Origin of the sequence: Kitasatospora sp. NPDC091207 (assembly GCF_044768625.1) — a bacterium.
Lineage (GTDB): Bacteria > Actinomycetota > Actinomycetes > Streptomycetales > Streptomycetaceae > Kitasatospora.
Genome location: NZ_JBIVVS010000026.1, coordinates 1 through 44,591, shown reverse-complemented (window position 1 = coordinate 44,591; position 44,591 = coordinate 1). Strand labels below are relative to the sequence as shown.

Below are 44,591 nucleotides of genomic sequence, written 5' to 3'. Positions count from 1 at the left end.
GCCGCCCCCCCCCCCCCCCGCGGCGGGGGCCCCCCGCCCCCCCCGCCCCCCGGGGCGGGGGGGGGGGGGCCCGGCCCGGGGGGGGGGGGGGCGGGCCCGCCCCCCCCCCCGCGCCCGCACAATGCCCGGCGGATTCTCGCCCGGCCGGTGGCTCGTGGCGCCGTCGTCACCCGCCGCCCGCCGGGCGAGAATCCGCCGGGCGAGAGTCCGCCGGGCGCGTTCCTGCCGGCGGAGGGATCTGCCAGCCGAGGGCCCGGCCCGCGCGGTGCACCGCCTCCGTCGCGGTGAGCCGCCCGCCGCGCTCGAACGCGTCCGTGAAGCCGGCCTCCCCCAGGGCCGCCCGGGCCGCCGCCGCGATCCGGTCCGTGTCGCCGCGCTCGGCCGGCGGCAACGGCGCCCCCACGCCTCGACGTGCCGCGTCCGCCGCGCCGAGCAGCAGCGCCCCGCACTCGGCACCGGGCCGGCCGGCGCGCCCCCGACCGGCGACGACGGCCGCGCCGGCCAGTCCCTCCAGGGAGAGGGCCAGCGCGCGCGGCTCGTCGAGGGAGCGGGCGACCGCCCAACCGCGCAGGTGGCGATCGGCCGCCGGCCCGGCGTCGCCCCGGAGTTCGGCGACGAAGCCGAGTTCCGCGAGCAGCAGATGGTCACCCGCCTCCGAGGACACCTCGGCGTAGCCGTCGCGGATGTGCAGCAGGTGCGCCTCGGCGGCGGCCAGGTCGCCGGAGCGGCGCGCGCCGAGCGCGAGGCCCATCTCGGAGTGGATCTCCCCGTACTTGTAGCCCTGTTCGGCCGCGATCCGGCGGGCCCGCTCGTGCAGATCACGGCCCCGCTCCCAGTCATGGGCCAGCAGGGCGAGCCGGCCGAGTCCGGAGAGCCGCGCCGACACCTCGGCCTCCAGCCCCAGCTCCCGTGCGATGTGCAGCCCTTCACGCTGACGGCGGGCCGCCTCCGGGTACTCCCCCTTGATCTCCGCGAGCGCGGCGAGCGGCGAGACCGTCTGCAACTCTCCCCACCCGTCACCCAGTTCACGGAAGAGCGCGGCGCTGCGCAGGCCGTCGCGACCGAGTCCGGCGAGATCGCCGCGGACCAGGGCGAGCGTGGCCCGCAGACCGAGCGCGGCGGCGGTGCCCCACTGGTCGCCCTCCTCGGCGAAGACCGCGAGGGCGTGGGCGTTCAACTCCTCGCCCTCGGCGGCCTCGCCCGCGCTGAACAAGCCGTACGCGCAGAGCCACAGCGCACGGGCGCGGCGCACCGGGTCGGGCACGGCGCCGGCCGACGCCACCGTGCAGGCCAGCGCCCGCGCCTCCGCACGGTCGCCGGTGAGGAGCGCGAACGCCCCGTGCAGGAGGGCGAGTTCGGAGGTGGGCCGGGGCGCGGCGGCGAGCGCCGCGGTCAGGCTGCGACGCCCCTCGGTGAGCCGGCCGCGGAGCAGCCACCACCAGGCCAGGGCGGTGGCCAGGCGCACCGCCTCACCGCCGTCCCCCTCCGGCGTCCGGCGCACCGCCTCGTCGAGGGCCGCGCGGAGGTTGCCCGCCTCGGCGTCCAGCCGGGCGAGCCAGGACCGCTGGCCCGCGCCACGCAGCCGGGGCTCGGCGCGTTCGGCGAGCGCGAGGTAGTAGCGCAGATGACGGCCGCGCACGGCGTCGAGGTCCGCCATCTCGTGCAGCCGCTCGGTGGCGTACACGGCGACGGACTCCAGGAGGCGGTAGCGCCGCCCGGTGGGCTGGTCCACCACCACCACGAGGGACCGGTCGACCAGCCGCGTCACCAGGTCGAGGACCTCGTCGCGGGTCACACCGTCGCCCGCGCAGGTGGCCTCCGCGGCGTCCAGGTCGCAGCCGTCGCTGTGCACCGCCAGGCGGCGCAGCACGATCCGCTCGGGTGCGCTGAGCAGCTCCCAGCTCCAGTCGATCACGGCGCGCAGGGTCTGCTGGCGGGCGGGCGCGCCGCGCCGGCGGGAGCTCAGGAGACGGAACCGGTCGCCCAGGCGCGTCGCCAACTCCCGTACGCCCAGCGTGCGTACGCGGGTGGCGGCGAGTTCCAGGGCGAGCGGGATGCCGTCCAGCCGGCGGCAGATCTCGGCGACGGCCGCGCGGTCGGCGAGGTCGCCCCGGTCCGGGTCCCGGGGGAAGCCGGGGTCGTGGGCGGCGGCGCGCTCGTTGAACAGCCGCACGGCGTCGTCGGTCCCCAGCGGCTCGACCAGGAACACGGCCTCGCCGGTCAGTCCCAGCGGCTCCTGGCTGGTGGCGAGCACCCGCAGGCCGGGCGCGGTCCGCAGCAGCAACGCGGCGAGGTCCGCCGCCGCGTCGACGACGTGCTCGCAGTTGTCCAGGACCAGCAGGGTACGGCGCTCCCGCAGCGCGGCGGCGAGCCGGTGGGCGGGCGAGGCGGCGCCCGCCCCGCCGCCCGTGCCCGGCGGCGCGGCGGGGGCGTCGTCCCGGATGCCGAGCGTGGTGGCGACGACCTGGGCCAGGTCGGCGGCGGTGCCGCCGCGGACTCCCGCGAACTCCACGAGCCGGATCCCGTCGGGCCGGTCGCCGGCCGGACCGCGCTCCGCCATCGCCGCGGCGGCCGCCACGGCCAGCCGCGTCTTGCCGACGCCGCCGGCGCCCGCGAGGGTCACCAGGCGGTTGTCGTCCAGGAGCCCGGACACCCGGGTGACGGCCTGTTCCCGCCCGATGAGGCGCGTCAGCGGTACGGGCAGGTTGGAGTACTCACCGGCGGCCGGGGTGGCGGCCGCCCTCTCCACGGCACCGCCGGAGGGCGGCGCGGGGCGTGGGGCGACGGGGGTCACGGGCAGCGCGGGGGTCACGGGCAGCGCGGGGACCAGCGGGTCCGGGGTGTGCGCGGGCCCGGTGAGCGCGGCAGACCCGGCGGGCGCCGTCCGGGGTGGCGCGGCGGTGCGGCCGGTGCCGAGGCCGTCGCCCAGCCCGTCGCCCAGGCCCGGGTCCTGGCGGAGGACGGCCCGGTGCAGGGCGGTCAGAGCGGGCGCGGGGTCGACACCCAGCTCCTCGGCGAGCCGGGAGCGGAGGTCCTCGTAGCCGGCGAGGGCCTCGCTCTGGCGGCCCGCGAGGTAGAGGGCGCGCATCTGGACCGCGCGCAGCCGCTCGCGCAGCGGGTGCCTGGCGACCAGGGCGGCCAGTTCGCCGGCCAGGAGCGTGTGGTCACCGGCGAGGAGCCGCGCCTCGGCCTGCTCCTCCAGAACGGCGAGCCGCTGCTCGGCGAGGCGGCACGCCGCCGCCCGGACGAACTCCTCGTCGGCGAAGTCCGCGTACGCCGGCCCCCGCCACAGGTCGAGGGCCTCGGTGAGCAGCGCCGCCCGGGCGCGCGGGTCGTCGACGGCGCCGGCCCCGGCCACCAGACCGCCAAAACGGTCGGCGTCCACCTCGTGGGCGGCCCGGTCCAGCCGCAGGCGGTACCCCGCGCCCTGGCGCAGCACGCGGTCCCGGCCGAGCACCCGGCGCAGCTGGGAGACCTTGCCCTGGAGCGCGCCCTCGGGCTTCCCGGGCGGTTCGTCGCCCCACAGGTCCTGGATGAGGCGGTCGGCGGAGACCGGGCCGCCGCCGTGCGCCAGCAGGTCCGCGAGCAGACCCCGGACCTTGACCTCGGGGACGGTGATCTCCTCGCCGTCGTCGCCCCACACCACGAGTGGTCCCAGTACCCCAAACCGCATGTCGGCCACCGTATCGCGCCCCGGGGGCGCCGGCCCGGCCCGGGGGATCTTCGAGGGGCCGTCAGCCGACCCTCAGCGCACCGGCAGCGGATCCGCAGTGCCCCGGAAGCGCCCTCGGGCACTGTCGGAACCACTGAGTCGCCGAGCGGCGGAAGGAGTGACCGGCATGACCAGGTACGCGGGCCGCAGGGCCGTCGTCCTCGGCCAGGACCCCGATATCGGCCTGGCCATCGCCAAACGGCTGGTGGAGGGCGGAGCGCTCGTCCTGCTGACCGCCCGTACCGCCGAGGAACGCGCCCGGGCCAGGACCGAGCTGGGCTCCACCGCCACTGTCGTCGAGAGCGCCGAGGACGGCGGTACCGGCATCGACGACACCGACCTGCTGTTCGCCGATGCCGTGGCCGGGGTCCGCCCGCTGCTGCCGTACCTCCGGGACGGCGGCGCGGTGGTGCTCACCGCCCCGGCACCGTCCGCCGCCGCCGTGCGCACGCTCGCCGCCGAGCTGGTCCCGCGCGGTATCCGGGTCAACGCGGTGGCCCCGGGCTGTATCGAGGCGGCGCCCGCGGGCGCCGCGCCGCTGCCGCCGCTCGGCCGGCTCGGCTCCGCCGAGGAGGTGGCCCGCGCCGCGCTCTTCCTGGCCACCGAGGCGACGTTCACGACCGGCGCCCGGCTCCCCGTCGACGGCGGTCTGGCGCACTCCTAGCCGGCTCGCCCGAACCCACCGGGCCGGCCGACCCCCCGGGCAGTACACCGGCCGCCCCTTCGCACCACCCGTCCCTTCCCCTGGAACCTCCGGAGCACGCCCCATGAGCACCTCACCCGACATCACCGACGCTCCCGGCTCGGAGACCCGCTCCTCGCCGCCCGCGGCGGCGGGTGGCGAGGAACCGCAGAAGCTTCCGCTGCTCGCCCTGATCGCCCTCGCCACCGCCGTCTTCATCACCAGCCTCACCGAGACCCTGCCCGCCGGCCTGCTGCCCTCGATGAGCTCGGACCTCCGGGTGAGCGAGTCCGCGACCGGCCAGACGGTCACGATCTACGCGATCGGCACCGCCCTGACCGCGATCCCGCTGGCCTCGGCCACCGCCGGCTGGCGGCGCAAGCGGCTGCTCCTGACGTCCATGGCGGGCTTCGCCGTGGCCAACACCGTCACGGCGGTGTCGTCGGTCTACGGTCTGACGATGGTCGCGCGGTTCGTCGCGGGTGTCGCGGCCGGTCTGGCCTGGGCCCTGCTCGCCGGCTACGCCCGGCGGATGGCTCCCCCCGCGCTCCAGGGCAAGGCGATCGCCATCGCGATGGCCGGCATCCCGGTCGCGCTCTCGCTCGGGGTGCCGGCCGGCACCTTCCTGGGCACCCAGACCGACTGGCGGGTGCCGTTCTTCGCGATGACCGGGCTCACCGTCCTGCTGCTGCTCTGGATCTCCGCGACGGTGCCGGACTACCCGGGCCAGCAGGCGGGCGAGCGGCCGAGGATGCTGCGGGCGCTGAGCGTGCCCGGCGTGACGCCGGTGCTGTTCGTGACGCTGGTCTTCGTCCTGGCGCACACCGTCCTGTACGCCTACATCGCCTCCTTCCTCGACGACCACGGCCTGGGCGACAGCACCGACCTGGTGCTGCTCGTCTTCGGGGCGGCCTCGCTCGCGAGCATCTGGATCGTCGGCTCGCAGATCCACGCCAAGCTGCGCTCGCTCACGGTCGCCAGCACGCTGCTCGTCGCCGCGGCGGCGCTGCTGCTCGCGGTGCTCGCCGACAGCACGGCCCTGGTGTACGTCGCGTCCGCCCTGTGGGGCCTGGGCTGGGGCGGCATTCCGACCCTGCTGCAGACGGCGGTCGCCGACGCGGGCGGCGACCAGGCCGACGCGGCCCAGACCATGCTCGTGACGCTGTGGAACGTCGCGATGGCCGCGGGCGGCATCATCGGCGGTGTCCTGCTCGACGTGAGCGGCAGCGACTCCTTCCCCTGGACGGTGCTGCTGCTCCTGCTGCCGGTGCTCGTGGTGGTCCTGGCCGCCCGCAGCCACGGCTTCCCCGCCAAGCGCCCCACCGCGTAAGGCGATTCGGGTGGGTGACGGACCGTCACCCACTCCCCGGAACGGCCACCGAAGGCAACCTGTCCCCCGGGCCTTCGGTGGCCTCCCGGCGTTCTCCCCCGGGTTCTCCCCCGGCGTTCTCGGCCGCGTTCTCCCCCGGCCCGGGCCCCTGCCGCGTCGTCCGCATGCCGGACGGCGCGGCAGAGTTCATGAAGTGTTGACACGGGTGCCGGAGCGCCTGCCCGCGCCCGCCCCGCGCCCACGCCCCCACCGGCGACGGCAGCGCTCTGACCTGCGGTCGAAGGCTCCGAGGAGCTGATCGGACCGTTCGGAGCCGCACAGCGGGCCGGCACCACCGGATCCATGGCGAGAGCGTTTCCGGAGGATGTCTTCGCAGGTCGGAAGCGGAATCCGGCCGACCGGCCCGATTCGGTGACGTTCTCGCCGGAAGCGGTACTTTGACATTCGAACGGCGCCCGGGTGCGGCTCGGGGGGCGAGCGGGGGGTGGGTACGGAGGGGCTTGGCGTCCGGAGGAGGGAGCTCGGAAATGAGAAACGTACTCGTGGTGGAGCGGGAGATCACCTTTGCCGAGTCGATGGTGCGCGATCTGCGCCGACAGGGGTTCGTCGCCCGCAGCGTCGGCACGGGTGCGCAGGCGCTGCGCACGTACCGTGAGGCCGATCTGGTGCTGCTCTCGCTGGAACTGCCCGATGTCGACGGCATCGAGGTGTGCCGGAGCCTGCGGACCGAGAGCGACGTGCCGCTGATCGCGTTCACCCGCCGGGACGACGAGTTGGAACGGGTGCTCGCGCTGAAGGCGGGGGCCGACGACTGTGTCGCGCGGACCTGGGGTTTCCGGGAGATGGGGGCGCGCATCGACGCGGTTCTCCGCCGGTCCTCCCGCCGCCCCGGCCCGGCCGCTCCCGAGGCCATCTCGCTGCTCCCGCTGCACATCGATCCGCGGACCCGGGAGGTGCGGCTGCGCGACCGGCTGATCGAGGTGACGTCCAAGGAGTTCGAGTTGCTCTACATACTCGCCGCCAACCCCGAGACCGTGGTGTCGCGGAAGGAGCTGATGGCCAAGGTGTGGGGAAGCGACTGGGGACAGACCAGTCGCACCATCGACACCCATGTGAGCACGCTGCGGGCGAAGCTCGGCTGCAGCCGCTGGATCATCACGGTCCGCGGGATCGGCTACCGGATGGGGCACGCCGCACGGTCGAGGCACGCGGCGCCCGCCGGCCCGGCCACTGAACCCGCCACCGAGCCCGCCGCCGACCTGTTCGGCACCGTGCACGACGGCACCCCCGAGGATCAGTGGGCGGCGAACTCCGCCTGGTAGTCGGGCAGGACGACCGTGCCGCTGACCTTCCGGCCCAGCTCCAGCATCCGGTTCAGGATCCACCGCCGGCCCAACAGCCCGTTGCGCAGCCGGAGTCCGGCCGCCGTGCCCGGGGCCAGGAACGGCCCGGTCCGGTCCCCACCCCGCTGGCAGCCCTCGGCGTAGCCGCGCAGGGTCTCCTCGTACCGGGTGAAGGCGGTGCGGTGGTCGCCCCGGGCGCGGGCGAGTTCACCGGCCAGGACGTACCCGGCCACCACCGCGGTGCCCGTCCCCATCCCACCGATGGTGGCCCCGCAGGCAGCGTCCCCGACCAGGGCGATCCGGCCGGTGGACCAGGCCGGGACGTCCGCCCGGCTGATCGAGTCGAAGTAGAGTTCCGGGGCTTCGCGCAGGCTCTCCAGCAGGCGCGGCACCTCCCAGCCGAGATCGGCGAAGGCGTCCGCGACCAGCGCCTTCTGCTGGTCCCGGTCGTGCCTGTCGTAGCGCAGCTCGGGCGCGGCGAAGAGGAAGAAGGCGCCCGCCCGGGCCGGGTCGCGGTGGTCCGCGCCGACGGCGGCGAGCCGGCCCGGCACGTTGAGGCCGACCGAACCGGACCGCAGGCCGAGGTAGTTGGGCAGCTGCCAGGTGGCCGCGTAGTAGCCGAGGTGCCGGACGTAGCGCTGCTCGGGGCCGAATGCGAGCCGGCGGACGGTGGAGTGCAGGCCGTCCGCGCCGATCACCAGGTCGAACGTGCGCGGGGCGCCGTGGCGGAACTCCACCCGGACGCCGGTGGGCGTCTCCTCCAACGCGGTGACCGAGTCGCCGAAGACGTACTCGGTGGACGGCAGGCTGTGCCGGTGGAGCAGCTGGGCCAGTTCGCCGCGCGGCACCTCGACCTCGCCCCCGGCGAAGTCGGCCGGCAGGTGGAGCTTCCGGCGACCGCGCCGGTCGACGAAGTCCATCGGGCTGCCGCCGGTGTCGAGCCGGCGCAACTCGTCGAGCAGGCCCATCCGTTCCAGCACGGTCAGGTGGGTGTCGCCGCGGAAGTCGACGGCCTGGCCGCCGCCGCGCAGGGCGGGGGCCAGCTCGACGACGGTGGGCTCGAAGCCGTACCGCCCGAGCCAGTGGGCCAGGGCGGGGCCGGCGATGCTCGCACCCGAGATGAGGACTTTCGCACCCATGTGAACCACTCCGTCCGGGAGAACCGAGAAACTGTGTCCGTCGGACACTGATTGTTGCTGTGTACGGTAGACACAGTTGGGTCGGCGTGCAAGGCACCGACGGAGACCGGGACAGGAGCGGGGATTTGGGCAGCACATCCGGCGGCGGAGCGGGAGACACGGCGCGGCTGCTCTGGGGCCCCCACCAGAAGCCGAGCCGGGGGCCCAAGCCGGCGCTCAGCCTGGAGCGGATCGCCCGGGCGGGCATCGAGATCGCGGACGCGGAGGGGATCGGCGCCGTCTCCATGCAGCGGGTGGCCGGGCTGCTCGACTACACCAAGATGTCGCTCTACCGCTATGTGCCGGGCAAGGCCGAACTGGTGGCCCTGATGGTCGAGGCCGCGATCGGAGAACCGACCCCGGCGGGGCCGCCCGGAACCCCTCCGACCGGCGGGGCACCGGAGGACGCGCCGCCCGCCTGGCGCACCGAACTCCACGCCTGGGCCCGGCAGGTGGCCGCGACCTTCGGCGCGCACCCCTGGCTGCTCGACGCCACCGTCGGCCCCCGGGTGCCGGGCCCGAAGGAACTCTCCTGGCTGGAACGGGTGGTGGCCGCCCTGGACGGCACCGGTCTGACCGGGCCGGAGCGGATGGACACCGCCGTCCTGCTGGCCGGTCACGTCCGCGGCATCACCGAACAGCTCCGAGCGGCCGGACCGGCCGGCCGGCCGGAGTCGGAGCTGGTGGCCGTCCTCGGCGGGCTGGTCCAGGAACACGCCGAGCGGTTCCCGGCACTGGCGGTCGCGATGACGGAGCGGGACGGCCGTGACCAGGCGTTGGAGTTCGGCCTGGAGCGCATCCTGGACGGCCTGGCGGCCCTGATCGCGCGCCGGTCGGGCTGACGGTCCGGACGGGGCGGGTCGGTCCCGGCGGGGCGGCGGATGGGTGCGGGTCGCGGTCGGGCGGCGGGACGGTGCGGCGGCGGGACGGTGCGGGTCAGCGCGCGTGGCGCAGGTCCTCCAGCTCACCGGTCATCCGGCCGAGGAAGCGCGCCACCGCCGCCAGCTCCGCCGGGGTGAACTCACCGCGCACCGCCTCGGTGCGCCGGGCCACCGGCGCGAACCACTCGGCGGCCATCCGCCCGGCACCGGGCAGGTACCGCACCAGCACCTGACGACGGTCGGCGACGTCCCGGGTCCGGTGGACGTGCCCGGCCCGCTCCAACCGGTCCAGCACGGCGGTGACCGCCCCCGAGGTGAGGGCCAGCTCCTCGCCGAGCCGGCCGGGGGTGATCCCGCCCTGGCCACCGGCCGGGCCGGGCGCCGCCCGCATCACCGCGAGCAGCGCCTGGACGTCGGTGGCGTGCAGACCGCTGGCGGCGGCGAAGCCGTGCCCGAGCAGGTGCATCTCGGCGGCGAGGTCCTGCAGCAGCCGCCCGAGCGCCAGGGTGTCGGACGCCACCGGCACGGCCGGCGGCGGAGCGTCCGACGGTACCGGGGCGGGTGATGGCGTGCTCGGGTCCTGCTCCGACAAGGTCATCCGCTCCGGTCGCGTACGGCGTTCCTACCGCTGTTACCCGTTCAGCCTAACCGGCCCGACCGTGTCAGACGTGCTTGCCGACCGGCTCGGGTACCGCCGCACCGATCGCCGAGCGGCCCGGCCGGGCCGGCCACCAGACCCGCTCCCCGAGGTCCCGGACCAGCGCGGGCACCAGCAGCGAGCGCACCAGCAGGGTGTCCAGCAGCACCCCGAAGGCGACGATGAAGGCGATCTGGGCGAGGAAGGCCAGCGGGATCACGCCGAGCGCGGCGAAGGTCGCGGCCAGCACCACCCCGGCCGAGGTGATCACCCCACCGGTGGCCGTCAGCCCGCGCAGCACCCCCTCCCGGGTGCCGACCCGCAGCGCCTCCTCCCGGACCCGGGTCATCAGGAAGATGTTGTAGTCCACGCCCAGCGCGACCAGGAACACGTACCCGTACAGCGGCACGGAGGGGTCGACGGCACTGAAGCCGAAGACGTGGTCGAAGACGAGCGCGCTGACACCGAGCGTGGCCAGGTAGGAGAGCGCGACGGTGGCGGCGAGCAGCAGCGGGGCGAGCAGCGAGCGCAGCAGCAGCACGAGCACGACGAGGATGCAGAGCAGCACGACCGGCATGATCAACCCCCGGTCCCGCTCCGCCGTGATCCGGGTGTCGTACTGCTGCGCGGTGTACCCGCCGACCAGCGCGTCCCCGCCCGGCACCGCGTGCACGGCCTCCCGCAGGCGCTGGACGGTGGCGATGGCCGCGTCGCTGTCGGCCGGGTCGGCGAGCGTGACGTCCAACCGGACCCGCCCGTCCACCACCTCGGGAGCGCCGCCGGGCGCCCCGCCGGCGTACGGGCGGACGCCGGCCACCCCGGGGACGGCCGCCGCCGCGGCGACCGCCTCGGCCCGCCCGGCGGCGGCGATCACCACGGCCGGGTTGCCGGCGCCGCCGGGGAAGTGCCGCGAGAGCAGGGCCTGCCCGGCCGCCGAGGGCTGGGCCTTGATGAAGAGTTCGCTCTGCGGGACGCCGCCCGAGTCCAGGGTAGGCGCGAAGGCGGCGAGTGCGGCGAGCACGGCCAGGCTCGCCGCCCAGGTGCCGCGCGGCCGGCGCCCGACCAGGGCGGCCACCCGCTGCCAGACGGCGTTCACCGGGGCCCGCCCGTCGGCGGCCGGTCGGGCCGGCCAGTAGGCGGCGCGGCCCAGCAGGACGAGCGCGGCCGGCAGGAAGGTCAGCGCGGAGAGCACCGCGCAGCCGATCCCGATCGCGCCGACCGGGCCGAGCGACCGGTTGTTGGTGAGGTCGGAGAGCAGCAGGACGAGCAGACCGAGCGCGACCGTCGTCCCGGAGGCCGCGATCGGTTCGACCGACTGCCGCCAGGCGACACGCATCGCCGCGAACCGGTCGCCGTGCAGGTGCAGTTCCTCGCGGAACCGGGCGGACAGCAGCAGTCCGTAGTCGGTGGCCGCGCCGATCACCAGGATCGACAGCAGGCCCTGTACCTGGCCGTCCACCCGGACCAGACCGTGGTCGGCGAGCAGGTAGACCAGCGCGCAGGAGATCCCGAGGGCGAAGACCGCGCCGAGGATCACCAGCAGCGGCAGCAGCAGGCTGCGGTACACGGCGAGCAGGATCAGCAGCACCACACCGAGGGCGACGCCGAGCAGCAGTCCGTCGATACCGGCGAAGGCGCCGCCGAGGTCGGCCGCGATCGCCGCCGGGCCGGCCAGGCCCACGGTGGTGTCCGGCACCTGGGCGGCGAGGTCGCGGACGGCCCGGACGCTGTCACCGGTCTGCCGGCCGAGGTCGGAACGCAACTGGACGACGCCCTGCAGGGCGTGGCCGTCCTCGGCCGGAAGGGCGGGCGACACCCGCCCGGTGGCACCGGGAACGGCCGCGGCCGCTTGCAGGGCCCGGGCGGCGGCGGCGCGCTGGGCATCGTCGACCGCTCCGGCGCGGCTCTCCCAGATCACGATCACCGGCAGGGTGGCGGCCGTCCGGAAGTCCTCCCCGAGCCGGGCCACCTCGGTGGATTCGGCGCTGCGGGGCAGGAAGGCGGCCCGGTCGTTGGTGGCCACCTCGGAGAGCTTCCCGGCATAGGACCCGAAGGCGCCGCCGAGGCCGAGCCAGACGACCAGCAGGGCGAGCGGGACCAGCAGCCGGGTTCGGCGCCGGGAAGTGGGGTGGGGAGCGGCTGGACCGGTGCGCATCGCGGAGCGCCCTTCGGGCAGGGGCGGGTGACGGACAGCGGGAATCATATCTCTCAATGGTCGAGAGACTTGACCGTCAAGAGGCCTGGTCGCCGGACGGCCCGCGACCACCCCCGGTCAGGTGCCGTCGCCCGGCGGTCGGCGACCACCCCCGAGCAGACCGGCCACCGAGAGCGCACCCCAGCCGACGGAGACGGCCACCGCCATCACCCGGTGCCGGCGCTCGGGCAGCGCGGTGGCCAACAGCGCGGCGTCGCCCAGGTCCGAGGCGATCCGCACCAGGGTCGCCACCCGCAGCGCGGACTCGTCGGGCGCGAGGGCCATCGCCAGGCCGCAGGCGGCGTCCCGGAAGGCGAGCGGGCGCAGGCAGGCGGCGACGGAGCGCGGCAGCGAACCGTCGGCGGCGGTCAGCCCGGACGGGGCCGCCAGCAGTGCGGGCCGGCGGGCGACGGCGAGGCCGTAGACGGCGGTGGCGGCGCCGGTCAGCCGCAGCAGGCGAGAGTTCATGGCACGGTCTCCCGGGGTCGGTGGGGCAGCGTGGGTGGGCAGGGTCGGTGGGGCAGGGCCGTTGGGCGGCGGGGACAGCGGTTCTCCGGGTGGTTCGGCGCGGCGGGCCGCCCGGACGGGTCGCCGCCGGACCGTTCACCCGAGCGGTTCACCCCGGCCGTTCACCCGGCCGGCGCGCCGCCTCATCCTCTACGAAGCGTCACCTCCGCCGGGGCCGACACGTCCGGGCCGTCGCACCCGCTGGAGGAGTCGCTCCGGACCTCCGCACGCCCGTCCGCCGCTCCCGCCCGGACGACCACACGCTCGGCGACGAGCAGATTGATGAGCCAGGACGTCCAGGCCGCGCTGGCGTAGGCCAGGTCGAAGGAACGGTCTGCAGGCGGTCGACCTCTGCCGCGACCTCTCCCCCGACGTCGTCCTGATGGACGTCCGGATGCCCGGGATCGACGGCATCGAGGCGACCCGCCGGATCGTGGCGGCCGGCCTGCCCACCCGGGTCCTCGTCCTGACCGTCTTCCATCACGACGACTACGTGTGGGGCGCCCTCCGCGCCGGTGCCGACGGCTTCCTGCTCAAGCGCACCTCCCCCGAGCGCCTCATCGACGCCGTACAGTCGCTCGCCGCCGGGGAGGTGCTGCTCGACCCGGCCGTCACCCGCAGCCTGGTCGCCCGGGTCGTCGACCGGACCCCGGGCCGCTCGGCCGCCGAGCCGGAGGATCCCCGGCTGGGCCAACTGACCGCCCGGGAGCGGCAGGTCCTGCGGCTGGCCGCCGAGGGCCGCTCCAACGCGGAGATCGCCGGCCTGCTCGTCCTCGCGGAGTCCACCGTGAAGACCCATATGAAGCGCGTCCTCGCCAAACTCGACGCGCGCGACCGGGCCCAGGCCGTCGCCATCTCCTATCGCGGTGGTCTGATGTCCTTCTGACGCCGCCGCACCCACCACCGCCGCACCCACCACCGCAGCCCCCGCACGCCACCCCACTCACCCCACCCGACGCTCACCGGCCCCGGCCCGAACAGCGCGGCCCGCGCGCCCCGGGGACGGGGTGCGCGGGCCGCCTGTACGGTCCTGCCGGGGTCAGCCGGAGATCGGCTTGGTGTCGAGGCGGATGTGGTCGACCGCCCAGAACCAGTTGTTGCCCGCGTCGTACATCCGGAACTTCAGGGTCACCGCGCGGGCGCCCGCCGGAACGGCGAACTGCTTGGTGACGAAGGCGTTCTGGACGTCCTTGCCGGCGTTGTCGTTGCCGGTCGCGTCGCTGCTGTAGGAGACCAGCCGGGTCTCGGTCCCGTTGTCGAAGACAGCGGTGACGGAGGCCTTCTGCGGCGCCTCCTGCCGGTAGTGCGAGTCGAAGCCGAGGTACAGGGTGCTCGCCCCGGCCGGGAGCTGGACGACGGGCGAGACCAGGGTCGAGTCGAACTTGCCCTTGCCCGACGGCGCGCCGGTGTCGTCCCAGTCGTCCGGGTCGGCGACGGCGAGGACGCCCAGGCCCCGGCTGAAGTTGCCGCGGTCCTGCCCGGCCGGGGTGGACCAGGCGCGCTTGGTGTGGAAGGTCCAGCCCTGGAGGCGGACGGTGCCCTGCGGCATGCCGGGGGCGTTGACCACCGACCAGCCCTGCGGGGCCTGCGGCGTCCAGCCGAGGACGCCGCCGAGCGGCTGCAGCGCGCCGGCCAGCGACTCGAAGTCCTCGCCGAGCAGGTGACCGGCCATCACCGGGGCGGTACGGGCCGCGATCTCGCCGTCGGCGAGGGCGAACCGGTCGCCGGCCAGTGCCCGGGCCGTGACCAGGATCCGGTGGGTGGCACCGTCCGGCAGCACGGCGGGCGGGGTGACGTCCCACTCCGCGGTCGCGGCGGCCCCGGCGGCGAGCGAGGCGGGCGGCGCGGTCACGGCGGTGACCGTCCAGCCGGCCGGCACGACCGGCTGGACCTCGATCGCGGTCAGCGCGACGGTCGCGGTGAACCGGGCGGTGACCCGGGCCGGGCGGCCGGGCAGCAGGATCGCCTCGTCGATGGTGGTGGACGCGGCCTTGAGCGTGACGTCCAGGGCGAGCGGGTCGGCGAGGCCCATCGCCGGATCGGTCACCAGGTGGTCGCCGTCCCAGGGGAAGCGCCCGGCGATCCGGCGGCGGAAGCCGAGCTCGCCGCGGACGCCCACCGCGACGTCGTACCAGCCCTCCGGGCCGACCTTGACGTTGACGGTCTTGTCGTCCCCGGCCGCGACCCGCACCTCGCGCAGCCCGTCGCCGTAGGCGAGGTCGCCGACCAGGAAGGTCTGGGCGGTGCGCGAGCGGTTGATCACGTCCACCTCCAGCACCTTGCCGTTCTGCTCCTCGGAGAGCGAGATCTCGTACACCGAGGCGGCGTCCCCGCGCAGGTGCCAGAGCGCGCCGTTGGGGCCGTGCACCCGCAGGTCGTAGCCCTCGGGGCCGACCGTCCAGACGTCGGAGGTCCGGCTCTTGGCGCCGACGGTGTAGTGGCGCGGCGCGGCGCCGGGCGCCGGGTAGACGGCGAGGACGGCGCCCTGGCGGCCCTGGTTGATGAAGTCGACGGTCAGTTCGCCGCCCTTGAGCCTCGGCTTGACCAGCAGGTCGTACGGGCTGATCCGGGCGGTGCGGGTGCCGCGCTGCTGCTGCGGGAACGCCTGCGGGTTGGGCACGGTGGGCGCGGGCAGCTTGCCGGTGTCGACGACCTTCTGCCGGTTGCCGCTGGTGTCGGGCAGCTGGGGCCAGACCGGGTTGCGGCCGGAGAAGTCGAAGACGTTGGTGAGGTCACCGGTGACGGCGCGCCGCCACGGGCTGATGTTGGGCTCCTCGACGCCGAAGCGCTGCTCCAGCAGGCGCAGCACCGAGGTGTGGTCGTAGACCGTGGAGTCGACCACGCCGCCGCGGGTCCACGGCGAGACCACGATCATCGGGACGCGCACGCCCAGGCCCATCGGGTAGGGGCCGGAGACCAGGGTCTCGCCCGCGGGCAGGGTGTCGGACCAGGTGAGCGAGCCGTCGGCGGCCTTCACCCGGTACGTGCCGTCCTGGCTGACCACCCGGTGGTAGGTCGAGCCGCCCTTGGAGACCCGGACCACGACCTCGCCGTCGACCGGCACGGTCGACTTGCCGCGCCCGGTGGCCAGCGGCGGGACGGGCGGCAGCTGGTGGTCGAAGAAGCCGCCGTGCTCGTCGTAGTTGAGGATGAAGACGGTCTTCTCCCACACCTCCGGCTTGGCGGCCAGCGCGGCGAGCAGCCGGGCCGTCAGGTGCTCGCCGTTCGGCGGGGCGTAGTTGGCGTGCTCGGAGAGCGCGGCGGGGGCGATCAGCCAGGACACCTGCGGCAGCTGATCGGCCTGGATGTCGGCGGTGAACGCCTCGACCAGGGCGTCACCCATCGCGAAGGGGTCGTTCTTCTTCGCCGGGTCGCCGACCGCGCGCATGCCGCGCTCGTAGAGCGGCTCGCCCGGCTTGGCCTTGACGAAGGGGGTGAACCAGGCGAGCGCGTTGTCGTCGAAGTTGTCCAGCGCCTGGTAGGTCTTCCAACTGACCCCGGCCTTCTGCAGCCGCTCGGCGTAGGTGGTCCACTCGTAGCCGCCGGGGATCTCGGTGTTGTCGGTCACCGGGGTGTCCCGCACCGTGCCGCCGCTGGTCCCGGTCATCAGGTGTTCGCGGTTGGTGTTGGTGTTGCACTGGACCGACGCGTAGTAGGCGTCACAGGCCGTGAAGACCGAGGCGAGCGCGTTGTAGAAGGGCATGTCGGCGGGCTCGTAGTAGCCCTGGCCGAGCCAGCCGCCGGAGCGTCGGGTGACGGAGCCGTCGGCGCGGCCGTCGTTCCAGGCGTTCATCGAGTCGACGAAGCCGAAGGCCGGGGCGCCCTGCTGGTAGGCGTTGGTGTGCGCGGCGTTCATCGGGAACGGCAGCAGGTGGCCCTCCTTGCGCCCCGGGTCGGGCTGGTGGAACACCGAGCGCCCGTTGACCCCGCGCACCGCCGTCCGGTCGCCGAAGCCGCGCACGCCGGGCAGGGTGCCGAAGTAGTGGTCGAACGCGCGGTTCTCCTGCATGAACACCACGACGTGCTGGATGTCCGCCAGCTTGCCGGGGCGGGCCGGCGCGGCCAGCGCCTCGCGCACGCTGAGCGGAAGGGCGGACAGGACGGCGGCCGCCGCCGCGCCACCGAGCAGGGTGCGGCGCGACAGTTCGGGCATCGGAATCATCGGGGGACGGCTCCTTGATCACGGGTGCTGGGCATCCGTTCGGCCCAGACCCGTTATGTGTATGCGCCCGAGATGGACGGAAGCGGGCCGGTTCGATGGCGCTTCGATGACAGCCAGTGAACCCAGAGCTGTACAGACAACTTGACCGAACCTGCCACCGAACCTGCTACCGATCCCGTCACCGATCCGGCCACCGACCCCGGTGCCCTGGCGCCGCCGTACCGCCACCGAAGCACCTCCCGACCGCCGCCGGCCCCGCCGCCGTTCGCACCACCGCCCCGACGACCGTCCGGGCCGGTTCGCCCCCACCGCCCAGCCGTCCGGGAGCGGAAGATAGTTGACGAACCGTCGGACCGCTCGCGCCGGGTCGTGGACAACCCTTGACGAGGCATGTGGTCTGTGGAAATCTCTCGGCAGGTCCAGTCCAATGATCTTCCCGCGGGGGAGAAGATCGGACCGCTCGACGCATCAGGGGGGAACCTGGGAGTCGGGTCGGCCTTGCTCAAGCGGCCTGCCGACCGGCCCGAGGGGCGGGCCGGGCCTTGTACGGCGGCCGCGCCGTCCGCCGGGCCGCAACGTCGCGGCAGAACCGCTCGGACGGGTGCCCCACAGCCCCGCCTCCGTCTCCCGAATCGAGCTCGCCATGTCCCACTCCCCCGCCGTGTCCGGCCCGTCCTCCACCCCGGAGGAGCCCGCGAGAGCGGCGCACGACCCCGGCCGGTCCGGGCACCCCGCCTCCCCCGCCCAGCACGGGATCTGGCTGACCGCCCGGCGCAACCCCGTCCCCGAGGCCTTCCACCTGGCCCTGCGGTTCACGTTCGACCGGATCGACACCGAGGCCCTGGCCCGCGCCGTCGACGCCACCGTCACCCGCCACCCCGCGCTCGCGGCGGCCCTCGTCGAGCGGGACGGACTCGTCCACCAGGTCCCGGCCGGGCGGCCGCCCGCCCTGACCGTCGTCGACGCGACGGCCGACACCGGTGAGGCGTCGGCCAAGCGGCTGACCGAGGAACTCGTCCTCCCCTTCGACCTCGCGGCCGGACCGCTCGCCCGCTTCACCCTGTACCGCCGGCCCGACGGGACCGACGACCTGCTGGTGGTCGCCCACCACGCGGTGTTCGACGGCCAGTCCAAGGACGTGCTGGCCGCCGACCTCGCCGCCGCCTACGCCGCCGCGCTCGCGGGCGAACGGCCCGTCCCCGACTCCCCCACGGCCCGGGACGACCGGCCGGCCCGCCACGAAGCCGACTCCGGCTCCGGCCCCGAGGCCGTCCCTGATCCCGAGGCCGTCCGCCGGGCGGCCGAGTTCCACGGCCCCCGCTGGGCCGCGGCCACCGACCCGGTCCTGCCGCACGGCCCGCGGGCCACCACGGACGCCGGCCGGGGCGAGGCCGTCACCTGGCGGCTCGACGGCCCCGACCGCGCCGCCCTGACGGACGCCGCGCGCGACTGCGGGGTCACCGTCTTCGAGTTCCTGCTCGCCGGCCTGCACGGGCTGTTGCGGCGCTACGGCGGCGAGGCCGTGCCGGTCGCCGTCCCCTTCTCCACCCGCCGCCCGGAGCAGCGCGACGAGATCGGCCTCTTCGTCAACGAGTCGCCGGTGCACGCCCCGGCCGGCGCCGACGAGGAGGGCTCCTTCGCGCAGTACGCACGGGCCGTCCGGGCCGAGGTCCGGCCGGCCTCGGCCCACCGCGCCGTCCCGTTCGGCGCGGCCGTACCCGGGCTCACCCCCCGGGCCGGCCTGGCTCCGGTCTCGTTCGGCTACCGCCGCCGCACCACCGCCGACCCGGTCTTCCCGGGCACCGGCGCGCGGGTCGACTGGACGGTCTTCCCGCACACCTCCCGCAACACGCTGCACCTCCAGGCGGTCGAGGACACCGGGGCCGTCGCCTTCTCCCTCCAGTACGACCCGGCCGTCCTCGCGCCGCCCACCGCCCGCCGGATCGCCGGACACCTCGCCACCCTGCTCGCCGCCGCGGCGGCCGACCCCGGTACGGCCCTGGCCGACCTGCCGCTGCTCGACGAGGCCGAGGAGCGCCTGCTCACGACCACCTGGAACGCCACCGCCCACGGCTACCCCGCCGACCGGACGGTGCTCGACCTGGTCCGCGAGCGCGCCGACGCCACGCCGGAGGCGCTCGCCGTGGTGGCCGGCCCGGAGCGTCTGACGTACCGCGAACTGCTGCGGCGCGCCGACCGGCTGGCCGAGGCGCTCGCGGCGGCCGGGGTCGGCCGGAACGACCTGGTCGGCCTGCACCTGAGCCGCACCGCCGACCTGCCGGCCGCCCTGCTCGCCGTGCACGCCCTGGGCGCCGGCTACCTGCCGCTCGACCCCGGCTACCCGGCCGAGCGGCTCGCCCTCGTCCTCGCGGACTCCGGCGCCGCCCTGCTGCTGGCCGACCGCGAACCGGCCCCCGAGGTGACCGCCGCGGCCCCGACGCTGCTCCGGCTCGCCGACGCGTTGGGCAGCACGCCGTCGACCGCGACCGCTGCGGCCACGACCGGCCCGACGACAACGACCGGCCCGGCGACGGACCGCCCCGCCGCCCCCGGCCGGCTCGCCTACGTGCTCTACACCTCCGGCTCCACCGGCCGCCCCAAGGGCGTCGAGATCGGCCACCGCGCACTGGTCAACCTGCTCTCGGGCTTCGCCGACCGGCTCGGCTCCGACCGCCGGGACGTCTGGCTCGGCCTCACCTCGCTCTCGTTCGACATCTCCGCGCTCGAACTGCTGCTGCCCCTGGTCACCGGCGGGCGGCTGGTCCTGGCCCCGGACGGCCTCGCCGTGGACGGACCGGGCCTGCGGGCCCTGGTCGAACGCGAGGGCGTCACGCACGTCCAGGCCACCCCCTCGGGCTGGCGGGTCCTGCTGGGCGCCGGGCCGCTGCCGGCCGGCCTGACCGCCCTGGTCGGCGGGGAGGCCCTGCCGCTGCCGCTGGCCCGGCAGCTGCGGGCGGGTACCGACCGCCTGTTCAACGTCTACGGGCCGACCGAGACCACGATCTGGTCCACCTGCTCCGAGGTCCCGGCCGCGCCGGAGGACGTCCGGATCGGCCGGCCGATCGCGAACACCCGTGCCTACGTGCTGGACCGGCGGCGCCGGCCGCTCCCGGTCGGCGTGCCCGGCGAGCTGTACCTCGGCGGCGACGGGGTCGCCGAGGGCTACCTGGACCGCCCCGGGCTGACCGCCGAACGCTTCGTCGAGGACCCCTTCGGCGCGCCCGGCGAGCGGCTGTACCGCACCGGTGACCTCGCGGCCTGGAGCGCCGACGGCGAACTGGAGTTCCTCGGCCGGCTCGACGACCAGATCAAGATCCGCGGCCACCGGATCGAACTCGGCGAGATCGAGTCGGCGCTGCTGGCCCACCCGGCGGTCGCCGAGGCGGCCGCCGCCGTCCACCGGGAGGACGACGCGGATCCGTTCGTGGCCGGCTACCTCGTCCCCGCGCCCGGGGCCGCCGCGCCGGACGCCGCCGAGCTGCGCGCCTTCCTCCAGCGGGTGCTGCCGGCCGCCGCGCTGCCCCAGCGCTACGCGGTGCTCGACCGGCTGCCCCTGACGCCCAACGGCAAGCTGGACCGCCGGGCGCTGGCCCTCCCGCCGCGACCGGTCGAGGCCGTCACCGCGACCGACGCGGCCGGCCGGCCGGAACACGACGAGGTGCTCACCGCCGTGCTCGGGGTCTGGGCCGAGGTGCTCGGGCTGCCCGCCCTCGGCCCCGAGGACGACCTCTTCGAACTCGGCGGACACTCCCTGACGATCATCCAGATCACCGCCCGGATCCGCGACCTGCTCGGCGTCGAGCTCGACTTCGACGTCTTCTTCTCGACCCCGACCCCGCTCGGCATCGCCGCGGCCGTCCGCGACCTGCGCTGACCTCCCGGGCGGCGCGCTGCACCGCGCCGCCCGCCCGCCCCGCGGCGGATCCGCCCCGAGGGCACCGCCACCTCCGACGTGCGCCGAAATGGACCACCAATGACCGACATCCAGGACCCCACGGCCGGGCTGTCCGCGACCAAGCGCGCCCTGCTCGCCCAGCGGCTGCGCACGGCCTCCGCCCCCGCCAGAACCGTGCCCGCCCGACCCCCCGGGGCCGTCCCGCCGCTCTCCAGCGGCCAGGAACGGCTCTGGTTCATGGACCAGTTCGCCCCCGGCTCCACCGCCTTCACCCTGGCACCGGCCCGCCGGCTGCGCGGGCCGCTGGACCGCGCGGCGCTGGACGCCGCCCTGACCGACCTGGTCGCGCGGCACGAGGCGCTGCGGATGACCTTCCCGAGCACCCCCGAGGGCACCGCGGTGGTCCGGGTCGCCGAGGCCGCCCCGTGCCCGGTCCGGTTCGTCGACGCCGTCGCCGACCCGGACCCGGCCGGGCGGGCCGCGGCCGAGCTCGGCGCCCTGGTGGCCGAGCCGTTCGACCTGACCGCCGGACCGCTGCTGCGCGCCCTGCTGGTCCGCACCGCGCCCGACGAGCACGTGCTCGCGCTGGTCATGCACCACATCGTCAGCGACGGCTGGTCCCTGGACATCCTCAACCGCGAGCTGGACGCGCTCTACGCCCGGCACGCCGAGGGCACCCCGGACGGCCTGACCACCCCCACCGTCCGGTTCGGGGACTACGCGCACTGGCAGCGCGAGCGGCTGACCGGCGGCGCGCTGGCCGCCTCCCGCGCGTACTGGCGGACCGAACTGCGGGGCGTCCCCGTCCTCGAACTGCCCACCGACCGCCCGCGGCCGCCGGTGCTGACCTTCGACGGCGCCGCGCTGGAGTTCCACTGGGGACCGGAACTCGGCAGCGGCGTCAACGCGTTGGCGCGCTCCGCCAACGCCTCCGCGTACATGGTGCTGATGGCCGCGCTGCAGACGCTGCTCGGCCGGCACGCCGGCCTGCGGGACTTCGCGGTGGGCTCGGCCGTCGCCGGCCGGCTCCACCGCGAACTCGAGGACGTCGTCGGCCTGTTCGTCAACATGCTGCCGATCCGGGCCCGGCTGGAGGGCGATCCGACCTTCACCGAGCTGCTCGGCCGGGTCCGCGAGACCACCCTTGACGCGTACACCCACCAGGAGGTGCCCTTCGAACAGATGGTGGCCGACCTGGAGATCGAGCGCGACGTCAGCCGGTCGGCCGTCTTCCAGGTCAGCTTCGCCTTCCAGAACTACGGCGACCGCGCCGCCGGGAACGGCACCGGGAGCGGGCTCACCGGCGAGAGTTTCGGCCACGAGGCCGCCACCACCCGGACCGACCTCGCGCTCTACATGCGGGAGAAGTCCGACGGCGGCCTGTACGGGCTGCTCACCTACCGCACCGACCTCTTCGACGCCGCGACCGTCCGACGGCTGGTCGAGCGCTTCGAACTGCTCGTGACCGCGGCCGTGACCGACCCGGCGCGCCCCGTCTCCCGACTGCCGCTGCTCACCCCCGGCGAACGGCGGGACGTCCTGGAGACCTGGGCGGCCGGACCGCCGCTGCCCGACGGGGCCACCGCACCCGGCACCCTGACGGCGCTGCTCGCCGCCACCGCGCGGGCCCACCCGGAGCGCCCCGCCGTGGTCTTCGAGGACCGCACGGTCGAGTACCGCGAGCTGGAGCGGCGGGCCACCGGCCTGGCCCGCCGGTTGCGCGCGCTCGGCGTGCGGCCCGACGACCGGGTCGCGGTCTGCCTGGAGCAGTCCCCCGAGCTGGCGGTGGCCCTGGTCGGCGTGCTGAAGTCGGGTGGCGCCTACCTGCCGCTGGACCCGGAGCAGCCGCCCGCCCGGCTCGCCCGGCTGGTGGCCGACGCCGAGGTCCGGGTGCTGATCACCGACACGGCGCTGCGGGAGCGGTTCCCCGGCTACGCCGGCACCGAGCTGCTGACCGACGCCGACCCGCTCAAGGCCGACCCCCTCAGCCCCGACCCGGAGCCGTTGGACGAGGTCTCCGGCCCGGACCACCTGGCGTACGTGATCTACACCTCGGGCTCCACCGGCGCACCGAAGGGCGTCGCCGTCCAGCACCGGCAGGTCCTCAACTACCTGGCCGGAGTGCGGGAACGCCTGCGGATCGAACCGGGCGCCGGCTACGGCCTGCTGCAGTCGCTGTCCTTCGACTTCAGCATCACGATGCTCTACCTCGCGCTGAGCACCGGCGGCCGGGTCCACCTCCTGCCGCGCCGGATCGCCGGCGCCGAACTCGCCGAGCGGATCGAGGCGCTGGAGCTCGACTACCTCAAGATGACCCCCTCCCACCTGGCCGCCCTCGGCGCCGACGCCCCCCTGGACCGGCTGCTGCCGCGCCGGGCGCTGGTGCTCGGCGGCGAGGCCTCGGCCTGGCCGTGGGCCGCCGAGCTGGCCGCCCTGGGCCGCTGCGCCGTGTTCAACCACTACGGCCCGACCGAGGCGACCGTGGGCGTCACCGTCCACGAGGTCACCGCCGGCACCGCCGGACCGGGGAGCACCCCCATCGGCACCCCGCTCGCCGGCGCCCGCTGCCACGTCCTCGACGAGGCGCTGCAGCCGGTACCGCCGGGCGTCACCGGCGAGCTCTACCTGGGCGGCGACCGGCTCGCCCGCGGCTACCTGGGCCGCCCGGACCTGACGGCCGAGCGCTTCGTCGACGACCCCTTCGGCGCGCCCGGCGACCGGCTCTACCGCACCGGCGACCTGGCCCGCTGGCGGCCCGACGGCACGCTCGACTACCTGGGGCGCGGCGACGACCAGATCAAGGTGCGCGGCTACCGGGTGGAGCCCGGCGAGATCGAGGCCGCCCTCACCGCCCTGCCCGGCATCACCCAGGCCGTCGTCCTGGCCCGCGGCGAGGGGCTGCGGCAGGCCCTGGTCGGCTACCTCGAACACCCGGGGGGCGGCCCCGCGCCGGCGCCCGCCGAGCTGCGCGACACCCTCGCCGAGGTGCTGCCCGACTACATGGTGCCGTCCCGCTTCGTCGTGCTCGACCGGCTGCCCCTGCTGGCCCACGGCAAGGTCGACCGCCGGTCGCTGCCCGAGCCCGAGGAACCCGCCGCGACCGGCGAGTACGTCGAACCGCACGGCGACGCCGAGCGGTTCCTCGCCGAGCTCTGGACCGAACTGCTGGCCGTCCCCCGGGTCGGCGCCCTGGACGACTTCTTCGAACTCGGCGGACACTCGCTGCTCGCCACCCAGGTGGTCGCCCGGCTGCGCCGCGCCTTCCCCGAACTCCCCACCCCCGTCGGGGTGATGGACCTCTTCAAGTACCCCACCGTCCGGCGGCTCGCCGCCCTGCTCAGCGACCCGGACGCCGACCGGGGCCCCCGCCGGCTGCTCCACCGGCTCACCCCGGCCGGCCGCCGGACCACCGCCAGCCTCATCTGCACCCCCTACGGCGGCGGCAGCGCGCTCATCTACAAGCCGCTCGCCGACGCGCTGCCCACCGACTGGGCCCTGCACTCGCTCGCCGTCCCCGGCCACGAGCTGGGCGAGGAGGCGATGGACATCGACGAGGTGGCCGCCCTCTGCGCGCAGGAGATCGTGGACACCGTCGAGGGGCGGATCGTCCTCTACGGCCACTGCGGCGTCGGGGTCCGGCTGGCCGTGGAGATCGCCCGCCGGGTCGAGGCGGCCGGGCGGGAGATCGAGGCCGTCCACCTCGGCGGCATCTTCCCGTTCGCCCGGCCGCGCGGGCGCGGCGCCGCCGCCGGCGAGCGGTGGGCGCGGATCGCCGACCGCCTGCGCAGCGACCAGGGCATGGTCAACGCGCTGGCGGCGGCCGGTCTGGACACCGACGAGGTCGGCGCCGAGCAACTGCGCCTGATGGTCAAGAACCGCCGTACCGGTACCAAGGAGGCCGAGCAGTACTTCACCCGGCTCTTCGAGAGCGCGGACGGCCGGATCCAGGCACCGGTGATCGCGGTCTGCGGCGACCGGGACCCGGCCACCGAGTTCTACCAGGAGCGGTACCGCGAGTGGCACCGGCTCAGCGACACCACCGGCGTGGTGGTGCTCGACGAGGCCGGCCACTTCTACCTCAAGTACCGGGCCGCCGAACTCGCCGACATCCTGACCACCGTGCACCGCTCGGTGGCGGCCGGGCAGGAGGAGCGCCACCGGCGGGCCGAGGGTGCCACCTGGTGGCTGGCGGGCCTCTCCCGGGACGGCGCGGAGCAGCCCGCCGACACCCCGGTGGCGGCGGGCGCCCCGACGACGGCGCGGCCGACCATGCGGCGGTTCCTCGGGGTCGCCGCCGGTCAGCAGATCTCCATGATCGGCTCGGCGCTCACCGAGTTCGCCCTGCCGGTCTGGATCTACCTGACCACCGGATCGCTCGCCCAGTTCGGCCTGCTGGCCGCCTGCGGTCTGGTGCCCGGCATCCTGGCCGCCCCGATCGCCGGCGCCGTCGTGGACCGCGGCGACCGACGCCGGATCATGCTGTACGGCGACGTGGCGGCCGGTCTGACCCAGGCGGTGATGCTGCTGCTGTACCTGACCAGCGGCCTGGAGGTCTGGCACGCGTACGTGCTGATCGCGGTGCTCTCGACGGCACTCACCTTCCAGCGGCTGGCCTGGAACTCGGCCGTCCCGCAGCTCGTACCGAAACGTTTCCTCGGACGCGCCAACGGCGTCGTCCAGATGGCCTTCGGGCTGGCCCAGTTCCTGGTGCCGCTCTTCGCCGTCGGTCTGCTCTCCGCGCTCGGCCTCGGCGGCATCCTCGCCCTCGACGTGGCCAGCTACGTGGTGGCCACCGGGGTCACGCTGGCCGTGCGCTTCCCGGACGTGATGGCCGCCCAGCGGCGGGAGAGCGTCGCCGCCGAGATCCGGGCCGGGTTCCGGCGCGCGCTCGGCAGCCGGCACTTCCGCGCCATGCTGCTGTTCTTCGCCGTCCTCAACATCTTCCTCTCGCCGCTGTTCCTGCTCACCACCCCGCTGGTGCTCTCCTTCGCCCCGCTCGCGGCAGCCGGGTGGGTCGCCGTCGCGGCCGGTCTGGGCGCCGTGCTGGGCGGCCTGACCCTGCTCGTCTGGGGCGGGCCCCGGCGGCTGCGGCTGCGCGGCGTCCTGTTCGCCACCCTCGGACTGGCCGCCGCCTGCCTGGTGACCGGTCTGCGCCCCTCGGTGCTCCCGGTCGCGCTCGGCGCCTTCGGCATGGCCTACGGACTCGCCCTGGTCAACGGCGTCTACGCGACGATCGTGCAGACCAAGGTCCCGCTGCGCTTCCACGGCCGGGTGATCGCGGTGAACACCATGGTCGCCTGGTCGACCCTGCCGGTCGGCTTCGCCGTGGTGGCGCCGCTCGGCCCGCGACTGGTCCAGCCGCTGGTCGACGAGAACGGCCCGCTCGCCGGCACCGTCGGCCGGCTGATCGGCACCGGCGAGGGGCGCGGCATCGGCCTGCTCTACCTCCTGTTCGGCCTGGCCATGGCCCTGCTCGTACTGATCTGCCTGGCCGTCCCCGCGCTGCGCCACTTCGACCGCGACGTCCCCGACGCCGAACCCGACGACCTGGTGGGCCTCACCGCCCTGACGGACCGCGCCGCCGCACCCGCCGCACCGGCGGCCGCCCCGCCCGCACCCGCCACCACCGCACCCGCACCCGCACCCGCACCCGACACCACCACCGCCGTACCCGCCGCCACCCCGCCCGCGCGCCGTACCGGAACCGAGGCCGCCGTCCGATGACCACCACCCTGCCCACCGGGTCCGCCGAGGCCGCCCATCCGCTCACCGAGGAGCAGCGGCGCCTCTGGTTCCTCCAGCAGCTGAACCCCGCCGACGCCGGCTTCACCATGTACCTCTGCCGCCGCTGGAGCGGCCCGCTCGACCGGCCCGCGCTGCGCAGGGCGCTCGACCGGCTGACGGCCCGCCACGAGACCCTGCGGACCCGCTTCGCCCTGGCCGGCGAGGCGCCCGTCCAGCTGGTCGAACCGCCCGCGCCGGTCCCGCTCGACCTGGTCGAGCTGGCGCCGGGCGCGAGCGAGCGCGCCTTCACCGAGGCCTGCCGCCCGGCGGTCAACGCGCCGTTCGACCTGGCCGCGCGCCCGCCGCTGCGCGCCCTCCTGATCTCCTCCGGGCCGGACGAGCACGCGCTGGCCGTGGTGGTGCACCACATCGTCTCGGACGGCTGGTCGTTCCGGATCCTCTGGCGCGAGCTGCTCGCCCTGTACCGGGAGGAGACCGGCGAGGCCCCGGCCGACCTGGCTCCGCTCGCCCTGCGGTACGGCGACGTCGCCCGGGCCGAGCAGGAGCGCGCGGCGGCCGGCGGCGCCGAGGCGGCGTTCCGCTACTGGGCCGAGAAGCTGGCCGGCACCGGCCGGCTCCGGCTGCCGCTGGACCACCCCCGGCCGGCCGACCCGCTGCACCCGGCCGGGTTCGCCTCGGTCGACCTGGGCCCCGCGCTCACCGCCGAGCTGGACGCACTGGCCCGGCGGGAGCGCTGCACCCCGTTCATGGTGCTGCTGGCCGCCTACCAGTGCGTGCTGGCCCGCTGGACCGGTACCCGGGACTTCCTGGTGGGCACCCCGCTGGCGGGGCGGACGGTGGCCGCCCAGGAGGCGCTGGTCGGCTACTTCGCCCGCACCGGGGTGATCCGCGCCGACCTCACCGGGGAGCCGGACTTCCGGACCGTACTGCACCGGGTCCGGACGGCCACCCTGGGGGCGCTGAGCCATCAGGACGTGCCGCTGGAGCGGCTGGCCGCCCACCTCGGCCTGCCCGCCGAGGCCGGCGCGGCGCCGCTCTACCAGGCGGTGTTCGTCCACCAGAGCCAGTACGACCTGGCCGGCGGCGACGGCGGCGCCGAGCTGCCGGCCGGGGTGCGCACCGCCTCGATGGACTCCGGCTTCGAGCGGGCCAAGACCGATCTGCTGCTGGACAGTTGGCGGACCGCCGACGGCGGGCTGACGCTCTCCTTCACCTTCGACCGGGAGGTGTTCGACGAGGCCACCGTCACGGCGCTCGGCGAGCGGTGCCGGGCCCTGCTGGCCGCCGTGGTCGAGGACGTCGCGCTGCCGTTGGACGGGGACTGGCTGCTCGGGCCGCGGGAACGGGCCGAGCTGCTCGCGCTCGGTGCCGGGCCGGAGCCCGGCCCGGCGCACCCGGTGCTGCGACGCTTCGCGGAGCGGGTCGCCGCCGCTCCCGGGGCGCCGGCCCTGGAGTGCGCCGGCCGCACCCTCTCCTACGCCGAACTGGACCGGCTGGCGGATGAGCTGGCCGACCGCCTGGGCCCGGTCGGCGGGCAGCTGGTCGCGGTGCGGATCGCGCCGTCCTTCGACCTGGTGGTCGCGCTGCTGGCGGTCTGGAAGGCCGGGGCCGGCTATCTGCCGCTCGATCCGGCCCACCCCGAGGAGCGGCAGCGGCTGATGCTCCGCGAGTCCGGCGCCGTCCTGCTGCTGACCGACGAGGGCGGCGACGGCCCGCGGATCCTGCCGGGGGCCGCCCCGGCGCCCGGCGAGGACCGCGCGGACCTCGCCTACGTCCTCTACACCTCCGGATCCACCGGCGCCCCCAAGGCGGTCGCCGTCGGACACGCGGCCCTCGCCGCCCGGGTCGGCTGGATGACCGGGCCGGACGGCTACCGGCTCGCCCCCGGCGACCGGATCGTCCAGTTCGCCTCGATCGGCTTCGACACCCACGCCGAGGAGCTCTGGCCGGCCCTCGCCGCCGGCGCCTGCGTGGTCCTGCTGCCCGACGGCGGCCGCACCCTGCCCGAACTGCTCCGCGGCCCGCACGGGCCGTCCGTGACCGTCCTCGACCTGCCGACCGCGTACTGGGAGGAGCTGGTCTCGCTCGGCGCGCAGACACCCTGGCCCGCCGCCCTGCGGCTGGTGGTGCTCGGCGGCTCCGAGGTCCGCGCCGACGCCGTCGCCCGCTGGCGGGAGCGGCACGGTGACACCGTCCGGCTGGTCAACACCTACGGCCCGACCGAGGCCACCGTGATCGTCACCGCCGCCGACCTGGACGCCCCCGACGCCGTCCGGCACCCACCGCTCGGCCGGCCACTGCCCGGGGTGCGGCTCTACGTGCTGGACGAGCGCGGCGCGCTGCTCCCCCGCGGCTCCGAGGGCGAACTGCACATCGGCGGCGCGGGCCTGGCCCGCGGCTACCTGGGCCGGCCCGACCTCACCGACGCGGCCTTCCGCCCCGACCCGTTCGCCGGCCCCGGCGACCGGCTCTACCGCACCGGCGACCGGGCCCGCTGGCGCCCCGACGGGCAGCTGGAGTACCTCGGCCGCACCGACGAGCAGGTCAAGCTGCGCGGCTACCGGATCGAACCGGCCGAGATCGAGGCCGCCCTGACCGGGCATCCGGAGGTGGCGCTGGCGGCGGCGGTCGTCCACGCCGGCCGCCGGCTGGTCGCCTACGCCGTGCCCGCCCCCGGCACCGAACCCACACCGGTCGCGCTGCGCGAACACCTCGCCCACCGGCTCCCCGCCTACCTCGTGCCGGACACCGTGGTCCTGCTCGACCGGCTGCCGCTGACCCTCAACGGCAAGCTGGACGCCGCCGCCCTCCCCGCCCCGGACCCGACCGCCTCGGCCGACTACCTGGCCCCGCGCACCGATGCCGAACAGCTCGTCACCGACCTCTGGCAGGAGGTGCTGGGCCTGCCCCGGGTCGGCGTCCTCGACGACTTCTTCACCCTCGGCGGGGACTCCCTGCTGGTGACCCGCGTGGTCGCCCGCATCCGCGCCGGTGTCGGCCTGGAGGTGCCGATCCGGGACGCCTTCGAACTCTCCACCGCGGCCGCGCTGGCCGCCCGCGTCGAGGAGCTGCTGATCGCCGAGATCGAGGCCCTGAGCGAGGACGAGGCCGCCGACCGACTGACCGGCTGACCGGCTGACCGGCCGCCGCCCGCGGCGCCCCTGCCCGCTCCCGGGAATGCCCTCCGGGAGCCGGCCGGGGCCGACCCGCTCCACCGGAGCCTCAGAAGCCGCTGTCGGTGTCGCGCATGCCGGGAAGGGCGTAGCCGTCCTCCTCGTCCCACGGGACGTCGAGGTCGTCCAGGTGCACACGCCACCGCGCTCCCGGCAGCGCACGGCGCAACGCGGTGACGGAGTCCAGCACATGGACGATCACCGGCAGCAGCCGCCCGGGGTCGGCCGGCATCCTCGTCGACCCGTCCAGGACCTCGTCCGGCTCGCCGCCGCCGTCGTACAGGTGGAGGCCCTCCTCGTCCTGGAACGGGAACGACGATCCGCGGGCAGCGAGGACGGCCCCGACGGCAGCCGTCTCGGCCCCCGTCAGCGGTAGCGCCCGGCCGGCCGAGTAATAGAGAGAGACGCTCATGGGCCGAACGTACCGAGGGGGTACGACAACACCTCCGTGCCGCCCGCGCTCCCGCCGTCGGGGACGGCGCGGGCCTTCCCGTTCGCCGGGCACCCGCACGCCCGCACCGTCGAACCCCCACACCGTCGGACTCCCGCACCGTCGGACTCCCGGTGCGGCGCCGTGAGCGGGAACCGCGACCGGCCGGCGGGGCGTCCGTTCCGCCACGGGCCCCGCTACGGCGCCGGGCTGGCGGGCGGGAGGAGGGGGCCGGTGAGCAGGGTACCGGTGTCGGAGAAGGGCCAGCCGTTGGGCACACAGCCGTGCAGGCCCTTGATCTGCTGCATCATCACCGGCGCCGGCTGGCCCGGGCCGGGGCAGTCGACGTGGCCGAGGCCGAGGACGTGGCCGACCTCGTGGTTGACGGCGAGCGCGTGGTACTGCTCCGGCTGACCGGTGTAGAACTCCGTCAGCTCGTTCCAGCGCTTGGCGTTGATGACCACCTGGTGCCCCACCCCGCAGTTCACCGAGCCGCCGGTGTCCAGCCCGTACTGGCCGCAGATCCGGTCGGTGGTCTCCGGGGTCGCCAGGTAGACGGTGAAGTCCACCGGGTCGGCGGCCATCCGCTGGAACGAGCGCGTGCCGTCGGCGGCCCAGCCGCGCCGGACGTCGCCGAGGACGGCGTCGACCTCGGCGGCGAACTGCTCGGGGCTCTCCTTGAGCCCCTTCTCCGCACGCACCTTGTAACGGAGCAGCTGCTCGCCGGTGCCGAGGCGGGCGGAGCCGCCGGCGGCGGTGGTGAACGCCTCCGCCAGCGGCTTCGGCCGGACGGTGGCGGCCGGAGCCCACGGGCGCCACCAGAGCAGTCCGGCGGCCAGGACGACGACCACCGCCACCGCGACCGCGCCGGTCCGGGACCGCCAGAGTCCGGCGAGGCCCCTCATCGGTCACTCCCGGCGGTGCGGTGACGGCGCGACAGGCCGCCCGGCGAGGTGTGGGCGGGCCCGCCGGTCAACGGAGCCGAGGACCTGGGGCGGACGCTGCCGACCGATCGGGTGCGGGCCGGGGGCTGGGAAAGCATGGTGGCGCGGGGCTCCTGTCCGTGAATCGTACGGTTGTACGGTCACCTAGAGGCTAACCGGCCGCCGCCGCCGCTCGTCCGGGCCCTCCGCCGGGGGCGGATCACGGTGGACCGGACGGACCCGGCCGGCACCGGTCCCACGACCCGTCACCGGCCGGGGCGGACACCGGGGTCCGGGCCCCGGCGTCCGCCCGGCACCCACTCCGGCGGGCGCCCCGCCCCCACCCTCCGGACACCGAACCCGTGCCCTTCCGGGCAGCGCGCCCCGGACCTCCCGGGCAGGCGCTCAGCCCCCGGCGGCCTCCGCGAGGCGGAGCTCCAGCTCGGCGGCCAGTGCCTCCACCGTCTCCTGGGCGAAGGCGTGCTCGTTGTAGCGCAGCCAGCAGACCAGCTCGCCGTCCGGCTGTTCGACCGCCGCCAGCTCCGGCACGTGCCGGTCCCCGCCCGGCATCGGGTACGGGACGGTGGCGCTGCGCGGGAGCTCCCAGGCGGTGCAGGCCAGCCCCGGCAACTGGGCCGGGGCGCTCCAGGCCTCGTAGCGGAGCCAGGCGGCGAACGGCGCCCGGGGGCTGAACTCGGCGAAGGGGTAGAGCTGGTGGTCCAGCGCCGCCGTCGACGCCGCCCGGACCCGGGCGAGCAGTTCGGCGAAGCCGGGCGCGCCCGAGGCGTCGATCCGCAGCAGCAGCGACTGGACGAGGCAGCCGACGGCCCGCTCCGCCTCCGGCTCGGTCCGGCCCGGCACCGGGGTCATCAGCACCAGGTCGGACTGCCCGCTGCGGTGCGCCAACAGACCCAGCCAGAGCGCCGCGAGCGCCTGGAACGGTGTCGCGCCCGCCTCGGCCGCCCGCGCCCGCAGGGCCTCGGCCCGCTCCGGCGGCACGGCCAGCCGGTGGGCCGCGCTCAGCACGACCTCGGTGTCCCGCCGCCCGGGGAAGGGCTCCACCGCCTGCGGCGCGCCCGCCAGGGTGCGGGCGAAGTGGGCCCGGGACGCCGGCCAGTGGGCGTTCGACCAGGCGATGAGCTCCCGGTACTCGCGCCCGGGCCGGGGCGCGGGCGCCGACCGGCCGCGGCGCAGCGCCGAGTAGAGCACGCCCAGTTCGCGCAGCAGCACCCCGACCGACCAGCCGTCGGCGACCATGTGGTGCACCGCCAGCAGCACGGCGTGGTCGTCCGGCCCCCGGGTGACCACGGCGAGGCGGGTCATCGGCCCCTCGGCGACATCGGTCAACCGGTCCCGGACGGCGACCAGACGGGCGGACACCTCGTCGTCGCTCTCGCCCGGCGCCCCGGCGAGCACGACCTCCGTGTACGGCTCCTCGTCGACCACCGCCCGCCGGACCCCCGGCTGTCCGGCGTCCGGCACCGGGACGAACCGGGTCCGCAGCGCCGGGTGGCGGCGGACCACCTCGTGCAGCGCCTGGGCCAGCAGGTCGGTGCGCAGCGCCTCGGTGACCCGGAACATCACCGCCACCGAGCCGACGTTGCGCCCCTCGGCCTCGGCCGTCCAGCGCAGGAAGTTCTCCTGCTGGGAGGTGAGCGGGACGTCGTGCGGCTGGGCGCGCAGCTCCCGCAGGTAGTCCGAGACCTCCTCCTCGCCCGCCGGGCCGGCCGTCCGGGCCGTCGGCGGCGCCGCCGTGAGCCAGGCGGCCTGGGCGCGCAGCGAGGGCCGTTCGAAGACCAGGGCGGTGCCGGCCGTGACGCCGAACTCGGCGGAGATCGCGGCGGCCAGCTGGACGGCGCGGAAGGAGTCCCCGCCGAGGGCGAAGAACTCGTCCTCCACGGCGTGCACCGGGCGGCCCAGCACGCGGCGCCACAGGGCGGCCAGCGCGACCTCGCGGTCGGTGGCCGGCGGGGTGCCGGGGCCGGCCGGACGGTCGGCCGCTTCGGCGAACCGGGCCCGCAGTTCGTGCTTGAGGACCTTTCCGCTGGGGTTGCGCGGCAGCCGGTCGGTGACCAGGATCCGGACGGGCAGTTCGCCGCGCCCCAGCCGGGTGCTCAGGAAGAGCCGCAGCTCGTCGAGGTCCAGGCCGTCGGCGGCGGGCACCACGGCGGCGACCGGCACCGCGCCCATCACGGGGTGCGGGACGCCCAGCGCCGCCGCGTCCGCGACCCGCGGGTGGGCGTGCAGGACGTCCTCGATCCGCAGCGTGGAGACCTTCAGCGCACCGGACTTGATGAGGTCGCTCTCCCGGTCCACCAGGTACAGGTAGCCCTCGGCGTCGAGCCGGCCGAGGTCGCCCATCCGCACCCAGCCGTCGCGGAACACCGCGGCCGTCTCGGTGGGCCCGGCCACGTACCCGCGCGGCGGGCCGGGTTGGCGCAGCCAGACCTCGCCGACGGCCCCGGGCTCCACCGGCTGCCCGTCGGCGCCGAGCAGCCGCAGGTCGGCCGGGTTGGTGGGGCGGCCGACCGAGCCCGGGCGGCGGGCGTCCACGACGGCCGATATCTGGGCCGGCGAGGACTCGGCGGAGGTGTAGGTGTTGACCACGGTCGCGGTGGGGAGCGCGGCGGTGAGCGCCGTCGCGACCGGGGCGGGCAGCGCGGCCGCCGAGGAGCTGACCAGCAGCACGCTGCCGAGGTCCCGGCGGCGGGCCACGCCCGAGTTCAGCAGCTCCACGGCCATCGACGGCACCAGGAAGACGGTGCCGACCCGGTGCTCCTCGACGGTCCGGCCGAACTCCTCGGCGTCGAAGCGCGGCAGGCAGATCGTCGCGGGCGCGGCGACCAGCGCGTTGACCAGGACGACCTGGGCCGCGTTGGTGCCGATCGGGAAGGCGTGCACGGCGTGCGCCGAGTGGGCGTACGGCCGCGGCCGCGGGTCGAGCCGCTGGCCGGCGGTGAGACTGGCGTGCGCGGCCTGGACACCCTTGGGCGCCCCGGTGGTGCCGGAGGTCCCGATCACCTGGGCCAGGTCCTCGGGGCGGGGGCGGTGCGGGGGCTCGTCGGGGGTGTCGGCCGCCGCCTCCAGCGCGGCGAGCCGCAGGCAGGGCAGGCCGGCTCCGGCCGCCCGGGGGTCGTCCGCCGTACCGGCCACCGCCAGCCGGACGGCGCTCGCCGACGCGAGCCGGGAGGTGTCCTCCCGGCCGAGGTCCTCGCGGACCACCACCCCGGCCGCGCCCGCGTAGTGCGCGGCGAGGAAGGCCACCGCGTACTCGTCCCACGCGCGGTTGGGGAACAGCAGCAGTACCCGGTCCCCGGGGCGGACCCCGGCGCGGGCGAGGCCGTGCGCGGCGCGGACGGCGCGCTCGCGCCACCGGCGGTAGTCGAGGGGGGCGCCGCCGGGGACGAGCAGGGCCGTCCGTTCGGGGTGCCGGGCCGCCCGGTCGTCCAGCAGATCGGGCAGCGTGAGCGGAGCACTGACGGTGGATCGGGTGTTGATGACGACTCCCGGAAAGGGCCAGGACAGGGATGACGGCCGATCGGCCGGACGGGTGACTGGTCCAGACCGTAGCGGCTCCGCGGTCCTGCCCGCCAGAGCCGTCCGAGGAGCGTCCCGCGCCGCCCGGTCACGGGTGTCCGCCGCTAGGCCGGTCGGCGGGTATCGGGTGTGTCGCGCCGTCAGCTCCCGTGCGGCGCGGGGCCGCGTCCTAGCGTGACCATCCGCGGGCCGCCACCGGAGGGAGAACCGTGCCGAGACCACGCCACCGGACCGCGGTCGTCCAGGTCCTGCTGCTGACGCTGGCCCTCACCGCCTGCGGCGGCGGCTCCGGCAGCGGCGACACGGCGGTCACCCTCGACTGGTACAACTTCCCCGATGACTCCGGCGCCCTCCAGCAGGCCGCCGACTCCTGCGGCCGGGCCTCCGGGGGCCGCTACTCGATCCGCTACAACAAGCTGCCGCGCACCGCCGACGGCCAGCGCCAGCAGCTGGTCCGCCGGCTCGCCGCGCACGACGCCGGTGTGGACATCATGGGCCTGGACGTCACCTGGGCACCCGAGTTCGCCGAGGCCGGCTGGGTCCGGGAGTGGACCGGCGCGGCGAAGGAGCAGGCCGGCGCCGACACCCTGGCCGCCGCCCTGAAGACCGCCACCTGGAAGGACCGGCTGTACGCCGTCCCCTACAACTCCAACACCCAACTGCTCTGGTACCGCGACGACCTGGTGCCGGCGCCGCCGCGCACCTGGGCCGAGATGCTCACCGCGGCGGGCGAGCTGGCCAAGGCCGGCAAGCCGCACTTCGTCGAGGTCCAGGGCGCCCAGTACGAGGGCCTGACGGTCTGGTTCAACACCCTGGTGACCAGCGCCGGCGGCTCGGTGCTCACCCCCGACGCCACCGCGCCCTCGCTCGGCCCGCCCGCCGTCACCGCCGCCGGCGTCATCCGGGACCTCGCCCGCTCCCCCGCCGCCGACCCCTCGCTCGCCAACCAGATGGAGGACCAGAACCGGCTGGCGATGGAGTCCGGCACGGCCGCCTTCGAGCTCAACTACCCCTTCGTCTACCCCGCCATGAAGGCCGACCGGCCCGAGCTGTTCCCGCACTTCCGCTGGGCGCCCTACCCCGCCGTCCTCCCGGACCGCCCGGCCCGCGTCACCATCGGCGGGATCGACCTCGCGGTCGGTGCCTACGGCCGGCACCCCGAGCTCGCCCAGGAGGCCACCCTCTGTCTGCGCAACCGCGACAACCAGCTGACCAACGCGCTCAAGGGCGGCCTGCCGCCCTCACTGCGCAGCCTCTACACCGCCGCCGAACTCACCGACAGCTACCCGTTCGCCGCCGATGTGCTGGCGGCGCTGGACTCCGCCTCCGTCCGGCCGCAGACACCCGCCTACCAGAACGTCTCGATCGCGATCTCGCACGCGCTCTCCCCGCCGTCGGCCGTCGAGCCGGAGCGCACCGTCTCCGCGCTGGACGGCCAACTCAAGGACGCGCTCGGCTCGAAGGGGCTGATCCCGTGACCAGGCCGCCCACCCTCCTCGGGGCAGCGCCGAAGGGCCGGTCCGAGGGCTCGCGGCAGGAGCGCCGGCTCGGCTGGCTGCTCTGCGCCCCGGCCGTGCTGGTGATGACCGCCGTGACGGCCTATCCGGTCGGCTACGCCGTGTACCTCTCCCTCCAGCGCTACGACCTGCGCTTCCCCCAGCAGGCGGAGTTCGTCTGGTTCGCGAACTACGCCGCCGTCCTCTCCTCGCCGTTCTGGTGGCAGGCGCTCTGGGTGACGGTGCTGATCACCGCCGTCTCGGTGACCGTCGAGCTGGTGCTCGGGCTCGCCCTGGCGCTGGTGATGCACCGGGCGGTGTTCGGCCGGGGCGTGGTGCGCACCGCCGTCCTGGTGCCGTACGGGATCGTCACCGTGGTCGCCGCCTACTCCTGGCAGTACGCCTGGACGCCCGGCACCGGCTATCTCGCCGCGCTGCTGCCCGCGGGCAGCGCCCCGCTCACCGACCACTGGCAGGCGATCGGGCTGATCATCCTGGCCGAGGTGTGGAAGACCACGCCGTTCATGGCGCTCCTGCTGCTGGCCGGCCTGGCGCTCGTCCCCGGTGAGACCGTCCGGGCCGCGATGGTGGACGGCGCGACGTTCGGCCAGCGGCTGCGGTTGGTGGTCCTGCCGCTGATGAAGCCGGCCATCCTGGTCGCCCTGCTCTTCCGGACCCTCGACGCGTTCCGGGTCTTCGACAACATCTACGTGCTGACCGGCGGCTCCAACGACACCGGCTCGGTGTCGATCCTCGGGTACGACAACCTCTTCACCGCGCTCAACCTGGGCATCGGCTCGGCGATCTCGGTGCTGATCTTCCTCTGCGTGGCGGCGATCGCGCTGGTCTTCGTCAAGGTGTTCGGCGCCTCGGCGCCCGGCGGCGGGACGGAGGGCCGATGACCTCCCGCCGTACGCGCGCGGCGACCGGCTGGGGCGTCGTCAACCTGGTGGTGGTGCTCTACGCGCTGTTCCCGGTCTGGTGGATCGCCGCGCTCTCCTTCAAGGACCCGGGCACCCTCGACGACGGCGCCTTCGTCCCGCGCACCTGGACGCTGGAGAACTACCGCGGCATCTTCCGGACCTCGGACTTCACCCGGGCGCTGCTCAACTCGATCGGCATCGCCGTCATCGCCACCACCCTCGCGGTGCTGCTCGGCACGATGGCCGCCTACGCGGTGGCCCGGCTGCGCTTCCCGGGCAAACGCCTGCTGATCGGGATGTCCCTGCTGATCGCGATGTTCCCGCCGATCTCGCTGGTCTCGCCGCTGTTCAACATCGAGCGGATGCTGGGCCTCTTCGACACCTGGGCGGGCCTGATCATCCCGTACATGACGTTCTCCCTGCCGCTCGCGATCTACACGCTCTCGGCGTTCTTCCGGGAGATCCCGTGGGACCTGGAGAAGGCCGCGAAGGTGGACGGCGCGACGCCCGCGCAGGCGTTCCGGCTGGTGATCGCCCCGCTGGCGGCGCCGGGCGTGTTCACCACCGCGATCCTGGTCTTCATCTTCTGCTGGAACGACTTCCTGTTCGCCATCTCGCTGACCTCCACCAACGCGGCGCGGACCGTCCCGGCCGCGATCGCGTTCTTCACCGGCAGCTCGCAGTTCCAGCAGCCGACCGGCTCGATCGCCGCGGCCGCCGTGGTGATCACGGTGCCGATCGTGGTGTTCGTGCTGCTGTTCCAGCGCCGCATCGTGGCCGGCCTCACCGCCGGCGCCGTCAAGGGCTGACGCCCGGGAGCACCCCGACCGAAGACGTCCCAGGAAGGCAGGCAGGGCATGGCCGAGATCGTCCTCGACGGCATCACCAAGCGCTACCCGGACGGCGCGGTCGCCGTCCACGGCATCGATCTGACCGTCGCGGACGGCGAGTTCGTGATCCTGGTCGGCCCCTCGGGCTGCGGGAAGTCCACCACCCTCAACATGATCGCGGGCCTGGAGGACATCACCGAGGGCACCCTGCGGATCGGCGGCCAGGTGGTCAACGACCGCGCGCCCAAGGACCGGGACATCGCCATGGTGTTCCAGAGCTACGCGCTCTACCCGCACATGAGCGTCCGCCAGAACATGGGCTTCGCCCTGCGACTGGCCCGGACCGACAAGTCCGTGATCGCCGCCAAGGTCGAGGAGGCCGCCCGGATCCTCGACCTCACCGAGCACCTGGACCGCCGCCCCGCCAACCTCTCCGGCGGCCAGCGCCAGCGGGTCGCGATGGGCCGGGCGATCGTCCGCGACCCCAAGGTCTTCCTGATGGACGAGCCGCTCTCCAACCTGGACGCCAAGCTCCGGGTGCAGATGCGCACCCAGATCTCCCGCCTCCAGCGCCGGCTCGGCACCACCACCGTCTACGTCACGCACGACCAGGTCGAGGCGATGACGCTCGGCGACCGGGTGGTGGTGCTGCGCGGCGGCGTCGTCCAGCAGGTCGGCGCCCCGCAGCAGCTCTACGACGAGCCGGCCAACCTCTTCGTCGCCGGGTTCATCGGCTCGCCGGGGATGAACCTCCTGGACGCCACCCTGGAGCAGGGCGTGCTGCGCACCGCACTGGCCGACCTGCCGGTGAGCGACCGGCTCCGTCAGCGGCTGGCCGCGGCGGACGCCCCGCGCGAGGTGGTCGTCGGCCTGCGGCCCGAGCACTTCGAGGACGCGGCCCTCCTGGCGCGTCCACCGGGCGGTCGGACGGCCACGGTCGGCGTCGAGGTGCTGGAGTCGGTCGGCTCGGACGTGTTCGCGCACTTCACGGTGGCGGGCGGGACTCCCGCCCCGGGGGCTCCGGAGGAGCTGACCGCGCTGCGGCGGGAGACCGGGGCCGACACGCGCGGGCGCGAGGTGGTGGCCCGGATCGGCACCGACACCCGGGCCGCCGAGGGCAGCCCGCTGGAGCTGTGGATCGACACCGACCGGCTGCACGTGTTCGACCCGGTGACCGGGGCCGCCCTCAGCCACGCGGGGTGACGCGGCACCGGCGGGAGACGCGGCGGGACCGGTCGGTACAGTTCCGGATGACGGCGTCGCCCTGACCGCGGGTGCGGTGCGCGAGCCCGCGGGAGACCGCCTCCCCCTGACGCCCCGTGTGAGGCAGGTCACCGGAACCGGGCACCCGCGGCGGACAAGGCACTTCGTGGACTACACATTGCACGCCCGGATACGCACGGGGGACCCCGAGGCGTTCAGGGAACTCTTCCGTGACCATGCCCCTTTGGTCCATCGGCACGCGGTCCGCGTGAGCGGTGACCGGGACCTCGCCGAGGACGTCGTCTCGCTGACCTTCCTGGAGGCCTGGCGGCTGCGCGACCGGCTCCTCGACCACGAGGCCGGCCCGCGCCCCTGGCTCATGGGCATCGCCGTCAACGTGCTGCGCAACACCCGTCGTGCCGCACGCCGCCACCAGGCGGCCCTCGGCCGCCTACCCGTCCGGGACACCGTCCCGGACTTCGCCGACGAGCTCGTCGGACGCATGGCCGACGCCGACCAACTCGCCGCCGCCCAGCGGGCGCTGCGGCAACTGCGCCGCACCGAGCGCGAGGTGTTCACCCTGTGCGTCTGGTCCGGACTGGGGTACGCCGAGGCCGCCGCCGCGCTCGGGATCCCCATCGGCACCGTGCGTTCGCGCCTCTCACGCGCCCGCACCCGGCTGCGCAAACTCGCCGGACAGGAACTGGGAAAGAACCGGGAACCGCAGCCGCGTCCCGGACAAGTACAGGGCGGCCGCACGTGCGCGGCCCGGTCGTACGAGTCGCACGAGGAGACGTACGGATGACCCGCAAGTTCTGGAAGCGGGCCGAGCCCCTGGATCACGCGGAGCTGCCTCACGCGGAGCCGGATCACGCGGAGCTCGCCCAGCTGCTGCCGGCCCCGTCGGTCGCCCCGATGCCGCTCGACCGTCAGCTGCTTTTCGAGGAGTACCTGTTGAACGAGATCCGCACTCCCGCACCCGCGGCCGCGAAGCGGCCGGTCCGGCGGGCCCTGCTGATCGCCGTCCCGGTCACCGCCGCCGCGCTGACCGCCGTCGTCGCCGTCAACGCGCTGACCAGCGGCCTCGGCGCGCCGCGGCTGGGGTCGGCTTCGGTGGAAGCGCCCGTCGTGGCGGTCGAGGAGGGCAGCGCCCTCCAGCTCGTCTCGACCGTCCAGCAGATCGCCGCCGCCGTGAGCACCCAGCGCACCCCGGAGCCGAAGCCCGGCCAGTACATCTACATCAAGAGCGAGGTCTCCTTCCTGTCCTACTCGCACAACGCCGACACCGACGAGTCCAGGACGTGGGTGCAGCCGCTGCACCGGCGCGAGATCTGGAAGACGCCCGACGCGCGCGGCGGCTGGCTCGACGAGCCCGGCTACCAGCCCGACGGCGGCACCGGCCTCGGCGACGACAACCCCCACGCCAAGCCCGTGAACGGCACGGACATCGCGGGCGAGGCCGTCCGGCTGTCGTACGACTGGCTCAAGGCCCAGCCGACCGATCCGGAGCCGCTGCTGAAGTCGATCTACACGACCGTCAGCGGCCCGCGTGACCGGGACCAGCAGGCGTTCGAGACGATCAAGGCGATCATCAACGAACAGCTCGTGCCGGGCCCGAGCGCCGCCGCGCTCTACCGGGCCGCCGCGAACATCCCCGGTGTGGTCGTCGTCCAGAACTCCCAGGACGCGGCCGGCCGCACCGGCCTCGCCCTGGCCCGCCTGGACGAGCGGAGCGGCGAGCGCGTCGAGCTCGTCTTCGACCGCACGACCTTCGCCTACCTGGGCAGCCGCGGCATCCAGGTCAAGCAGGTCGACAACGTCAAGCCCGGCACGGTCACCGAGCGCACCGCCGTCCTGGAGCGGGCCGTCGTCGACACCAACAAGGAACGGCCCACCGCGGGTGGGACCGCCTGAGCGGAGTCCGGGCGGCCGGCCCGCCGCCGCGGTAGGACCACGTGAGCGGGGACGGGGCGGGAGCCCCGTCGACGTGCCGGAGCGGGCGATCCGGGCGATCATGGGACAACGCACCTCGAAAGGTGGAATGCGATGTTCCAGCTGCTGTGGATTCTGCTCATCGGTTTCGTGCTGGGTGTCCTGGCCAAACTGATCCTGCGCGGCCCGCAGGCGATCCCCTGGTGGCTGACGATGCTGCTCGGCGCGGCGGGGGCCTGGCTGGGCAACGCGGTGGCCGGCTGGATCGGCGTACGGCACACCTCCGGCATCGACTGGATCCGCCACATCCTCCAGCTCGCCTTCGCCGTCGGCCTGGTCGCCCTCGTCGCCCCCGCCTGGAGCAGGTCGCACCCCAGCCGGTAGGGCCCGACCGGTCCCACCGTCCACCCGCCCGCACCCGCGGCCGGGTGGACGGTGGGACCGCGCACGGACGACCGCGGCTAGACTCGCCCGACCGAAGTGGACACCTGTCCGGTCGGGCGCGGGCGCCGGCGGCGCGGCGCCGGCCGGTAATCGCGCGAGGGACAGAACATGGTCGAGGCCGCCCCCAAGGTCGTTGTCGTCGTACCCACGTACAACGAGCGGGAGAACCTGCCGGTCCTCGCGGGGCTGCTCGCGGACCTGAAGCTGCCCGGCCTGCACCTGCTCGTGGTCGACGACAACTCCCCGGACGGCACCGGCGAGGTCGCGGACAAGCTCGCGGCGGACGCGCCCGGCACCGTCGGCGTGCTGCACCGCACCGAGAAGGACGGGCTCGGCCGGGCCTACGTCGCGGGCATGACCCGGGCCCTGGCGGAGGGCGCCGACGTGGTGGTCCAGATGGACGCCGACCTGTCGCACCCGGCCTCGGTGCTCCCGGTCATGGTCGACACGCTGCTCACCGACGACACCACCGCCGTGGTGCTCGGCTCGCGCTACGTGCCGGGCGGCTCGACCGCCGAGGAGTGGCCGTGGCACCGCAAGGCGCTGTCCGCCTGGGCGAACCTCTACGTCAACACCATCCTCGGCCTCGGGGTCCGGGACGCCACCGCCGGGTTCAAGGCCTGGCGGGCGGAGGCCCTGCGGGCCATCGACCTGCCCTCGGTGCACAGCAACGGGTACTCGTTCCAGGTCGAGCTGAACTACCGCGCCGTCCAGCGGGGGCTGCGGATCCGCGAGGTCCCGATCCGCTTCGAGGAGCGGATCCAGGGCACCTCCAAGATGAGCCTCGGGGTGCAGGTCGAATCGGCGCTCGCACCGTGGAAGCTGCTGCGCGAGCAGCGCCGCCGTCCGTAGCCGGCCCGCCGCGCTGGGCCGGACGAACGGCTCTTTCGAGTGCCGGTGCGGCGGATCGACGGTGTGAGCGGCCCCGGCGGGGAAAGAAGGGCGGCATGGCCCTTCTCCCGGAGTCCTTCGCCACCACACTGCGCCGCGGTGCCCGCGAACCCTTCGTCGTCCAGACGGTCCGGGCCACGGTGGCCGCCACCCTCTCGTACGCGGTGGCGACCCGGCTAAGCAGCGAGCCGGCCCCGCTGACCGCGCCGCTGACGGCGCTGCTGGTCGTCCAGGTCACCGTCTACTCGACGCTGACCACCAGCATCCGCCGGGTCAACTCGGTGGTCGTCGGGGTACTGATCGCGATCGGTTTCAGCTCGGTGGTCGGACTGTCCTGGTGGAGCCTGGGCCTGATCATCCTGGCCTCGCTGACCATCGGGCGGTTCGTCCGGGTGGACGAGTTCGTCCAGGAGGTGGCGATCAGCGCCATGCTCATCCTGGGGGTCAGCCAGGTGACCTCGCAGGCCTGGGACCGGGTGCTGGAGACGCTGATCGGCGCCACCGTCGGGCTGCTGTTCAACCTGCTGTTCGCCCCGCCGGTCTGGGTGGACACGGCCGGCGAGTCGATCGAGGACCTCGCCCGGCGGGCCCGGCACCTGCTGCTCGGCATCGCCGAGGAGCTCGGCGCCCCCACCCCCGTGGAGCGCGCGGCGGAACGCCTGCACGAGGCCCGCCGGCTCGACCAGGCCATCGCGGACGTCGACGGGGCGCTGCGGCAGGCCGAGGACAGCCTGCGGCTCAATCCCCGGATCAGCGAGGGGCTGCTCTCCCGGCTGGTGCTGCGGACCGGCCTGGACACGCTGGAGATCTGCGTGGTGGTGATCCGGGTGCTGGCCCGGTCGCTCACCGACCTGGCCAAGCGGCGGGCCCCGGGCGAGCGGCTCTTCCCCACCGACGTGGCGGTGGCGCTGGAGGAGCTGCTGAGCCACCTCGGCGGGGCCCTGGTGAGCTTCGCGGTGCTGGTCACCACCCAGGTGAGCAGCAATGCCGAGGAGGCGGAGCGGCGGCTGACCGCCGAGCTGGCCGCCGCCTGGGCCGTCCGGGACAACGTCGCCCAGCTGCTGCTGCTCCGGGTGCAGGGGCACCCGGAGGCCTGGCAGCTGCACGGGGCGCTGCTGGCCGAGGTGGACCGGATCCTCGACGAACTCGATCTGGAACACCGCAGCCGGCGTCTGATGGAGGAGCTGGACCGGGCCTCGGTGGCGAACCGGGAACGGTTCTCCCGGTTCGCCCGGCTGCGCCGGCTGGCCCGGGGCGAACGCCTGAACCCGGGCCGGCTGCGGCGGCGCCGGCGCGGCCGGCAACCGGCCTGAGGACCGGGCCGCCCCCGCCCGGCGGGGGCGGCCGTCGGATCAGCCCCGGGCGGCGTCGAGGAGCGGTTGGATCTCGATCTTCTGCATCCGCAGCATCGCCGCGGTGACCCGGCCGACCCTGGCCGGGTCCGGGTCGGCGATCAGTTCGGTCAGGACGCGGGGGACGATCTGCCAGGAGAGTCCGTAGCGGTCCTTGAGCCAGCCGCACGGGCCGCCCTCGCCGCCGTCCGCGGTGAGCTTCGCCCAGAGCTCGTCGACCTCCCGCTGGTCGGCGCAGTCGACCTGGAGCGAGACGGCCTCGGTGAAGTGGAACACCGGGCCGCCGTTGAGGGCGACGAAGCCCTGGCCGGCGAGTTCGAAGGCGACGGTCATGACCGTGCCGGCCTCGCCGGGGCCCTCCTCGGCGTAGCGGGTGACGGTGGTGATCCGGGAGTCGGCGAAGACCGAGGTGTAGAAGCGGGCAGCCTCTTCGGCCTGGTCGTCGAACCAGAGGAAGGTGGTGATCTTCTGCATGGCTCGACGCTAGCCGTCGGCCCCGGCCGGGCGGTCGAGCCACGGCCGGAGGTCACCGGTTCGGCGCCTCCGGCCGGCTCGCCCGCCCGGCCCGGGCGGCGGGTCAGTGCACCCAGCCCGCGTAGCGCTGGGTGAAGCGCAGGCCGGTGGCGGCCGTCACGACGACGTCGTAGCGGCCCTGCTTGTCCAGCGGCCAGGCCAGGTTGACCTGCTTGCCGGGCTTGACCCAGACCGTCTGCGCGGTGCCCGCGAAGTCGTTGGGCACGGCGGTGAAGCCGATGTCGGTCAGGCCGTCGTTGACCAGTTGGAGGGTGAGCCGGGAGGAGGTGCTCAGGTCGGCCGTCACGATCGGCACGCCGATGTCGTTCTGGCCGTCCTGGCCGTCGCGGACGACGGTGCCGGCGAAGCGGCGGACGAAGCCGTCGGGGCCGTGGACGGTGAAGTCGTAGCGGCCGTGGGTGGCGGCGGCGTCCCAGGTGTAGGTGGCGGTGGCACCGGGGGCCACCGTGTAGGGCGTTCCGGCGAACGGGAGGACGATGTTGGGGTAGACGGTGTAGGGGAAGGCGACCGTGCCGTCGTTGCTCAGGGTGCAGGTGACCTTGCCCGTCCTCCGGTCCACCTCGATGTCGGCCCAGGGCTGGTAGGGGAGGTGGCGGTGGGGGCGTTCGCCGGGTTCCTGGACGGGCATCGACTGGGTGCCGAGGGCGGGCAGGGCGA

At 75.1% G+C, this 44,591-nt stretch carries 28 protein-coding genes; 17 read left to right on the top strand and 11 right to left on the bottom strand.

All coding sequences use genetic code 11. The features are described from left to right. Nucleotides 1-166: 166 nt before the first annotated feature. Nucleotides 167-3,673: an AfsR/SARP family transcriptional regulator gene (locus tag ACIQTO_RS31315; RefSeq protein WP_402395145.1), complete on the bottom strand. Its 3,507-nt coding sequence runs from the start codon at nucleotides 3,671-3,673 to the stop codon at nucleotides 167-169. Nucleotides 3,674-3,839: 166 nt separating this feature from the next. Here ACIQTO_RS31315 and ACIQTO_RS31310 point away from each other — a divergent pair, with 166 nt between their 5' ends. The 3 genes from ACIQTO_RS31310 (at nucleotide 3,840) to ACIQTO_RS31300 (ending at nucleotide 7,046) form a co-directional block, all read left to right on the top strand. After that, the gene (locus ACIQTO_RS31310) at nucleotides 3,840-4,376 is read left to right on the top strand and encodes an SDR family oxidoreductase (RefSeq protein WP_402395142.1); all 537 of its coding nucleotides are present in this window, start codon (nucleotides 3,840-3,842) and stop codon (nucleotides 4,374-4,376) included. A 103-nt stretch (nucleotides 4,377-4,479) separates the two neighbouring features. Further along, on the top strand, nucleotides 4,480-5,724 hold the full coding sequence (locus tag ACIQTO_RS31305; protein ID WP_402395139.1) for an MFS transporter: 1,245 nt from the start codon (nucleotides 4,480-4,482) through the stop codon (nucleotides 5,722-5,724). Nucleotides 5,725-6,251: 527 nt separating this feature from the next. Beyond that, nucleotides 6,252-7,046 (top strand): response regulator transcription factor, encoded by a 795-nt coding sequence (locus ACIQTO_RS31300; RefSeq protein WP_402395136.1) that lies wholly within the window; start codon nucleotides 6,252-6,254, stop codon nucleotides 7,044-7,046. Here the strand turns inward: ACIQTO_RS31300 and ACIQTO_RS31295 are convergent. After that, complete coding sequence (locus ACIQTO_RS31295; RefSeq protein WP_402395133.1) at nucleotides 7,019-8,206, bottom strand: FAD-dependent monooxygenase; 1,188 nt, start codon at nucleotides 8,204-8,206, stop codon at nucleotides 7,019-7,021. The two genes, ACIQTO_RS31300 and ACIQTO_RS31295, sit on opposite strands and share 28 nt — an antisense overlap. A 125-nt stretch (nucleotides 8,207-8,331) precedes the next feature. Between ACIQTO_RS31295 and ACIQTO_RS31290 the strand changes: the two genes are divergently transcribed. Next, nucleotides 8,332-9,087: a TetR/AcrR family transcriptional regulator gene (locus ACIQTO_RS31290; RefSeq protein WP_402395130.1), complete on the top strand. Its 756-nt coding sequence runs from the start codon at nucleotides 8,332-8,334 to the stop codon at nucleotides 9,085-9,087. Nucleotides 9,088-9,181: 94 nt separating this feature from the next. Here the strand turns inward: ACIQTO_RS31290 and ACIQTO_RS31285 are convergent, their stop codons facing one another. The 3 genes from ACIQTO_RS31285 to ACIQTO_RS31275 form a co-directional block, all read right to left on the bottom strand. Continuing rightward, nucleotides 9,182-9,724: a MarR family winged helix-turn-helix transcriptional regulator gene (locus ACIQTO_RS31285; protein WP_402395128.1), complete on the bottom strand. Its 543-nt coding sequence runs from the start codon at nucleotides 9,722-9,724 to the stop codon at nucleotides 9,182-9,184. A gap of 64 nt (nucleotides 9,725-9,788) precedes the next feature. Then, the gene (locus ACIQTO_RS31280) at nucleotides 9,789-11,918 is read right to left on the bottom strand and encodes an MMPL family transporter (RefSeq protein ID WP_402395125.1); all 2,130 of its coding nucleotides are present in this window, start codon (nucleotides 11,916-11,918) and stop codon (nucleotides 9,789-9,791) included. 117 nt (nucleotides 11,919-12,035) lie between these two features. Continuing rightward, nucleotides 12,036-12,425: a hypothetical protein gene (locus ACIQTO_RS31275; RefSeq protein WP_402395123.1), complete on the bottom strand. Its 390-nt coding sequence runs from the start codon at nucleotides 12,423-12,425 to the stop codon at nucleotides 12,036-12,038. Between the two features lie 373 nt (nucleotides 12,426-12,798). Here ACIQTO_RS31275 and ACIQTO_RS31270 point away from each other — a divergent pair, with 373 nt between their 5' ends. Next, nucleotides 12,799-13,350, top strand: a complete 552-nt coding sequence (locus ACIQTO_RS31270) for a response regulator (RefSeq protein WP_402395294.1) — start codon at nucleotides 12,799-12,801, stop codon at nucleotides 13,348-13,350. 153 nt (nucleotides 13,351-13,503) lie between these two features. On the opposite strand, the gene ACIQTO_RS31265 is transcribed toward ACIQTO_RS31270, so the two are convergent. Continuing rightward, nucleotides 13,504-16,626 (bottom strand): phosphocholine-specific phospholipase C, encoded by a 3,123-nt coding sequence (locus ACIQTO_RS31265; protein WP_402395120.1) that lies wholly within the window; start codon nucleotides 16,624-16,626, stop codon nucleotides 13,504-13,506. Between the two features lie 643 nt (nucleotides 16,627-17,269). On the opposite strand from ACIQTO_RS31265, the gene ACIQTO_RS31260 reads away from it, so the two are divergent. The 3 genes from ACIQTO_RS31260 to ACIQTO_RS31250 all read left to right on the top strand — a co-directional run bounded on the left by ACIQTO_RS31260 (nucleotide 17,270) and on the right by ACIQTO_RS31250 (nucleotide 29,397). Beyond that, the gene (locus tag ACIQTO_RS31260; protein WP_402395117.1) at nucleotides 17,270-20,500 is read left to right on the top strand and encodes an amino acid adenylation domain-containing protein; all 3,231 of its coding nucleotides are present in this window, start codon (nucleotides 17,270-17,272) and stop codon (nucleotides 20,498-20,500) included. Between the two features lie 99 nt (nucleotides 20,501-20,599). Continuing rightward, the gene (locus ACIQTO_RS31255) at nucleotides 20,600-26,245 is read left to right on the top strand and encodes an amino acid adenylation domain-containing protein (protein WP_402395115.1); all 5,646 of its coding nucleotides are present in this window, start codon (nucleotides 20,600-20,602) and stop codon (nucleotides 26,243-26,245) included. Beyond that, nucleotides 26,242-29,397, top strand: a complete 3,156-nt coding sequence (locus tag ACIQTO_RS31250; protein WP_402395112.1) for an amino acid adenylation domain-containing protein — start codon at nucleotides 26,242-26,244, stop codon at nucleotides 29,395-29,397. The genes ACIQTO_RS31255 and ACIQTO_RS31250 overlap by 4 nt, the downstream gene beginning before the upstream one ends. Before the next feature lie 91 nt (nucleotides 29,398-29,488). On the opposite strand, the gene ACIQTO_RS31245 is transcribed toward ACIQTO_RS31250, so the two are convergent. The 3 genes from ACIQTO_RS31245 to ACIQTO_RS31235 all read right to left on the bottom strand — a co-directional run bounded on the left by ACIQTO_RS31245 (nucleotide 29,489) and on the right by ACIQTO_RS31235 (nucleotide 34,242). Continuing rightward, nucleotides 29,489-29,851 (bottom strand): hypothetical protein, encoded by a 363-nt coding sequence (locus tag ACIQTO_RS31245; RefSeq protein WP_402395109.1) that lies wholly within the window; start codon nucleotides 29,849-29,851, stop codon nucleotides 29,489-29,491. A 215-nt stretch (nucleotides 29,852-30,066) separates the two neighbouring features. Continuing rightward, complete coding sequence (locus ACIQTO_RS31240; protein WP_402395107.1) at nucleotides 30,067-30,774, bottom strand: DUF3152 domain-containing protein; 708 nt, start codon at nucleotides 30,772-30,774, stop codon at nucleotides 30,067-30,069. Nucleotides 30,775-31,197: 423 nt separating this feature from the next. After that, nucleotides 31,198-34,242 (bottom strand): AMP-binding protein, encoded by a 3,045-nt coding sequence (locus ACIQTO_RS31235; protein ID WP_402395291.1) that lies wholly within the window; start codon nucleotides 34,240-34,242, stop codon nucleotides 31,198-31,200. A 296-nt stretch (nucleotides 34,243-34,538) separates the two neighbouring features. Here ACIQTO_RS31235 and ACIQTO_RS31230 point away from each other — a divergent pair, with 296 nt between their 5' ends. The 9 genes from ACIQTO_RS31230 to ACIQTO_RS31190 all read left to right on the top strand — a co-directional run bounded on the left by ACIQTO_RS31230 (nucleotide 34,539) and on the right by ACIQTO_RS31190 (nucleotide 43,361). Further along, the gene (locus ACIQTO_RS31230; protein ID WP_402395104.1) at nucleotides 34,539-35,807 is read left to right on the top strand and encodes an ABC transporter substrate-binding protein; all 1,269 of its coding nucleotides are present in this window, start codon (nucleotides 34,539-34,541) and stop codon (nucleotides 35,805-35,807) included. Then, nucleotides 35,804-36,727, top strand: coding sequence for a carbohydrate ABC transporter permease (locus ACIQTO_RS31225; protein ID WP_402395101.1), 924 nt, complete (start codon nucleotides 35,804-35,806; stop codon nucleotides 36,725-36,727). Before ACIQTO_RS31230 ends, ACIQTO_RS31225 begins: the two co-directional genes overlap by 4 nt. Further along, a complete protein-coding gene (locus ACIQTO_RS31220) occupies nucleotides 36,724-37,557 on the top strand; it encodes a carbohydrate ABC transporter permease (RefSeq protein WP_402395099.1) in 834 nt (277 codons plus the stop codon). The genes ACIQTO_RS31225 and ACIQTO_RS31220 overlap by 4 nt, the downstream gene beginning before the upstream one ends. A 48-nt stretch (nucleotides 37,558-37,605) precedes the next feature. Next, nucleotides 37,606-38,781, top strand: coding sequence for an ABC transporter ATP-binding protein (locus ACIQTO_RS31215; RefSeq protein ID WP_402395096.1), 1,176 nt, complete (start codon nucleotides 37,606-37,608; stop codon nucleotides 38,779-38,781). Between the two features lie 166 nt (nucleotides 38,782-38,947). Further along, on the top strand, nucleotides 38,948-39,586 hold the full coding sequence (locus ACIQTO_RS31210; protein ID WP_402395093.1) for an RNA polymerase sigma factor: 639 nt from the start codon (nucleotides 38,948-38,950) through the stop codon (nucleotides 39,584-39,586). Then, nucleotides 39,583-40,695, top strand: coding sequence for a CU044_5270 family protein (locus ACIQTO_RS31205; RefSeq protein ID WP_402395089.1), 1,113 nt, complete (start codon nucleotides 39,583-39,585; stop codon nucleotides 40,693-40,695). The genes ACIQTO_RS31210 and ACIQTO_RS31205 overlap by 4 nt, the downstream gene beginning before the upstream one ends. Before the next feature lie 132 nt (nucleotides 40,696-40,827). Then, nucleotides 40,828-41,097, top strand: coding sequence for a GlsB/YeaQ/YmgE family stress response membrane protein (locus ACIQTO_RS31200; RefSeq protein WP_402395086.1), 270 nt, complete (start codon nucleotides 40,828-40,830; stop codon nucleotides 41,095-41,097). 168 nt (nucleotides 41,098-41,265) lie between these two features. After that, nucleotides 41,266-42,009, top strand: a complete 744-nt coding sequence (locus ACIQTO_RS31195) for a polyprenol monophosphomannose synthase (RefSeq protein ID WP_402395083.1) — start codon at nucleotides 41,266-41,268, stop codon at nucleotides 42,007-42,009. 95 nt (nucleotides 42,010-42,104) lie between these two features. Continuing rightward, nucleotides 42,105-43,361, top strand: a complete 1,257-nt coding sequence (locus tag ACIQTO_RS31190; protein ID WP_402395080.1) for an aromatic acid exporter family protein — start codon at nucleotides 42,105-42,107, stop codon at nucleotides 43,359-43,361. A 39-nt stretch (nucleotides 43,362-43,400) separates the two neighbouring features. Here ACIQTO_RS31190 and ACIQTO_RS31185 read toward each other — a convergent pair whose 3' ends face one another. Then, nucleotides 43,401-43,874, bottom strand: coding sequence for a VOC family protein (locus tag ACIQTO_RS31185; protein ID WP_402395077.1), 474 nt, complete (start codon nucleotides 43,872-43,874; stop codon nucleotides 43,401-43,403). A 103-nt stretch (nucleotides 43,875-43,977) separates the two neighbouring features. Then, the coding region (locus ACIQTO_RS31180; RefSeq protein WP_402395074.1) for a phospholipase domain-containing protein at nucleotides 43,978-44,591 on the bottom strand (614 nt) is incomplete at its 5' end.

What these genes read in the sequence shown, in the direction of transcription:
- ACIQTO_RS31315 (WP_402395145.1), bottom strand. Translation starts at nt 3,673, where the DNA reads ATGCGGTTTGGGGTACTGGGACCACTCGTGGTGTGGGGCGACGACGGC.
- ACIQTO_RS31310 (WP_402395142.1), top strand. Translation starts at nt 3,840, where the DNA reads ATGACCAGGTACGCGGGCCGCAGGGCCGTCGTCCTCGGCCAGGACCCC.
- ACIQTO_RS31305 (WP_402395139.1), top strand. Translation starts at nt 4,480, where the DNA reads ATGAGCACCTCACCCGACATCACCGACGCTCCCGGCTCGGAGACCCGC.
- ACIQTO_RS31300 (WP_402395136.1), top strand. Translation starts at nt 6,252, where the DNA reads ATGAGAAACGTACTCGTGGTGGAGCGGGAGATCACCTTTGCCGAGTCG.
- ACIQTO_RS31295 (WP_402395133.1), bottom strand. Translation starts at nt 8,206, where the DNA reads ATGGGTGCGAAAGTCCTCATCTCGGGTGCGAGCATCGCCGGCCCCGCC.
- ACIQTO_RS31285 (WP_402395128.1), bottom strand. Translation starts at nt 9,724, where the DNA reads ATGACCTTGTCGGAGCAGGACCCGAGCACGCCATCACCCGCCCCGGTA.
- ACIQTO_RS31280 (WP_402395125.1), bottom strand. Translation starts at nt 11,918, where the DNA reads ATGCGCACCGGTCCAGCCGCTCCCCACCCCACTTCCCGGCGCCGAACC.
- ACIQTO_RS31275 (WP_402395123.1), bottom strand. Translation starts at nt 12,425, where the DNA reads ATGAACTCTCGCCTGCTGCGGCTGACCGGCGCCGCCACCGCCGTCTAC.
- ACIQTO_RS31265 (WP_402395120.1), bottom strand. Translation starts at nt 16,626, where the DNA reads ATGATTCCGATGCCCGAACTGTCGCGCCGCACCCTGCTCGGTGGCGCG.
- ACIQTO_RS31260 (WP_402395117.1), top strand. Translation starts at nt 17,270, where the DNA reads ATGTCCCACTCCCCCGCCGTGTCCGGCCCGTCCTCCACCCCGGAGGAG.
- ACIQTO_RS31255 (WP_402395115.1), top strand. Translation starts at nt 20,600, where the DNA reads ATGACCGACATCCAGGACCCCACGGCCGGGCTGTCCGCGACCAAGCGC.
- ACIQTO_RS31250 (WP_402395112.1), top strand. Translation starts at nt 26,242, where the DNA reads ATGACCACCACCCTGCCCACCGGGTCCGCCGAGGCCGCCCATCCGCTC.
- ACIQTO_RS31245 (WP_402395109.1), bottom strand. Translation starts at nt 29,851, where the DNA reads ATGAGCGTCTCTCTCTATTACTCGGCCGGCCGGGCGCTACCGCTGACG.
- ACIQTO_RS31240 (WP_402395107.1), bottom strand. Translation starts at nt 30,774, where the DNA reads ATGAGGGGCCTCGCCGGACTCTGGCGGTCCCGGACCGGCGCGGTCGCG.
- ACIQTO_RS31220 (WP_402395099.1), top strand. Translation starts at nt 36,724, where the DNA reads ATGACCTCCCGCCGTACGCGCGCGGCGACCGGCTGGGGCGTCGTCAAC.
- ACIQTO_RS31215 (WP_402395096.1), top strand. Translation starts at nt 37,606, where the DNA reads ATGGCCGAGATCGTCCTCGACGGCATCACCAAGCGCTACCCGGACGGC.
- ACIQTO_RS31205 (WP_402395089.1), top strand. Translation starts at nt 39,583, where the DNA reads ATGACCCGCAAGTTCTGGAAGCGGGCCGAGCCCCTGGATCACGCGGAG.
- ACIQTO_RS31200 (WP_402395086.1), top strand. Translation starts at nt 40,828, where the DNA reads ATGTTCCAGCTGCTGTGGATTCTGCTCATCGGTTTCGTGCTGGGTGTC.
- ACIQTO_RS31195 (WP_402395083.1), top strand. Translation starts at nt 41,266, where the DNA reads ATGGTCGAGGCCGCCCCCAAGGTCGTTGTCGTCGTACCCACGTACAAC.
- ACIQTO_RS31190 (WP_402395080.1), top strand. Translation starts at nt 42,105, where the DNA reads ATGGCCCTTCTCCCGGAGTCCTTCGCCACCACACTGCGCCGCGGTGCC.
- ACIQTO_RS31185 (WP_402395077.1), bottom strand. Translation starts at nt 43,874, where the DNA reads ATGCAGAAGATCACCACCTTCCTCTGGTTCGACGACCAGGCCGAAGAG.